The sequence below is a fragment of the Fodinibius salipaludis genome, assembly GCF_002287075.1.
GTDB classification, from domain to species: domain Bacteria; phylum Bacteroidota; class Rhodothermia; order Balneolales; family Balneolaceae; genus Fodinibius; species Fodinibius salipaludis.
Map to the genome: position 1 here is coordinate 1 of NZ_NSKE01000008.1, position 57,671 is coordinate 57,671.

Genomic DNA, 57,671 nt, shown 5'->3' on the forward strand with positions numbered 1-57,671 from the left:
TTATTCGGGCCGATCGACAATAGGACTCATTTGTTGCTCAGAATCGAAGTCAGGATTATCAACTTGCGCAGGCTGCTCGATGTCAGATTGCTCCTGGGCGTCGAGGCCGGGGTCGGTGACCGAGGCGCAGCCGGTGAACAAGGCAATGCTGAAAATGATAGCGAGAAGTTTGTGAGAGAGAGATTTCATAATAATAGAGGGAGTTTTAGAATTTTAAAAAGAGAGTACGTATTAAGGTTGAGGAGAGTTATTCGGGCCGATCGACAATAGGACTCATTTGTTGCTCAGAATCGAAGTCAGGATTATCAACTTGCGCAGGCTGCTCGATGTCAGATTGCTCCTGGGCGTCGAGGCCGGGGTCGGTGACCGAGGCGCAGCCGGTGAACAAGGCAATGCTGAAAATGATAGCGAGAAGTTTGTGAGAGAGAGATTTCATAACTGATTCCTGATTTTTGAGTTTAAATTAAAATTGTAACGTTTTGATTTGAGTGTATCCCCGAAAAGCCATAATTGTATATTCAGGGTATACTCATAGTTGATTACAAGAGTAATCAAAGTTTGTTTTGTTACAAAAAAAGCTTTGTCTATAAGCTGTATTGTATAAAATTATTTTGTAACAAATTTCTATTATAATTTAAATTTCTATTTTCGATTATATTTATTTCAAGATTACAAGAGTAATAAACAACAATATGTTACAAGAATTATTAATATTTAGATAAATAATATTTTAAATAATTTAAAATCACTTTAATTCTATTATAGAATTGTATTCTAATATTTGTTTGCCCATTCAATAGTTATATATTAGAAAGCAGAATTACTACGGATGGCTTCATTTATTCATTTAGTGATGAATTAGTCAGCTAATTTAGGTTTATAGACTACGTTGAGTAACTCCAGAGTTGATTATTCGGAATTAGTATATGCTCTTCAGCAGGATAGAGAAGGTGAGGCCAACGAGCTGCTGGAAGAAGTAATGCACAGACTCAAAGATTACTTGCAGGTCGTGCTTAACGCCGATGAAAAAGATGCCGAGGAGTGTACCCAGCAAGCATTTCTTAATGTCTATGAACAGATAAAGAAAGACAATATCCGGGAGGAGAAATATATATTCAGTTACATGATTCGGGCTTGCCGGCACGAGTATTTTCGTCTTTCCAAAGAACAGCATCGATTTAATAATCCCGTTGAAGATCATCAGGATCATTTGGTAGATCCCGCCGAGCAGTTTCAAAATCTAATGGATAAGGATCGCCAGGCTATCTTGGAGGCCTGCCTGAATGAGCTCCGGGAGAAATCACGTACTTTTATTGAGTATTTTATTGATAAACCCGATGCAACTACCAAAGAGGCCAGTGCTCATTTTGATATTAGTGGAGCAAATGTACGGACGAAAAAATCACGTATTCTAAGCCGACTGCATCATTGCTTTAAACGCAAGTGGCGCCAGTAGGGTATCCAAAAAGTGTATTTTTGTGAGTTCCATCCATATATGTTTTGCTTCCCCTCAAATTGAGTATGGATTTCTGCAAATTTAACAGAAGGCTGGTGAAATTTTGTTGGTTATCAAATGGTTTCCATCCCCATAGACTAAAATATTAGCTAATCATATTGATAGTCGCCGCTTTTCATTTAAGATGGAAATCTTGTTTATTTCAAATCAGGCAAGAATTATTAATAGAAATAACGTTAAGATAATTTGTTTCTTCAACTGACTTGATTATCTGCTTAAATTATTTAAAATATGGTTGTCTGTGAGAAAAGAATATTTCCAACTAAAATTCAATTGCTATGTGGTTAAATATTGATTCGTTTGAAGAGTACAAAGAGGTCTATAACGATAGTATCGAAAATCCTGAAAAATTTTGGGAACACGAGGCGGGAACGTTTTATTGGCGTGAGCGATGGGATAAAACGCATAGCGGCAGTTTTGAGGATGGAAATGTAAAGTGGTTCGAAGGTGGCAAGCTGAATATTACCGAAAATTGCCTGGATCGCCATCTGAATACCATCGGTAATAAAACAGCATTTATCTTTGAGCCGAATCACCCTGATTCTTTTCGACGGACGATTACGTATCGACAGCTGCATGAGGATGTCTGCCGTTTTGCCAATGTGCTCGAAAACAAAGGAATTGAAAAGGGCGACCGCGTGGCCATATATATGGCAATGACGCCGGAGCTAATGATCGCAGCACTGGCCTGTGCTCGTATTGGGGCGGTACACTCTATTGTATTTGCCGGCTTTTCTGCCCAGTCGCTGGCCGAACGTATCCAGGATTGTGATGCTAAAATGCTTATTACTAATGACGGACTTCGTCGTGGGGAAAAACATGTGCCCCTTAAAGATATTTCTGATGAAGCACTTGAAGAATGTCCTACAGTTGAAAAAATGATCGTGTGCCAGCGAACCAATCGCGATATCAATTGGGTTGAAGGACGTGATGAATGGTGGCACCTGTTGATTCGAAATGCATCCAAAGAGCATGAAGCCGTAGAGATGGATGCAGAAGATCCGCTTTTTATTCTCTACACTTCGGGATCAACTGGCAAACCGAAAGGGCAGGTGCATACCTGCGGGGGGTATATGGTGTACACAAGTTATACCTTTCGTAATGTGTTCCAGGTTGAGGAAGATTCCGTTTATTGGTGTACAGCTGATGCGGGATGGATTACAGGGCACTCCTACATTTTATACGGTCCGCTGCTGAATGGTGCAACCGGTATCATTTTCGAGGGTACGCCGACCTATCCTGATCCCGGTCGTCTGTGGGAGGTGTGTGAAAAATATAATGTAACACACTTCTATACGTCGCCTACAGCTATCCGCGCGCTGATGAAGGAGGATATTGAGTATGTAAACAAGTACGATTTAAGCTCGCTCGAAGTGCTTGGGTCGGTGGGGGAACCTATTAACGAAGAGGCTTGGCACTGGTATCACGATAAGATTGGGAATGGGAAATGTCCGATTGTAGATACCTGGTGGCAAACGGAAACGGGTGGTATTATGATTTCACCGCTTGCCGGCGTAACCCCGACGAAGCCCGGATTTGCTACACTGCCATTGCCCGGAGTTGAACCGGCGTTGATGGACGCCGATGGAAAGGAAATTAGGGAGAATGGCGTACAAGGTAATTTAGTGATTAAGCAATCGTGGCCGGGGATGACACGTGGAATATGGGGAAACCAGGAGCGCTATATGGAAACCTATTTTGAGGATTATCCCGGATATTATTTTACGGGTGATGGTTGTCGCCGTGATGAGGACGGCTATTACCGCATTACCGGTCGTGTTGATGACGTGCTTAATGTTTCTGGTCACCGGCTGGGAACGGCCGAAATAGAGAATGCCATTGACGAACATCCCAAAGTGGTAGAAGCCGCTATTGTAGGATATCCGCATGAAGTTAAAGGGGAAGGTATTTTTGCCTTCATGACATGTGACGATGGTGTTTCGGAACCGGAAACGTTTAAAAAGGAAGTCGATGATTTGGTTTCCAAAATAATTAGTCCGATTGCCAAACCGGATAAAATTCAGATTGTTGATGGATTGCCGAAGACGCGATCCGGAAAAATTATGCGTCGTATTTTGCGGAAAATTGCGGCCGGAGAAACAGATGATATTGGCGATACCTCAACGTTGCTCGATCCCAGCGTAGTAGAAGAAATTATAGGAGGAACTGCTTACTGATCCTCAATATCATTCAGAAATATTACAGGGGCACACCATTAGGTTGGTGTGTCCTTTTTATATAGTGAGGACAAACCCAATAATGAAGAGTAAAATACTTGCAACCAAAAGGATAAGGCGAAATCGGGTGCGCATCATAACAGGGTGAAAAAATAAGCCGTATGTAAGTGGTTGATCAGCCAACCAATCATAGTAGTGGTGCCGATGTGCTTCGCCCAGCGCCATGGTTACATGTCCGTGAAGAATGGTAATCATAAAGGGGATGGAAAAAAGGCAACATCCTGTGTAAATGATGAATTGCTCAATGCCGGATAAGTTGGCAAGGTACCAGTAGGGCCAGGCAAAAAGAATAAAAAATGGTACGCTTAGCATCCAGTTAATGATGCTGATGCGCTTAAAATTCTTGGGACTGAGTTCCTGGTTCATAGTGTTTGTTTGTCAGTTCATCAGCTTTGATTGCTTCGGCAGTGTTCCTTTTCCAGATATGAATATACCAGTAAATGGGTATTGCAAATCCATAAAGAAGAAACACGACAACGATCCACAAAATTCGTTTTTCAGTGTCTAAAAAAGAGTTTTGAATAAGGTGGACGATGTAAAAAACGAATAATCCCAGGGTAAGAAGAATAATGACGAATAAGTAGGGAAGGATATAGCTTAGATAGGAAAACAACATCATGGGTATTTGCGGCTCCTGCGAAAAGAACATCGAGAAAAAGTTGAAAATGATAAATCCCAGAATGCTGATTGTAAATAACAGGGGAAGGAACGTTATAATCCCAAGAACAATTTTTGCAGATTTGTTTAAATGCATGGGAAAATTAAAGGTTAAATTTGGCTGGCAATAAGCATCTCAATTTCACGGTAGGGCATATCGAAAATTTTAGAAAGTGATTTTTTGGTGAGATGTTTTTTATAAACGTAAGTACCGTTGCGCAGTGCTGTATTTGTCCACAGGCATTCTCGAATTCCTCCCGCATCACCAATAGCCAAAAGGTAGGGGACGATTACATTATTAAGGGCATAGGTAGCAGTGCGGGCAACATTCGATGGAATATTGGGAACGCAATAGTGAATCACATCATGCGCCATAAATGTAGGCGTTGAATGAGTGGTAGCGCTGCTGGTGGCAATACAACCGCCTTGGTCAATTACAGTATCCACGATAACGCTGCCAGGTTTCATGGAAGCTACCATAGGCTCGGTGACAAGACAGGGCGCACGTTCGCCTTCAAACACGGCGGCACCGATTACTACATCGGCATATTGCAATGCTGATGACAGGTATTGGTAATTCGCGGTGGCTGTAATGATGCGTCGGTCAAGGGCATTTTCGAGATGACGGAGCCGCGCCAGATCGTTATCCATTACAAATACCTGTGCACCGTATCCCAAAGCTGTTCGCGCTGCATATTCAGCCGTAATGCCGGCACCTAAGATCACAACCGTGGCAGGTGGAATGCCCGAAATACCACCCAGCATAATACCTTGTCCCCCTTCGGTTTTTTCCAGGTAGTGCGCCCCAATTTGTACCGACATCGAACCGGTTATTTCGTGCATCATCCGAACAATGGGGAACTCTTTATCGTCTCCTTTGATAAACTCAAAACCAATGGCTGTAATGTTCTTATTGATCAAAAGATCAAGAAATTCTTCGGTAGTGTTGCCCAGGTGTAGAGCAGAAAGGAGCGTTTGGTCTTGCTCCAGAAGCTCGAGTTCAGATTCTGACGGTGGGGCCACCTTTACAATCATATCAGACTTTTTATACACCTCGTCGATACTAAAAGCAATCTCAGCGCCGGCGTCGGCAAATTCCTGATCAGTGAAGTTAGCTTCGGCACCGGCATCCTGCTCAATAAAAACTTCATGCCCGTTGGCTATCAATACCGAAGCACCACCCGGGGTTAAACAAATTCGGCGCTCATCATTGGAGACTTCCTTTGGTACCCCTATCTTTAGGGAGATATTGGATTCCGATTTCATCAGGCGCTTTTCCAGCGTCTGAATTCCAATTTGTTCTGTTTCCAGGGGATTAATATCCATATGAAGTTGTATTGGGAATAAGTATTAACGGTTAATTTAATCTACCTGTTGACGCTAAGCAAAAAGACAATTAAAGCTTAAATATTTTATTTAGACCCGCAGGGTTTTGCTAAAAATTAGGAATTACGAATTAGGATTTAAGACTGAACAGTTACAATTCCTAATTATTAATTCTACATTCTTAATTCATATCATATAGATGAGTATACGACCAAAGAAGAGTTTAGGACAGCATTTTTTAACGGATGAAAATATTATTACTAAAATTGCCGATGCTATTCCTGCCAAAGAGGGAGAACGTGTTATCGAAATTGGTCCTGGTACGGGAGCGTTGACAGGTGCACTGCTGAATCGTTTTGAGGATGTCGTTGCTGTTGAATTAGATCAGCGGGCGATAGAAGTGTTGGAGCATAAATTTGATGACTTGGAAATCCATCACGAAAATGTGTTAGATGTTGATTGGGAAGCGCTATCTATCGGAAAAGAGAAAACACATGTGGTTGGAAACCTTCCCTATTATATTACCAGCCAGATCTTGTTTTCTCTTCTTGAGGATCGTCACCTGGTGGCTGATGCGCTATTGATGATGCAAAAAGAGGTGGCTGAGCGATTAGTGTCTGACATTCGGACGAAGGATTACGGAATATTAAGTGTACAAACGCAGTTGATGTGTACACCCGAAATTCTGTTCCCGGTATCCCGACATTGTTTTAGTCCGCAGCCCAATGTGGAAAGTGCTATTGTAAAGTTGACCTTCGATAAAGGAGCACTAAACTGTTCAGATCAAAATCTAAAGACGGTGGTTCGAACTGCCTTTAACCAGCGCCGAAAAAAGTTAAGCAATTCTCTGAAGCCAGTAGTCAGTAAAGATAACCAGCCCAAAGGATTCGATTTTGACAAACGGGCAGAGGCATGGGAACCTTCAGAATATGAAAAGTTGACAGCACAACTTGTAGAAGATGGCATTTTGACCTGAAATTTCGACCTCCCTTTTTTAGTGTTTGACCTGTCGAAATTAAAACAATTGCTATTTGGCGATTTTAAGACTTTTGACGCCGGTTGAGCGATAAAAATATATTTCTCTTAAAGTTTGGTATGGTACTTGCTCACCTATAACCCTGTTGAAATTGATGTGATTTCAAACAGAGATTTTTAAAAGTATTAACAGCAATATTGCTGGATTCAAGAATTTTAAATTTCAACTAATAACTAAAATTAGGAGTCATACTTATGGCTAAATCTAAAATTAAACCGTTAAGCGATCGTGTTCTGGTTCAGCCAGCACCTGCGGAAGAGAAGACTGAATCCGGAATTATTATTCCCGATTCTGCAAAAGAAAAACCTCAGGAAGGAACTGTAGTTGCTGCAGGTCCTGGTAAGGTTGAAAACGGAACCAAGATTGATATGTCGGTAGCGGAAGGCGACAAAGTGCTTTATGGAAAGTATTCTGGCACTGAAGTTACGCTGGATGGTGAAGAGTATCTGATTATGAGAGAATCCGACATTCTTGGAATCGTTGACTAACGCAATTCTTTCAACATTTTTTAAACAAAAACTCAAAAAAATTAAATAGGCAATTATGTCTGCAAAATTAGTTCATTACGATATGGAAGCGCGCGATGCTCTCAAGCAGGGCGTTGACAAGCTTGCGAATGCTGTCAAGGTCACCTTGGGGCCGCGTGGACGAAACGTAGTAATCGAAAAATCATTTGGTGCACCAACAGTTACAAAAGATGGTGTTACTGTAGCAAAAGAAATTGAGCTGTCCAACAAACGACAAAACATGGGCGCTCAAATGGTAAAAGAAGTTGCTTCCAAAACCAGTGATAATGCTGGTGACGGAACAACGACGGCTACCGTTCTTGCTCAGTCCATCATTCAAACGGGGCTGAAAAATGTCACGGCCGGTGCTAATCCGATGGAATTGAAGCGAGGTATCGATATTGCCGTTAAAGCAATTGTCGAAGAGCTTCGTAAAACGAGTCAACCTGTTGGTGATAGCCTCGAAAGTATTAAGCAAATTGGTACTATCTCTGCCAACGGTGATGCAGAAATTGGTCAAAACATTGCGGATGCAATGGAAAAAGTTGGTCAAGACGGTGTTATCACTGTTGAGGAAGCCAAAGGTACCGAAACCTATCTCGAAACTGTAGAAGGTATGCAGTTCGACCGCGGATATCTGTCACCCTATTTCGTGACCGATTCCGAAAATATGGTCGCAGAGATGGAAGAACCTTATATCCTGATCTTTGACAGTAAGATCAGTAATATGAAAGATCTTCTTCCTATCCTTGAAAAAGTTATTCAAACCGGTAAGCCGCTGCTTATCATCGCCGAAGATATTGAAGGCGAAGCGCTGGCTACATTGGTTGTTAACAAGCTGCGTGGCTCACTTAAGATTGCAGCTGTTAAAGCGCCCGGATTTGGCGATCGTCGTAAGCAGATGTTGGAAGACATCGCGATCTTGACTGATGGTACCGTTGTTTCTGAAGAGCGTGGTTACAAGCTCGAAAATGCTACGCTTGATTTCTTAGGTACTGCTGATCGTGTAAACATCACTAAAGATGATACTACGCTGGTTGGCGGCCAAGGAAAAGATGATGACATCCAAGCACGCGTAAATCAGATTAAAGGACAGATTGAGTCCAGTACTTCTGATTATGATCGTGAAAAACTGCAAGAGCGTCTCGCTAAATTGAGCGGCGGTGTTGCAGTACTCAATATTGGTGCTGCTTCTGAAGTAGAAATGAAAGAGAAGAAAGCCCGTGTTGAAGATGCACTCCATGCTACTCGTGCCGCTGTTGAAGAAGGTATTGTAGCTGGTGGTGGCGTTGCGCTGCTCCGTGCACGCAAAGTACTGGATGAGTTAGAAGCTGATGTACCGGATCAGGAAGTTGGTTTCAATATTGTTCGTCGTGCGCTTGAAGAGCCACTTCGAATTATTGCCAACAATGCCGGTGCTGAAGGTTCAATCGTTGTGCAGAAAGTCCTTGAAGGTGAAGATGGCTTTGGATACAACGCTCGAACCGAGCAGTATGAAGACCTTATCGAAGCAGGCGTAATCGATCCTACTAAAGTAACACGCACTGCTCTTGAAAATGCTGCTTCTGTTGCCGGCTTAATGCTGACAACCGAAGCCCTCATCTCTGACAAGCCTTCTGAAGGTGACGATGATGATGACGGACCTGCTGGCGGCGGTGGAATGCCCGGCGGCGGTATGGGAGGCGGAATGCCCGGAGGAATGGGCGGAATGGGTGGCATGATGTAAGCCATTCGTTCTTGATAAACCGTCTTTCATAAGACGATTTAAAGCCTCGTCCCAATTATGGGGCGAGGCTTTTTTATTTATTGATAAAAAACCGTTGAGCATCTCAATAAAATTACGTTTGTTAGAGTTCTTTCAGAGGACAAAATGTAATATCAAAATATAGCTATGATACTTGCACCCATCGATTGGGCCATAATTGGAGCCTATCTGTTATTTTCATTGCTCATTGGGGTATGGGTAATGCGCAAGGCCGGTAAAAACTCAGAGCAATTCTTTGCCGCCGGAAAAAATATGCCGTGGTGGCTGCTGGGAATATCGATGGTGGCTACGACTTTTTCGACGGATACGCCCAACTTAGTTGCTAATATTGTACGAACGGATGGCGTTTCTGGTAATTGGGTGTGGTGGGCGTTCCTTCTTACAGGCATGCTCACCGTTTTTGTCTATGCTAATCTTTGGAAACGTTCAGGCGTATTAACGGATGTCGAGTTTTATGAACTTCGATACAGTGGAAAGATGGCTGCTTTTCTGCGCGGATTTCGTGCCGTATATCTTGGCTTTATTTTTAATGTTGTTGTGATGGCGACCGTATCACTGGCAGCGATAAAAATAAGCGGTGTGTTAATGGGATTGTCTCCCGTTGAAACCGTAGTAATTGGTGGACTTGTTACCGTTATTTATAGCTCACTCGGTGGACTGCGCGGTGTGTTGCTTACTGATTTTTTCCAATTCTTTTTGGCCCTTGGGGGAAGTTTGATTGCTGCCTATGTGGCATTAAATCATCCCGAGGTTGGTGGGTTAAGCGGATTACTCGAACACAAAGAAGTGGTAAGTAAACTCAATATCCTACCCGACTTTTCTGATCCTTCGCAGGCCATTGGTATTTTTATTATCCCGCTGGTCATCCAGTGGTGGAGTGTTTATTATCCGGGCGCTGAGCCGGGAGGAGGAGGGTATATTGCACAGCGCATGTTTGCCGCTAAAGATGAAAATAACTCCATTGCTGCGGTGTTCTTTTTTAATGCTGCTCATTATGCTCTGCGTCCCTGGCCGTGGATTATTGTAGGATTGTGTTCGATTATCGTCTTTCCTGAAGTTGCTGATTTAAAAGAGGCTTTCCCAGATGCTTCGGGCGTAGCAGATCACGATATGGGATACCCGGCAATGCTTACCTTTATTCCTACGGGTTGGCTGGGACTGGTAGTTGCATCGTTAACAGCCGCCTACATGTCTACTATTTCCACACATCTAAATTGGGGATCTTCTTATTTAGTCAATGATTTTTATAAGCGTTTTATACGCCCCGATAGTTCAGAAAAAGAGCTTGTTACAGTTGGACGTATTTCTACCGTGATTCTAATGATTGTAGCCGGGGCTCTTGCTTTGTTACTACAAAATGCGCTCGACAGTTTTCAGATAATTCTTCAGATTGGTGCCGGTACAGGACTTTTATTTATCCTGCGCTGGTTTTGGTGGCGCATTAACGCGGGGAGTGAAATTGCTGCCATGTTTATTGCTTTTGCCGTTGCTTTATATTTCCAGTTTGCCCATGCTCATACGGGGCTACCGGAAGTGACCGGATGGCAAGAGCTAATTATTGGAGTGATTGTAACTACCATTGGTTGGCTGTCGGTGACGTTTATGACGCGTCCCACGGATTATAAAACACTTGTTAACTTCTGCGAGGCAGCACGCCCCGGCGGACCCGGTTGGCAGAACGTGATTAATCGTGCTAAAGAAAAGGGAGAAGATCTGGAACCCCTCGAAGATGAAGCGTGGCGCGTTCCTCAAGGATTGCTTTGCATGGTGTTGGGATGTATCGCCGTTTATGGGGCACTTTTCGCCACTGGCTACTGGATCTATGGAAAGTGGATATTGGCTTCGATAATTACTGTTGTAGCTCTCGTGTCGTCGGGATTGCTTTATAAAGCATGGCGCAAGCTCATCAAAATTCGTCCGGATGAGGAATTGTTTGATGAAGAGTAGCCAATTAATAAATAGAATCCTGTTATTATTAGGGCTATTCTTATTGTCAGCCTTTTCAGAAGTCATTGCCCAGGACACATTGAAAGTTATTACTTACAATATTTTCAATGCTCAGCATCCTGATAACAGGGGAGAAAGTACCTTGGCTGATATTGCTGACTTTATTTCAGATGAAGGTCCCGATTTTGTTGCGCTGCAAGAAGTGGATAGCGCTACCCATCGGTTGGCAACATTGAATGGGGGACGTTATTTCAGTTTGGCAGATAGCTTGGCCGAACGTACCGGAATGCATGCCAATTTTGGTAAAGCTCTTGATTTCGATGGAGGAGGCTATGGTATTGCAATCTTGAGTCGGAAGCCTATGAGTACGCAAAAAGTTACGTTGCCCAATCCGAAAGGTGGAGAACCTCGCGTATTGCTTACTGCTAATTTCGATACTGATTCAGGAAAAAAGTTAATCCTTGCCACCACTCACTTCGATCACCAGCATAAAGAAAATCGCCAACAACAGGTGGATGCTGTTAATGAACTCCTCCTGCAAAAGAACAAACCACCTGTCATTTTAGCGGGGGATTTTAACTTTGAGCCAGATTTAGAAGCTTACCAAATTATGCAGAAGTACTGGGTTGATACCGCTATCGAGGGAGCGGGTGCTCCGGCTTTTACTTATCCCACAAACGATCCGTCCCGACGGATTGATTACGTTTTTGTCACCCCTTCCCAACGATGGGAGATACTGTCACAAGAACCCCCCAAATTGCCTTACTCTGATCATCTGCCGGTGGTGACCCGTTTGGTGCTACATTAAAAAGGTTGAAAAATCTCTTTATCCAAAGAAGCCAATTCCATCAAATGGCTTATTTTGCTATCCGATGGGTATGTTAGAGAGCATTGATTACCTTTGGCTGTCGAAAAATATAGATTGGGAGCTGTTGCATTGTCAGATTTATGACGTTGATCATTCGGACCATTTGCCAGTCGTGGCAAAGGTAGTTAGTTTATCCTACTACTAATTGATTTTGGTAGCAAGGGGCGTATCCCAACGGCCAATTGGCAAAGTAATTAATTTCAAATTTTGATCTAAATGAGGAGGTCATGAAGCGAATCCTAATCGTCAGCATTGCACTCTTGTGCGCAGTCCCTCTGTATGCTCAGGATGATGAAAAAGCAGGAAATCCGGTTGTTGAAGGATGGTATGCCGATCCGGAAGGAAATATATTTGGAGATCAGTATTGGATATTTCCCACGTTCTCGGCTCCATACGACGAACAGGTTTTAATGGATGCTTTCTCATCTCCAGATTTGGTAAACTGGGAAAAACATGGGAAAATTATCGATACGGCTGCCGTAGCATGGGCCGATAGTGCGATGTGGGCTCCCTCCATCACCAAAAAAGACGGCAAATATTTTCTCTTTTTTGCCGCAAATGATATTCAGAAGGATGGGCAGGTTGGTGGAATTGGCATTGGTGTTTCAGACGATCCCGGAGGTCCGTTTAAGGATTACTTAGGTGAACCGTTGTTGAGTAAATTTCATAATGGTGCACAGCCCATCGATCAGTATATATTTGAAGATACTGATGGACAGTTTTATATGATTTACGGCGGCTGGGGGCATTGCAACATCACTAAGCTCAACGACGATTTTACCGGGTTCGAACCGTTCAAGGATGGTACGATATTTAAAGAGATTACGCCGGAAGGATATGTTGAAGGCTCGTTTATATTTATCAGGGACGGTAAATACTACTTTATGTGGTCGGAAGGTGGATGGGGTGGTCCGAATTACCGTGTGGCGTATGCCATGGCTGATTCACCAATGGGACCGTTTGAACGGATTGGTGTGGTCTTAGAACAGGATTCATCCGTAGCAACCGGCGCAGGACATCATTCCGTGATTGAAGTCCCAAAGAAAGATGAGTGGTATATTGTTTATCACCGCCGGCCACTGGGCGAAACAGATCCCAATCATCGGGTAACTTCTATCGATAAGATGACGTTCGATGAGGATGGATATATCGAGCCGGTCACTATCACGTTTGAGGGAGTTGAGAAGCGAAGTTTACAGAAGGATTGATGATTCCAGTATTACGGATAAGTTTTCGCAGATGGCTCATTTGTTTTGCTGTTTTTCCTTTTCGCTCATTACCCAGTCAATAAATAAGAATTCAAGTCCGGCTGCTTCGTAGCTCTCCCAGTTCTTGATCATCTGCTGGAATTCTTCTTCGCTGGTGTTATCGGGATCACCGTCGTAGTTCAAGATAATCCACCGTCGGTGACCTTTTTCTTTGCCTTTCTTTTTGTTGCTGGGGAATACGGCATCGGGACGTTCACGGAAGAGCATCAGCTGCTGGGCCGAAGTGGGTCCCACACCACGAACGTTTGAGATCGTATCATAAAATTCATTCGGTGGACACGTTTCCAGATGGTGCAGATCCTGTTCACCGGAAAGTAAATCCTCGGCAAAACCAATAATAAATTCACCTTTTCGCTTGGTAGGGCCGGGATCGAGCTGCCGGATGCTCATAGGCGTGGCCTTAATAAGCTGATGCGGCCGCGGCCAGGCCGGAATATTTTCTGATCCGGTATTGATGAGTGAGCCATAGTTTTTGCGCACATTAAAGACCATCTTTTTGGCCGTAGGTTTATGCGAAAGTCGCATCTGGACGATGCGATTGACGGTATCCTCAAAGAGGTTAGCCCGCGCCATGCGTTTGAAACCATAATACTCTTTGAGTAGCGGGCCTAACACCGGATCGTCGGATGCCTGCTCGTAAAAAGGACGCAGATCGATGTTGGTGCCGAGGATACGCGACAAGCTTTTATTCGCTTCTTTGATTTCGTCTTTGCTTAGCGATTCGGGACTTTCAAAGTGAAACTCGGGGTTTTCGGGATCCCCATTAAAAAAAGTAGTTATTAAAACATCACGATCATCCAGTGGAATGGGACGGGTAAACCCTTCTTCAAAAACTTTCTCGGGATCGTGTTCGTGATCAAAATACTGGTCAATATCTAAGCATAAAAACCAGTCGTGCGGCGGGGTTGATTTAAGTGTCCAGATACTCATAGTAGTAAGTTGGGAGTTAAGAAAGTTAGACTGATATAAATTATTTTAAATCTTCTCATCTGGTACTTGTTTCAGGATCTTCCTGTTTAATATAAAATGATGGATTTTTCTCTTGTTTCAACCTTTCTTTATCAATGTTCTGTTGATACATCCGCTCTACATCTTTAAGGGTGTCCGTCTTTTCCGGTGATAAATCCCGTCGTATAGCTTTAAAGCGAGGTAGTTTTAACGAATAATTTGCCTTGGTGCGTTTGTTTTTCTGGATATCATCGAATTCGATCTCAACTACAATTTCGGGAATGAGTCCTAAAGTAGGCCCGTATTTTTCGACGGTTAGATCCTTAATGCGTTCGTTCAGGCGCTTCATTTCGTCGTCGGTGTAACGGCCGTTTGCTTTGCCAATAGGAACAAACTCTTCCTCGTACCGTTCGTCTTCTGCAACTCGGATGCCCAGCGTAAAATCAGAATAATTTCCACGACGTTTTCCGGAATCAGCATGGGCATACATCATTACCGTATCGAGGGTACCACCCGGTTTTTTAACTTTAAGCCATGATTTGCGACGCTGACCATATTCGTAGGTACTGTCAACCTCTTTGAGTATTAATCCTTCATTACCATGGGCCAAAGCACGTTCAAATAATTCATTGAGATGGTCACAGTCTTCGACATCAAATTGATTGGTGATCGGCAGATTATGGATTTGCGATAATTTGGTGAGCAAATTGCGACGTTCCGAGAGCTTCTTCTCGAAAATGGGATATTCGTCATGATAGAGCAGATCATAGGAGATAAATAGGACCGGATAATGTTCTATAATATCTTTGCTTGGCTTTTTACGTCCGATTCTCTTTTGAAGGAGTTGAAAGGGAAGGATCTCATTGTCTTTATACACGCAGATTTCACCGTCAAGGACGACATCGGGCAAATCCTTTGTTAAGAAAAACTGTACGATTTCGGGAAAAGAATGGGTACTGTCATTGAAGTCGCGGGAATACAATTTGACCTGTTGTCCGCTGACGTGAGCTTGGGCCCGCATGCCGTCGAACTTTTCTTCGGCTATATATCCATCTAAATTATTTATAGCACGACTTTCAATAGACGATGCCAGCATAAAGGGCAGTGGATGGAATAATCTAAAGTTTGCTTGATCCAACCTTTTCTTTTTACAGAGCACGGCCGTTTTTCCAATGCTGCCGGTAATCATGTGAGCATAGCGGACTTCATCGATTTCCTTTTGAAAAGCTTTTGCCAGTGCTGCAACCACATTTTTGGTTTCAAAGCCGATACGCAGCGATCCACGCGTCATAATTCGGATGAAGAATTTGATTTCGACCGGTGTCATCTGTTTCCAGGCATTCCTTAGAATGTGCTGCTTATCTGCCCGTGAGGAAACGCTGTGTATTTCTTCATAAATCGATTCGATCTCTTGAAGACTTAGTTGGGCCGGTTCACGCTTTTTGTGGGCCGCTTCGATGTTGTGCATCAGCTTTTCGATAGCTTCAGAAGCACTGCCCAGGGCTGTTTTGCAAGGCTTAAATACTTTTTCGTAATCAATATCACAAAAGTCAGCGGCACAAGTTGAGTAGGTGCGACTGCCTATGGTAACCCGCTTGCCAGAAATAGATGAGAAAGCCCCTTCACCCAGGAATTGAGCCGCAAGGTTCAGATCTTCTTCATTCCCAAGTGACTGAAAGTACTGGGAGCAATAGGAGATCTTCGCATTAGCGCTGCGCGTCTCGTTAATCTGTTGTGCAGTTTCTGCTAATTGATGGAAAGAGTGCTCAGCCATAGTTAATCATCTTCTTCGATTTCAATATCTAAAAATCGTGACTCGATATTTCGTTCATCCAAATAGTGTTGAACGACATCGGCATTGGGTGTATGGGTAATATGAACCATTTGAGGATTCAGTTCTTCACATAGACGAATGAGTTCAAAAAAATCGAGATGGTCGGACAGGGGAATGAGTTTATTTATTGTTAGTTGTTTCCCCGTAGCCTCTCTCGTGGCCCAGCCTGAGCAGTAGGCGATACGTTTGTTTGTGATGTTGGAAGCGAAGCCATTATTTAGGGCAGAACGTGTTGTAATCAAGATTTTACCTTTGCAGGTATCGCGGTCGTAGGGTTCATAATTCCCCAGACTGATACCAGCTTCTTCGTAGACATCACAAAGTTTATACCCTGCGCTATGGATTTGTACTTGGTGTCCCAGCGGGGCCAGCAGATACATCACTTCTTGTGCTTTGCCTAAATTATAGGCTAAAAATATTGGTGTGTATCCATTTTTAAGGGAGTTCGAGGCGAATGAACGAATTTCCTGTCCGAGACTTTCGTGGGAATCCCATTTGTAAATAGGCAGCGCAAAGGTAGCTTCGGTGATAAAATGGTCAACCTGATCGGGTATGGAAAATCCTTCTGAAGCGGGAGACGGTGGTGTGCGGTAGTCACCGGTATAGAGAACAGAGCCCTCATCAGATTCTACATACACCATCGCTGAGCCGAGAATATGTCCCGCAGGATAGAGCGTGATTCGTGCTTTGTCGGTTTCTATTGAATCACCAAAATCCAAGACGGTGGCATCGCCTTTAAAGCCGCGACGCTGCATCAGCTTTAGCGTATTGAGCGTGCAATAGACGCTGCTTTGACGGTTACGCGGCATGTGATCGGCGTGGGCATGTGAGATGAAAGTGTACCGGGTATTGGTGCCGCTGTAGTCAAACCCGATATTCAGTTCCGGGAGCAGAATACCGTGATATCCTGCCTTAGTGATATTCATGTAGGTGTTTGACGTGTTATTACAAAGTATGCTAAGAGCAATAACGCAAATCCCACTGCCACCATTATGGCACCGCTTCTTTTAATGATATCGGGCAGTTGCTTAGTGCTTTTGATGAGCGTTCGACTTTGCTCCCATCGCACCAGTTGAAGTCCAGCTAAATAGACAACCAATAAGCTCCAAATGGTAAAGAGAAGTTCAATCCATGAGAAAGGAGTAAATGAAAGTATGAGCCCGGGAAGAGTGAAAAGGAAAAGATATTTTAAGATCCTGATGAACAGCGTGGGTGGTTTTTTATGATCCGCTTTATCGATTAAATAGTTAGCAATCTGATCTTTTTTAAGGATGATATATCCCCCGGTTCCAATCAAACAAATAGCCAGTATGGAGTAGTAAAGGGTAAACCATTTTGTTGAAAAGCTTTCCAAATCCATAAATGTAGAATTATTCGTCTGGGAGATTCTCGGCTTCTACTGGATCCTCTTCTTTAGGATATAATATGGAAGCAATAATTGAGAGGGCAAGAGCACCGGCAATAAATGCTAATGCGTAAGGAGTGGGTATGTGATAAAAGTTTGAAAGCAGCATTTTAACTCCGACGAAAACAAGAATGAGCGAAAGTCCATAGTGCAGATAGTGGAAAAGACGCATGATGCCAGCGACGGCAAAGTAGAGTGCTCGAAGTCCCAATATGGCAAAAGCGTTGGAGCTATAGATAATAAATTCATCGCGCGTTATGGCTAAGATAGCGGGGATGGAGTCAAGGGCAAAAACGAGATCGGTAGTTTCTATGACAACTAAAACAATGAATAGGGGCGTGGCAATAAGCCGACCCATTTTACGGATGAAAAATTTAGACCCATGATAATTCTTGGTCGTAGGAAAAAAGCGGCGAACTAAAATTAATACGGGATTTCGTTCAGGATGGACTTCTTTGTCTTTTTCCATAGCCAGTTTAATACCGGTAAAAATGAGAAATCCCCCAAAGACGTAAATGATCCAGTGGAAACGTTCTATGAGTGCCACCCCTGTAAAGATAAAGATCAGGCGCATAACAAGGGCTCCGAAAATCCCCCAGAAAAGTACCTTGTGTTGGTATTCATCCGGAACTTTGAAGTAGGTAAAGACCAACAGGAAGACGAAAATATTGTCAACGCTGAGCGATTTTTCGATCAGGTAGCCGGTATAGTAATCAAGGGCCGTCTGGGATCCCATATAGTAATAGACCCCAATGCCAAAAATAAGTGCCAGAACAATCCAAACGCCCGTCCAGTAGAGGGCTTCTTTAATGCTGACTGCCTCATCCTCTTTATGGAGTACAACGAGGTCGACAATGAGCATCGCAATAATGAACACATTGAATATCGACCACAGCAGAATGGAATGATCCAAACCAGTTATCTATTTTTGAGGTTAAAAAAATAAGCCTCAAAAGTAGGCAATATTTGACAGAATTAATAGCTGGCCAAAGACAAACTATTCTACTAAAAGTCCCTCTTCCTCTTTTTTGAGTACCCCGGGTATGGACGACATTATTTCTTCTTTAAAAGCCTCAATGATATTCTTCTTGAGGTATTCGCGTCCATATACGATACGTACTTTTCGGCGCGGAACAGGATCATTAAATTCACGTAAATGTGCTTTTGCACACCGTTCATTAATCTGATTTTTGGCAAGGTAAGGCAAAAGCGTCATTCCAAAGTTTTGTTCAACCAACTGCTTCAGCGTTTCCAGGTTTCCGCTTTCGAACTCAATTTTGGGATTATCAAGATTGTTTTTTCTGAATTTCTTGCACAGCTTAACAGTTTGGTCGCGAAAGCAATGTCCCTCATTGAGTAGCCAAAGATTGGTTACTTCCAGATCATCTACCGAAAGACGATCTTTTTTGGCAAGCGGATGATCCTCGGACACATAGCCCAAAAAGGGTTCATAATACAGGTCTTCTTCAAAAATATTTCCGCGATCGGCGGGTGTGGCAATAATGCCGATATCAAGATGATCTTGGTTAAGTAGGTCGAGGAGTTCATCAGTTACCAACTCTTCGAATATGAGCCGAACATCAGGATGTTTTTTCCGGAAGTTACGTAAAAAGAGGGGTAGCAGGTAAGGGGCAACCGTGGGAATGATTCCGATGCGAAAAGTACCTCGCAGTTCATCATCATTAAGAGCGGCGAGATCTTCAATATGTTTCGACTGTTTGATGATCTTTTTTGCCTCCGCAATAATTTTTTCGCCTATCTCAGTTGGAATGACCGGAGATTTCGATCGATCAAAAATAGTGACCCCAAGTTCGTCTTCCAGCTTGTGAATCTGCATGCTAAGGGTCGGCTGGGTGACATATGATTTTTCTGCAGCAGTGGCAAAATGGCGATAACGATCGACGGCAATGATATATGAAAGTTGCGTGAGAGTCATAATAAATCTATTTCAGAGCAAAATTTGTAACAATCTGTTTGACGGAATTATACAAACTTTAGAACTTTAATTCGTGAAAGTTCGAGATTTCCTTTCAGATTAGTACATTAGCCGTGAATCACTAAACATTTGAGAGTTAACGATTTAATAAAAAGCATAGATATAATAATTATGCAACAGGCGCATGTATTTATCGAAGGACGAGTACAAGGAGTAGGATTTCGTCATTTTGCAAAAGTGAATGCCGAAGAAGTAGGGGTTTTCGGATGGGTAAAAAATCTGCCCGATGGTCGTGTAGAAGCCGTTTTTGCAGGACCAATGGATCACATCAGGGAGATGGTAAACCGTTGTGAGCAGGGGCCGGGAGCCAGCCGTGTTGATAATATTGATGTAACGGTTGAGGAAGCTGATGAGGAATACGAAGAATTTGAGGTTCGTTATCACTAATCCTTTGCTATGCGTTTATTTATCGCTATTCCCCTGCGGGAAGGAGTAAAACGAAAGTTGCTGGATTTACGGCAACCTATTGATGGTATGCAATGGCAGTCTCAAGAGCAGATGCACCTAACCCTAAAATTTGTGGGAGAGGTTGATAAAACGACTCCCAGTGAGTTGCGGGGTGAGCTGGATAACATTGTTCATCCGGCGTTTACGATGACGATTACAGGGATTGGATATTTCCCAGAAGGTAAGCAACCCAAAGTGGTTTGGGCAGGCGTTAAAGAAAATACGACCCTTCAGGAGTTGCACCAAAAAGTGGAGGACCACTGTGAGAAAATGGGAATTGCTCCTGAAAACCGATCGTATAAACCGCACGTCACAATAGGGCGAACAAAAAACACGTCGAAACGAACGGTCACGTCATTTATTAATCAGCATAAAAAGTTTGCTATTCCGGATATCTCCGTCAGTGAATTTGTGCTTTATGAGAGTAAATTACATCCTGATGGAGCCCGCCATTATCCATTACAAACCTATTCACTGAGGTCGGATGAATAGTTTTTGTTATCTTTTGATCAACTAATTTCCATTTACCTAATCAATTGTGCGAATTGTGCAGTCATTTTTATGGATTCTCTTGAGTGTTGCTGTAGGGTACCTCTTGCTGGTTGTCTTGATGTATCAGCTACAGTCGCAGATGATTTATCATCCTCAAAAATCGATCACTTATACCCCTGAGGATGTCGGGTTGCCATATGAGGATGTTACTTTCGATACTGAGGATGGGGTGAGTCTCCACGGGTGGTATATTTCTGGAGATGAACATGATGTAAACGTTCTTTATTTCCACGGCAATGCAGGTAATATTTCGGGACGTCTGCAAACGATTGAACTCCTGCACAATTTGGGACTCAACGTTTTTATTTTTGATTACAGGGGATACGGCAAAAGTCAGGGAAGTCCAAGCGAGCAGGGAACGTATAAAGATGCACGGGCAGCCTGGAATTACTTGGTATCAAAAAGAGATATAGAAAACGATCAGATTGTAATTATGGGACGGTCGCTGGGTGGGGCTGTTGCATCGTGGCTTGCAGCTCAAAAACAGCCGGCCGCTACTATTTTGGAATCCACATTTACCTCGGCCGCAGATTTGGGAGCTGATTTGTATCCCTGGCTGCCGGTACGATCTATGATAAGTTATGACTATAACACATTGGAAAATATTAAACAGATTCGGTCACCTCTTTTTATGGCCCACAGCAAGGATGATGAAATTGTTCCGTATCATCACGGGCAAACGCTGTTGGAAGCGGCCAATGATCCCAAAACATTTGTAGAACTGCGAGGTTCGCACGGTTCCGGATTTTGGGAAACAGGCGAAAAGTACCGCACAGCACTGCAGAAATTTTTAAAAGAAAATATAACGAATCAGTGATATGGATATAGTTAGTAAAGAGATAACGATTGGAGCTGAAGGATTTTCGGATATTAACAATATTACGGATCGTGTAACGAAATTTGCTGAGGAAAGTGGGTTTTCGGAGGGAATTATCCATGTTTTTCCGATTGGTTCCACGGCTTCAATATCAACGATCGAATTTGAACCTGCTTTAGTGCAGGATATGAAAGATAAGCTGGAAGAATTTGCTCCACACGATCAAACAACACGTCACGGTGAAACCTGGGGTGATGACAATGGGTTTTCTCATATGCGTGCTACAATGATGGGACCGGGAATAACGGTGCCGCTGCACGAGGGGGAACCGGTGCTGGGAACTTGGCAGCAGGTCGTAATCTTAAATCATGATAATAAATCGAGGGATCGCAGAATATTTCTGCAGGTGATAGGAAAATAGCCCGATTGAGCGTGCTAATCTGTGGTGCTATTAAGATGATAGTTTTGCACAACGGATTTCAGAAGATCGGGTTTGTTGGTAAAAATTCCGGTAACGCCACCCGCAATGAGCTTTTGCATTCGCCTCTTACTATCCACGGTATAGATAAAAGTTGGGATCTTATGTTTGTTGAGATCAGCCATCCATTTTCTTTTTAGCTGTCGATAGCTACAGTTAAAAGCATCTACATTATATTGTTCAACGAGTTGGTGTGGCAATAACCTGCGTGATTGATTTCTGTTGTAAAGCAATGCTACCGGTATATCGGGATCCAATTTTTTGAGATGTTGAACCGCCCGGTAGTCAAAACTGGAAAACAGTACGTGATTTCTCATTCCATATTTTTTGACAAGCTGAAGTGCTTTTTGCTCTATGCTGTTTTCAATGTCATTAGAAACCGCTTCGGTTTTAATCTCGATATTGAGGGCAACTTTCCCCGAGGCAAAAGTCAGTACTTCCTCCAGTGTTGGAATTGTTTGATCAGAAAATTTGGGATGAAACCAAGAACCCGCATCGAGGTTTTTGAGTTCTTTGAGTGAGTAAAGTTTGATGTAGCTACTGCCGTTGGTGTGCCGGTTAAGTTTGGCATCGTGAAATACAATTGGGACCCCATCCTTGCTCATCATAACATCCAGTTCAATCATCTCCGCTTCCATTTCCACTGCTTTTTTGAAAGCGATCATGGTATTTTCGGGATAGTAAGCACTGGCCCCACGATGGGCAATAATGATAAAGTCGTCGTCATTATCGTTATAAAGCGTGGGCAAATTATGGGTTTTTGTCATATGTGGCTGGGCCAGACAGTTAATAGTTGCAATAGAACCAAAAGTCAAGATAAGACAGAGAAACTTAATTCTCATGCTGTATTTTCCATTGTAGGAATTCCAGCAGCTCATCAATTTGATTCTTTTGATAGAATATTAGTCCCATATTGATCGTAAAAACAGCAAAGATAATATAGAAAAAAGTTTGACCGAGCTGGGTTATATCAAAATAAAAGGAGTACCCAAAAAACAGAATAGCCGCAATATTTACGGCAAGTTGAATCCACTTATTTCGTTTTTTCTTTTGAAGTGCATCCAGCTGTTCGCTTTCGGGAAGCGACAGTTCGTCTTTCTTGAGGTGTATGGTAAGGTAAGATTGAAGTCGCTCTTGTGTATCGGAATTGTTGAAGTCCGTCATATTAGTTTTTGTGTTGCATGATCCTCCGCATAGCATTGCGTAGCAGAGAATTACGGTTTTTTCTTTTGACGGCGGTAATATACAGAAGATAAAAACCAATCATAGTTGTTACACTGGCAACCATTATTAATGAGATAGATAGCAAGTGTGGCTGTATAAGCCCCAGCACAGAGATGGTAATGACTGCCAGTCCCAGAAAGATCTGTAATATCGCAGCAATTATATAGAATGTTGAAAGTGAATGGGTTTGTTCTACATAATGAGAAATGGCAGAATTATGTATGGAATCCTTTATATTGAGTGATTCCGAGGATGATAATGAATCATCTTTTGGGTTCTTGTTTTTCATAGGTATTCCCGATTGTTAGTAAGCCGTTAAGTACTTATAAATTAAACGAAATTATTAATATTTCAATTCCTTGAGTAATTATGTCAGAAAATGATACAAATATTTACGTTTATGGTCGCAATTCTATTAGAGAGGCATTAGCGAACGAAGCCGAACGCATGCAAAAGATTTTTGTGCGTGATTCGCTACACGATTCTCAACTCTCAGAGATTTTTAAATTAGCATCCCAACATCGTATACCTATTTCGCACGTTCCAGGTTCCAAACTTTATGATCTTGTGGGAAGTGTGAACGATCAGGGCGTAGTAGCGCTGATGAGCCAAATATCGTATCGGGATTTTGGAAGCTGGCTTGATACCGTTGATACATCTGACTACCCGGCTGTTCTGCTGTTGGATGAAATTGAGGATCCCGGGAATTTGGGCGCCATGCTTCGGACAGCTGCGGCGGCAGGAATTTCGGCAGTGTTGGTTCCCAAACATCGACAGGCGCCTATAAATGCTACCGTTCATAAGACATCAGCGGGTACTGCGGGACGTATTCCCATTGTACGTGCAGGTAATCTTAATCAGTCCATTATGAAATTAAAGGATGAAGGATTTTGGATTGGTGGTTTGGATATGGATGGGGATCAAGGGCTGTGGGATTTGGAGGTTGATCGTCCACTGGCATTTGTTGTTGGCAACGAGGGAAGCGGTATTAGCCAAAAAACATTGGAGCACTGTGATTATAAGTTTCGCATCCCTATGGAAAATAATGTGGAGTCGCTGAATGCTTCAGTGAGTACTGCGCTACTCTGTTATGAGTGGAAGCGAAAGGTGCAGAGCTAAGTATTATTCGTATAGCAGGTATTGTCTGCGCTGTTCTTTAAATTCTTGAGCTGTTTCCTCCCAGTTCTTGAGATACAGCTCCTTTTTTAGCTGCTCTTGTAGAAGTGAATTATCAATACCGCTGAGCTTAGGCATATAATCATTGAGCGAAGCTTCCGGTGTGGCATCACGTAATGTGGACAAAAGTTCGGCTCCCAGAACAACTGGATTAAATGCATCAGGGTTGGTCACTCGTATGGCAATACCATGGCATCGCTCACCCTCAAATTTGGGGTTCGAAGCTTTACCGGGAATGGCTTTTGGAGTAAAAGAGCGCCGCTCGATATTGACACCTGAAAATTGCCGACGAAGCTTTGCAATATGGGAAGTCGTCAGCTTGGTTTCCGGTGAACCAATTCGAAGAAAGGGGTCATTGGTACCACGTCCCTCAGACATTGTTGTTCCCTCAAAAAGAACGGTTCCCAAATACACATAGGCATGATAAAAACTGGGTAGATTGGGGGATGGCGGAATCCACGTCAGGCCTGTTTCGGGCCATTTCATGGAGCGATTCCATCCCTCCATGGGAATAACACGAACAGTGGCTTGCCCGGCATTTTCAATCCATTGTTCGCCCACCATCATTTTGGCTAATTCACCGAGCGTCATTCCATGCACCATCGGAATGGGATATTTGCCCACAAACGAGCGGTGTTTGTTCTGTATCATCCATCCCGAAATAATGTCCCCGGCGGGATTGGGACGATCTAAAATCCAGACGGGAATATCTTGGGCTGCCGCTGCTTCGATAATATTACCCAGCGTAGCATTGTAGGTATAGAATCGAGCACCCACATCCTGAATATCAAATAGCAGGATATCTACTTTTTTAAGCATTTCCGGGCTGGGAGTACGTGTTTTTCCATAGAGCGAAAAAACAGGCAGGCCAGTGGATTGATCAATGCCATCTTCGATGGTTTCTCCAGCTCCAACATCTCCGCGAAAGCCGTGTTCGGGAGCGAAGAGTGCCGTAACGTTAATGTCACGAGCAAGGAGCGTATCAAGCATATGCGAGCCGCCTACGCGGGCCGTGGGATTCATTACCAGTCCCACGCGTTTGTCTTCGAGCTCACCAAGGTGTTTGTCGAGCAACACATGGGCCCCCACTTTTACCGCTGGCTGGGATTGGGTCAAATTGCAACCCCACAAAATTAAGCATCCACAGACAGATAATAGGATGGTAGCAGCTCGCATATCCTCGAAATTTGGTTAGGCTTTATTAGCCACTACTTCGGCTTCAGAAAAGAAATAGGCGGCCTCTTTTTTGCCATTTTCAACAGAGTCAGAACCATGAATGATATTTTCGCCTACGCTGTCGGCAAAGTCGGCGCGAATGGTTCCTTCTTCAGCTTCACTGGGATCGGTAGCACCAATGAATTCCCGGAAATCTTTGATAGCATTTTCCTTTTCAAGAATCATGGGTACGCAGGGTCCGCTGCTCATGAACTCAACAAGTTCATCGAAAAATGGACGTTCTTTGTGAACGGCATAAAATCCGCCCGCGGTATCTTTAGTAAGACGAGTCATTTTCATCGCTACAATGCGAAACCCGGCCTCTTGAATGCGGCGGGTAACTTCGCCAATTAGATTTTTTCGTACGCAATCTGGTTTTAGGATTGTGAGAGTTCGTTCTACTGCCATAAAATGAATTTAAAGATTTGTAACAGATTAGGGTTTCTATGCTCTTTTAAATAAAGGATGTAAATATAACGCTTACTGCACTAATTCACGAAGTCAATTGTGCAGAACTTTTTAGCTTATAAATAACTGTAAATTAATGGTTGATAAGACGGTACAATTATCTTGGACCAGGCAGGTTAATGCTCTACCGCAGGAGATTTGGCCATTTGTTACGGATACTAATCGTTTGTTCAAGGATTTGAAGCAACCGAGTATTCAGAAAGCCCACATAACGCAGTCGGTAGATCAGGGTTTAGTTCAGCTCTCCTATAATGGAATCAACCGTTACGAAGTTTGGGAAGAAGCACCATATGAATGGGAATATCCCTTTCGGTTTGGTGTAGTTCGGCATTACCAATCGGGGGCGTATAAGGATTTGAAAATCCAGGTTGACATAAAAGAGAATGAAAACGGAAGCCGCGTAATTGTTAAGCTTTGGGCTATTCCCCGCAATAAAATCCTTTCATTCTGGACGACCCTAAAACTTAAAATGCTGGTAAGGCGACGCTTAAAAAATGTGATTGACACATACGATCAGTTAGCCATAAGTGATCGTCATTACTATCAGATTGCTAAGAAAAAGAGATTGGTGCGTGGTGGCAAAAAGCGGCTTAGGCAGATTAAGGAAGAGCTGTACAATAGCCAAGTAGATGCAGCTGTGTTGGAGCGGTTAATTGAGTTTGTCCGTTATGCTGATGATTTAGAGTTGCAGCAGATTTCTCCACTCAAACTGGCCGAACAGTGGGAGGTATCCCAAGAGAAGGTTTTTAAGGTTTTTGTTTATGCTGCCAAGGCTAATCTTTTGAATTTTAACTGGGATCTGTATTGCCCTTCCTGCAGAAGTATCCAAGAATCGGTAAAAACGTTGAATCAGATTCATGAGCCGATCTATTGCGATAAGTGTGAGCAGGAATTTAAAGTCAATTTTAATAAAACGGTTCAACTCAGCTTTATACCACATCCACTTATTCGCAAAATAAATAAGGATCAATATTGCATCCGCGGCCCCCAACAGAAGTCACACATAGTGTTACAGCAGTATTTGGAACCCGGCCAAAAACGTTATCTGATGACGGATCTGCCCTCCGGGGAATATATTTTGCAATCTACTCAGTCAAAGGGTGAGGCAATGGTCTATGTTGATGAAGATGGAGACAATACGGTTCATGTAAATATTAGTCCATCGGGTCTTTCTGGTGAAGAGGTACATATTGCAAACAGTCCCAATTTGAGTATTGAAAATACAACTGATGAAAATCAGCTGATTACTCTCGAGCATAAGAGCTGGTCACTACATGGAGTGAGTGCTGCTCGGGCAACTTCTTCGCAGCTGTTTCGCAATCTGTTTGCGGATGAAGTATTGCGCAAGGGCGAAAAAATTTCCGTTGATAATCTGACGTTGATGTTTACTGATCTGTTTGACTCAACCGGTATGTATAACGAAGAGGGGGATGATAAGGCAGTTGGACAAGTTATTGATCACTTTGAAATCCTTCATCGGGTAGTTGCCAAAGAGCATGGTGCTATTGTTAAAACCATTGGTGATTCGGTTATGGCAGTATTTTGTGAACCGGATCAGGCGCTGCGAGCTTATCTGAGGGCTCAACAGATAATATCGAATGATGAACGTTTCACCGATGATTTTCAGCTCAAGGCGGGTATCCATCACGGGAGCTGTGTTGCCGTAAATCTGAATAGTCGAATCGATTATTTTGGTTCCACGGTCAATATTGCCTCCCGATTCGTGGACTACGCTTCAGAAAACGAACTTATCATTTCTCAGAAGGTGTTTGAGAATTATAGCTTACAACAAATGCTTGAGGAATCTGACAATGGAGGGAGAATAGAGGACATGAGTATTCGTCTCAAGGGATTTGAGAAGGAATCATTTTCCATTAAGCGAATTCAAATAAGTGATTCTCCCCTTCGATTGGCTATGTAAGATTGTTTATTATCTATAATTATAGCTTGAGAGCCACCTCTACTTACCGTAGCTTATCTGCTGACCACACTATATTTTAAAGCTATATATCTGATATGAACGCAAAAGAAAATTCTCAGCAGCCTGTTGCTCCTGCAGCAAAAAAGATGAAAAAAAAGAAGAATATTGCTCTTGTTGCCCACGATCACAGAAAAAAAGATTTAATTGACTGGTGTGATTTTAACAAGGGATCGCTTTCAAAGCACAACTTGTTTGGGACAGGAACGACGGGCAAAATGATTGCAGACAAGGTAGGGCTGGATGTAAATCGTTTTAACAGTGGACCACTGGGGGGCGATCTGCAAATTGGAGCCGCCATTGCCGAAAATAAGATTGAGATGATGATCTTTTTCTGGGATCCGCTGCAGGCCCAGCCGCATGATGTAGACGTAAAAGCACTGCTCCGGATTGGCGTGCTTTATAACATCCCGATGGCATGTAATCGATCATCGGCCGATTTCCTGATTTCAACGGAACTTATTGATGAAGAGTATGACCGCTTTATCGTGGATTACAGCGATCGTTTTTCTAAAGATGTAGACAATAAGTAGATGACTGATTCTTCTGATCACAATCAAAATCGTTTGGCTGATGAATCCAGCCCGTACTTATTACAGCATGCCAATAATCCGGTGAATTGGTATCCATGGGGAGAAGAAGCGTTTGAAAAGGCAAAGAAAGAAGACAAGCCGATACTGGTATCTATTGGCTATGCCACCTGTCACTGGTGTCATGTGATGGCGCATGAGTCATTTGAGGATGAGCAGGTCGCGGAGTTGATGAATCGTGCCTTTGTAAATATTAAAGTGGATCGCGAGGAACGCCCGGATATTGACAATACCTATATGCTGGTTTGCCAGATGCTTACCGGCAGTGGTGGATGGCCGCTAAACGTTTTTCTGACACCTGATAAAAAACCGTTTTATGCGGCAACGTATATACCAAAAGTCGGTCGGCAGGGTCGTCCGGGGATGCGGGAGCTGATTCCATGGATTTCAAAAATTTGGCAAAATGATCGGGAGAAAATTCTGAATTCAACTAATGAAATTGTCACTGCTTTTCAGAAGTCGAATGTATTTACGCCGGAAGATCGCCTGGACAGTGATATTTTAGATGAGGCGTATCATCAGTACGAGCAGCAGTTTGATGAACAACATGGGGGCTTTGGTTCATCACCAAAGTTTCCAAGTCCGCATAATTTAATGTTCTTACTGCGCTATGCCGATCGCTATAAGAATTCAAATGCCCTGGAAATGGTGAAAAAAACGCTCACCCAGATGCGAATGGGCGGTGTTTTTGATCAGGTCGGCGGAGGGTTTCATCGCTATTCAACGGATCAGCAATGGCTGGTCCCTCACTTTGAGAAGATGCTCTACGATCAGGCGATGTTGCTAATGGCTTACACCGAGGGTTGGGAAGTTGCCGGGAACGACCTTTTCAAGCAGACGGCGGATGAAATTTGCAGTTATTTGACGCGTAAGATGCAGGATGAGAAGGGTGGCTTTTATTCTGCCGAGGATGCCGACAGTGAAGGGGAAGAGGGGAAGTTTTATGTGTGGAGTACCGAGGAGATTCGAGAGATATTACCATTGGCGGAGGCAGAGCTTTTTATTGAAGCTTATAACCTGACTGATGATGGCAATTATCATGATGAGGCTACCGGTCGGAAAACGGGCAAGAATATTCCGCATCTTCAAAAATCGTTTAAAGAGCTTGCCCGGGAGCGGGATATGAAGCCTGAAAACCTTAAGTCTGCATTAGCATCAATTCGAGAAACATTGTTGGATAAACGCAAAAAACGGATTCATCCGCTGTTGGATGACAAAATTCTCACTGACTGGAATGGGTTAATCATTGCCGCATTGGCCAAGGCGGGATCGGTATTTAATAATCAGAATTATGTCACAAAAGCGGAGCAGTGCTGGACATTTATTGAAGATAAGATGCTCATTGAGGATGGGAGGCTAAAACATCGATACCGCAATGGGGATGTAGCTATTGATGGCCATGCTGATGATTATGCGTTTGTAATATGGGGACTTTTAGAGCTGTATGAAGCTACCTTTAAAACGAAATATCTGCAGCAGGCCGTTTCGTTGAATGAGCAATTTGTGGATCAGTTTTGGGATGAGGAGAAAGGCGGGTTTTACTTTACGGATGAATCCGCTGAGGAGCTGTTAGGTCGCAAGAAAGAAATTTATGATGGGGCGATGCCTTCAGGAAATTCTGTTGCCATGATGAACCTGCTTAAATTAGGACGAATGACTGCCAATACTGAGTGGGAACAGATGGCTGATGAATCGCTAAAGCTGTTTGCCAAAAGTATTAAGAAGGCACCGACAAGTTTTGGGGCGGCCTTACAAAGTGTGGATTTTATGGAGGGGGATTCCCGGGAAGTTGTTATCGCCGGTTCTCAAGGGGATTCTGACATAGAACAATTTATTCGCTCGCTGTACGGTCGCTTTTTGCCCAGATCGGTTTTTATTTTCCATGATCCGGAGGATAATAAGATTGGTGATTTGGTACCGTACCTTTCCGATTTTGGAATGAAAGATGGTAAACCTACCGCCTATGTCTGTCAGAATTATGCATGTGAGCTGCCAACGAATGATCCTGATAAAATGATAGAGCTGATCGAAAAGTAGTTAGCATCAAGCGTGGGTGCCTGATGCTAATGCGGGATTGTGGCCCCCTTGGAGATAGCAGTGGAAAACAGAGATCTCTCCCTGCGGTCGAGATGACAGAAAAATTAGATTTGTCATTTCGAACAGAACATAGTGAAGTGAGAAATCTTTGTTTTAATTATAGTGAAATCCGTTGATGTAGAGAGTTATTGCTCAAGAGTACAGCTCTCTTGGAATTGATGGAGCTGCTTCGTTAGCAGTTTTATCTCTATTCTTTTTGCAGAGTAATAACTGAAATGTTGGGTGGAGCTTCGTATCGTACGGGAGCCAGTGTAAATCCGAGTCCGTTGTTGACGTTTATGGGAATGCCCTGCTCGTGGTATAGGCCCTGAACGTATTTGGTTTCTTGCTGCGATGCAGAAAAGTTCATCCCCATAAATGGTACGTGTATTTGTCCCCCGTGGGTGTGTCCGGACAGCATAAGGTGATAGTTTTGTTGTTGAGCTTTCGTTATCAACTGGTCGTTGACCTGATGGGAGGCAAATATTTTTAGCGTACTATTGGCAGTACTTTTGGTGAGGGTGTCTACTGCGGCGGGATCGGATTGTTTGCTGTACACCTCGGTAACGCCTGTAATGGTAATATTGCTGGTACTGTCAATTTGTATGATGTGATTTTCATCCTTAAGCAGAGGAATGTTCTGATTGTTGAGCGCAGGTTCTATATTGTCGAGGCCTGCCCAGTAATCATGATCGCCCACGGTGGCGATAGTTCCATATTTTGCCTTTGCTTTACCCAGTTCTTGTGCTGACATCTCAAGAAAGTTGGTGCCGTAGGAAATAAGATCTCCGGTAAAAATAATAAGGTCCGGATTTTCGGCATTTACTTGCCGGATGTAGTTTCGGATTTTATCTCGTCCGGTGTATTCGTCCCCCTGGATATCGGTAATATGAACAATTGTAAGTCCTTCGAGTGGCTCGGGCAGGTTTTCTACGGGAATGGTATGATGCTCTGCTTCCACCTGGGTTGTGTGGAGGTAGGTTTTTGTTGCGGTAAACAGAAATACAGTTACGAATAGTGCTATGATTATGTGAGGATGCCACCGGCTGATGATGTTTTTATCTCCATAAAAATATTTTGTACCCTCTTTAATGAGGTCGGTGATAATGACCCAGGTTGCCAGCTGAAAAACGAATATGAGTCCAAACCAGAACCAGTAAGCCAGGGGCTGGGGATAGTTGAGAAGATCGATGGTACCGGTGAGGTAAAAGTCGATAACGGCCGTCAGCGGATAGGCGTAAAAGGAGAGAAACAGCACCGGAGTCAGTAGTTTGACGGCGGTTGAATAATTGGTTGATTTGCCTGTTGCGTAATAGCGAAATGATAGGTAAAGTATAGCGGGTAGCATTAACGAGGCTACCACAAGTGTCATTCTAAGAAGCCAGGGCACGTTCTAATAGTTTTTTAAGTTTGAACTTTTTTGAAATTTATGGTGTAATATTGACTTACGTAATATTCATCAAATATACATTTTGCGATGGCTAAACAACAACCGGACAGGGAAACGTTCAAAGAGCTTTGCGCTGATTATGTATTGAATATTCTTGATCAGGATGAGCGTATGCGGTTCGAGGAGATGCTGGATGAGGCGACGGAAGAGGAGTATGAGTTGTATGAGCAAATGCGCACGAAGGGAAATGAACTATTACTTTCTGAGAGGGAAGATCCTTCTCCGGAGAAATTGAGAGAGGAACTGCTTGCGGAGGTGGAGGATTCTGATTCGCAGGCATCGGGCCGTATGACGAAACGTGCGGAGGAAGTATCAGATGAAGAAGTTGTAAATAAAGCTGCTGAAACGGAAGAAACAAGTGTATCGCTTACATTAGTACTATCAATTGTTTTGGGTTTTATCTGTTTAAGCCTGGTGTTTTATGCTTTTTCACTGCGATCGGATATTAGTACCCAAAGTAATGTTATTGCTGAGCAGGAAAAGCAGATAGCGGATCTTCAGAATGAGATGAATGAGCTTCAGGAGATGCTTGCGATCATTGATTCTCGTCAGTTGCATATGGTGAGGTTGTCGGGGATGGAGGCGAATCCCTTTGGGTATGGCAATGTAGTTTGGGATTCGCAGAATAACAGGGCTGTTGTACGGCTGGCCGAACTGCCGGCTCCGGTAGGGGATGAGGAATATCAGTTTTGGGCTATCTTTGATAACAAAGCTGTAGATATCAGTTCATTTTCGGTGGATGACAATGGAAACGCGTTATTTATGACTGATAATTTGGATGCGTTGGATAACGGGGATGACTTTTCTTTTGCTGTTACGCTGGAATCTGATGGCAGATCATCTCAGCCGGATGGAGAAATGCATCTGATGGGAAGTTTCAACCGGGAGTAGTTGGTAGTGAGTTAGGAATCTCCTACTCAATACTCCTCATATCTCACTACTACTTTTTACTGTTGACTCATCTTTTGAAAGAGGTAATCCTGGAAGCTGAGTACTTTAATGCCTGAAGGAACCTGCACCATAGCTTTGGCAACAGATGAAGGATTTACCTCGGTAGCCTCCAATTTTGATACCAGCTGATCATCTTTAAATACCTCTACTTTAAGCGGGAAATATTTTTCTTTGAACACGAGGTTTGTAGGCAGGCTGCTGATAATGGTTTTAGCACTGCCGCTCCAGGATTCGGCCAGCATACCCCAATTTACATCGAGCTGTTTTGTCATCCATACTTCGGTATGTTCGTTGGGTTCTTCATTATCTCTAAAAATAAATTTGTCTGCCTTAAATCCCTGAATGGTCGATGATTCACCGGTGCGTTCGTAATCAACATTATCGGCTTTGTCAGCTGCTGTATTTGCACTCTGCCCATTTCCAAACATATTCATCATGGAGGTGATATCCGATTTGGAGATTTTCAGGGCTTCGTTGCTACCGGTCAGGAATACAAAATCTTCGAAGTCGAGACGAACCAGCACTCCCTCTGTTTGGATAGATTCCATAAACCCGTATTTTTTTTCGCCCTGCAGCAGAATACGGTCGGGGGTGACAAATAGCGTGAAATTGTCGTCTTTTTGCTCAACGCCTTCTGATGAATAGTTGTAGCTGTTAAAGGTTATTTTTCCTTCAAATTGCGCTGAGGCAGGCTGCTGACTAAAAGAAGCAACTAAGAGCATGGCCGATAGATAATAGGACGCTTTTTTCATGATCAAAAAAGTTTAGATAAATAATTGGGTTATGCCGTTTTACATCAATAACAAATACAAAGTTTCACAAAAAAATAAAAAAGCCTGCCCGAATTAACAGACAGGCTATCTAACGTTTGATAACAACAAAGATTATGCTTCTTGCAGAACGTTGGTATCCACGTTTACTTTGTGGATCCAGCCTCCGCCGACAACATCATCACCTTCGTAACAAACTACAGCCTGTCCGGGCGTAATTGCTTCGCGTCCGGTAGGGAAGGTAACTTCAATTTCGTCATCACCCAGCTGTTTTAGCTGACCAACGACGCCGTCGTCGTTATAGCGAATCTTTCCGGTAATTTCCATTTCTCCGCCGGGGACTTCGCCATACTTACTCAAGTTGATATTTTTGGCCTTGCAGGTGGTAGCTACCAGATCCTCCTTTTCCCCGATGGTAATAACATTAGTATCGGGATTAATATCGGTAACATATACGCGTTTACCGAGAGCTAAGTCTAACCCGCGGCGTTGGCCAATAGTATAAAAGGGATACCCTTCGTGTTCGCCTACGATATTTCCATCCTGGTCGACAAACTTACCGCCTTTGACGCGTTCTTCAAGTCCATCTACGCGATCTTTTAGGAACCTGCGATAATTATCGTCAGGGACAAAACAGATCTCATAGGAGTCGGGCTTGTCGGCTACTTTGGTGAGACCAAATTCTTCGGCCATATCACGAATTTCAGTTTTTTCGTAGCTTCCCAGTGGAAATATGGTACGCGCTAAATGTTTTTGTTCAACGCCCCAGAGTGCGTATGATTGATCTTTTTTGGGATCAAGGCCTTTGGAGATAACGTATCGTCCGTTTTCTTCACGTACGTTAGCATAGTGCCCGGTAGCAATATAATCACATCCCAAGTTATCGGCGCGACGCAGCAGTGCTGCCCATTTAATGTGGGTGTTACATAAGACACAGGGATTGGGAGTGCGTCCATTCATATAGTCATCCACAAAACGATCGATGACCCAATCGCCAAATTCGTCACGGATATCTACGATAAAATGTTTAAAGCCATGGTTGACGGCAATCTGTCGCGCGTCGTTCATGGATTCAAGGGTACAGCATCCGGTTTCTTTATCCGACTTGCCGCCTACACGGGAATAGTCCCATGTTTTCATCGTAATTCCGATGACATCATATCCTTGTTCTTTGAGCATAACAGCCGCAACAGAGGAGTCTACGCCTCCGCTCATAGCTACTAATACTCTTCCTTTGCTACTCATTGTACTGTTTGAATTCTAAAAGTGTGAATGAACCTCGAAGATAAGGGTTTTTTATGTATTTCTTATGAAGATAATTTGAGGTTCGTTAACGAGAATCGTCTCGATAAATTACATGTATAGATAGGGTTTCCAATCCTCCTGGACACCGCCAAGGATAGATTGTAAAAAGGTAATATGGATGGGACGAAAAGGTTTTTGGTTCAACGGCATTTTTGCTTCTTCGGGGGTACGGTTCCCTTTTTCAACATTGCATGTATTACAGGCCGTTACGAGGTTCTCCCAGGTGTCTTTACCGCCGCGACTTTTAGGTAACACGTGATCAATGGTAAGATTTTTTGATGAACCGCAATACTGACAGGTTTTATGATCGCGTTTCATAATATTATGGCGCGACAAGACGATTTTGTTATAAGGGATGTTGATGTATCGCCGCAATCGTATCACGGAAGGATAAGAGAAATCCTTTGAAACGGTACTGATGGTCCGCTCGGGATAGTCATGAACCATTTCGGCCTTATCCAAGAACAGCAGTTTGACCGATCGATGTACCGAGCAAATACTTAATGGTTGGTAATCTTTATTTAATACCAGAACATTGGCGTCCATAGCATCTATGTTATTTTACAGCAATGAAATTAACCTCAAAAAGAAGTTATAACGTTTATCTGTATGTTTAATGTGTAGAATCAACATTAAATTTTATTCAAATGCAACATGCTGTTAGCTATCAGTGGGGAATACTAATATATTATTTAAGGTATCACGGGAGAAATTTTTCATGTACTTCTCAAATCTTATCTATATCATCTACTAATTTTTTCATACCTTTCTGTCGTTTAAAAATTGTTATTAGACAATCAACACCATAAGGATTTATCGTATTTAACAGTAATAAGATCAGTTTTTTTTAATCTCAATTTATGCCTTACAACAAAAATATGTACACTACTGGTTATTACAAGGAGCCGGGGCCCAAGCTTGATGAAGAATCTCCTTTTGAATCGATGTTAGAGCGTTTCCGTTTTGCTGCGGAGGTGCTTGAGCTTGACGAAGGAATGTTCCAATATTTGGCCAGTCCCGTTAAGCAGGTTACTGTTTCCATCCCCATTGTTATGGACAGTGGAGATATTCGTGTTTTTGAAGGATATCGTGTTATCCATAACAATTTACTGGGTCCTTCGAAAGGAGGTATCCGTTATGCACCAGATGTGACGCTTGAAGAAGTAAATGCATTAGCTGCGTGGATGACCTGGAAGTGTGCAATCGTAAATGTGCCGTTTGGTGGTGCTAAAGGTGGTGTGCGAGTTGATCCTAAACAGCTTTCAGACGGTGAGCTGGAGCGACTGACACGTCGCTACACGGCCAATATGCTTGAGGTATTTGGTCCTGATCGTGATATTCCTGCCCCGGACATGAATACAAATGAGCAGATTATGGCATGGGTAATGGATACCTATAGCATGAATGCTCACAAGACAGAAACGGCGGTTGTAACCGGTAAACCTATTATTTTAGGAGGGTCGCATGGTCGTAAAGAAGCAACTGGTCGTGGCGTTGTAACCGTAACGCTTGCTGCTTTAAACAAGATGGGAATTTTGCCCAATAAATGTACCGTTGCCGTTCAGGGATTTGGTAATGTAGGTTCGGTTAGTGCAAAGCTAATGTATGAACAAGGGGCCAAGGTTGTAGCTATCAGTGATATTTCAGGTGGTTACTATAATGAAAACGGCATCGATATTCCTGCTGCAATAGAGTATGCCAAAGAGAATGATAATTCACTTGAAGGCTATCCTGAAGCTGAGAAGATCAGCAACGAAGAACTCTTGCAAATGGAGTGCGATGTATTGATTCCGGCAGCTAAAGAGGATCAGATAAATCGTGAAAATGCAGGTAATATTAATGCTAAAATTATTGCCGAGGGTGCAAATGGTCCGGTGACAGCTAATGCAGATTCCATTCTCGAAGATAAAGGTATTATGGTAGTGCCCGATATCCTTGCCAATGCCGGTGGTGTTACGGTTTCTTACTTTGAGTGGGTACAGGATCGACAGGGATATTTCTGGACCGAAGAGCGTGTAAACCGTCGCCTTAACAGGATGATGCGCAATGCCTTCGATAACCTGTTTGAGGTACGTAACGAGTATGATATTACGCTGCGTCAAGCTGCTTACGTGTTTGGAATAAATAAAGTGGCTATGACGTTGAAACTGCGAGGATTGTACGCGTAGTAGTTTTTTGCACTATAGGGATGTTTCAGTGAGAGGCATCCCTTCTTTATATCTTTTGTCTATGTCAAAGCCTGATACAAAAAAACTTGTCTTGAATTCCAGCTTCGATGAGATGGAGGAGCGGTTAGGGCCGTATGTTGAGAAGCTTAAGCAGTGGACTGGTGTTACTGAAGAGGATTCTAGCCGGATTATGCTTACGCTCAGTGAAGCGGTTAATAATGCAATAATACACGGTAACAACGAGAATCCGGATAAAAAGGTGGTGGTGCTTTCAACCTTGGATAAGGAAAATCGGGTTTTGACCATCAGTGTTGAGGATCAAGGAGAGGGTTTTGATCCCGAAGAAATTCCGGACCCCCTGAAAGAAGAAAATTTATTAAATGAGGGGGGAAGGGGCGTTTACCTGATAAAGCAGTATGCTGATGATTTACAATTTTCGAAAGGCGGCTCCAAGGCTACTATTACTTTTGAGTTAGGTAGTTGACAACGGATTAAACCAACTGAAAAATAAGAAAGGCGATGAAGTGGAAGCTTCATCGCCTTTCTTAATGGGTAATTCTTTGGAACTGTTTAGTTCGTAAGTTGCGCTTCAAGCTGTTTTTTAAGCTGCGCTTTCGGTACGGCTCCAACAATTTGATCAACCACTTCGCCGTCCTTGAAAATCAGCAGGGATGGAATACTTCGGATACCGTATTTAGTAGATGTTTCAGGATTTGAGTCAACATCTACTTTTCCAATTTTAGCTTTTCCTTCAAATTCTTCGGCCAGCTCTTCAACGACAGGGCCAACCATCTTACAAGGGCCACACCATTCTGCCCAAAAATCAACTAAAACCGGTTTTTCAGCATCGGCATTAATGACTTCATCTTCAAAAGAGTCGTCTGTAAATTCTACTGCTTTACTCATAATCGTATATCATCTTCATTAATTATTATTACATAACCTTCATTACAACGCAACTAATATCGGATAATATTATCCAATTGTCACATCGTTTCTTGTTATAGAACGCATTACCAAAACTTATCTTACCTCCCATTACCGTTATAGCGATTCAGAGCAACGGCATCTTTGCCAATGATGGTTTTTAACCCATCAAGTAGTTCTTCATTGGGATCAATCACAAATTTTCGTACGTGCATAGCAAATGGACGCTTAGCCTCACTACTTAACACATTAAAGCGTACATTTGTTTCGCCTCGATTCTGTTTAAAGAGTTCGGCCATTTGCCGGAGGTCTTCCTCATCAACATAATTGGTGTCGATATCCAGCTTTAATTCAATCTGATCCTGATATTTTTCACGCATACTTTCAATTCGTTCAAAACCATTGGCAATGACTTGTAATTTGCCACGGGATGAGTCAAAATTACCGTCAACAACAACGCGGGTATCTTCCTGAATCATACCCAGGCAGCGATCATATACTTCGTTAAAGACTACTACTTCCACATGACCGTGACGATCTTCCATCTCCAGGAATGCAAAGGGACGTCCCTTTTTGTCCGTCACGCGATTTACCTTGGTGATGATACCCGCTACACGTACATCGGTACCGTCGTTAAGTTGATTAAGTTTTTCGGCATCCAAGGTATGCGAACAGAACATGTTCACGTCTTCTTGGTATTTATCGAGGGGGTGACCACTCAGATAAAAGCCGATGAGTTCACGCTCTTTATTAAGCCGCTCAATATTCGACCAACGATCAATCGGTTCCAGCTGGGGTTCATCAATCGCAGAAGCATTGTCACCTCCATCGCCAAACAGATCTGATTGGTTAGAGTTTTCCATCTCCTGCACGCGTGATCCATAACTGAGTAGAATCTCCATATGCTGCAAGAGTTGTCTTCGGTTGGGATTCAGCTCGTCAAAAGCTCCGGCCTGGAAAAGGCTTTCGAGCGTTCGCTTATTACAGACACTGGAATCAACACGGCGCGCAAAATCATATATGGAATCAAATTTTCCATTTTCTTCACGCTCCTTAACGATCTCCTCAACAACATTTGATCCTACGCCTTTAATGGCTTCCATCCCGTATTGGATACGCCCGTCTACGGCCACAAACTTTCCCTGGCCGGTATTAATATTAGGTGGATCAACGGTAATGCCCATGCGGTTACACTCTTCGATAAATTTTGACACCTTATCGATGTCGCCCATATTGTGGCTGAGCACGGCCGCCATGTATTCCGCCGGATAGTTGGCTTTGAAAAAGGCTGTTTGGTAGGCCACTACCGAGTAGGCCGCTGAGTGCGATTTGTTAAAGCCGTAATTTGCAAACTCGGCCATAATATCGAAAAGCTCCTCGGCCTTTTCCTCGGAGACTCCATTGTCGATTGCGCGATTGGTGAAAATTTCGCGCTGCTCGGCCATCACCTTTTGCTTCTTCTTACCCATTGCTCGTCGAAGCAAATCCGCTTCACCGAGTGAGTAATTGGCAATTTTCTGAGCCGCTTTCATAATCTGCTCCTGGTAAATCATAATGCCGTAGGTCGGCTTTAAGAGCTCTTCCAGGTCGGGATGTGGATATTCCACTTCCGAACGCCCGTGCTTGCGATCGATATATTCTGGGATAAACTGCATGGGACCTGGACGATAGAGGGCGTTCATCGCAATAAGATCATCCAGCTCTGTCGGTTTTAGTTGCTTGAGGTACTTGCGCATTCCATCCGACTCAAACTGGAAGGTGCCAATGGTATTTCCTTTTTGATACAGCTCAAAGGTCTTTTCATCATCCTCGGGAATCTCATCCAGCTCGTAGTGAATCCCGTGATTATTTTCTACATACTTGATGGATGTTTTTAGGATAGACAGCGTTTTTAGGCCGAGAAAATCCATTTTAAGCAGTCCACACTCCTCGGCGTGAGGGCCGTCATATTGCGTAATCAACTCCTTGTCTTTGGAAAGCGCAACCGGGACATATTCACTGATTTCACCCGGGGCAATAATTACTCCCGCTGCGTGGATACCTGTTTGTCGCGCAGAACCTTCCAGCGTTCGGGCAAAACGCATCATTTTTTGTACTTGAGGATCAGGATGATCAAAAAGTTCTTTAATATCTTTAGCCGATTCAGGATTTTGGGAGGGATCCAACACCTTGTCAAACGTATTAACGCCCGGTTGATCCGGAAACAGTTTGGTGATACGATTGACTTCCTGAAGCGGCACGCCCAGTACACGACCTACATCGCGGATAGCAGTTTTGGCTTTCATCGTGCCGTAGGTCACGATCTGAGCAACCTTCTCGCGGCCGTATTTTTCAACAACATAATCAATTACTTCCTGTCGACCACTATCATCAAAGTCGATATCGATATCCGGCGGACTTACACGCTCGGGATTTAGAAAACGCTCAAAAAGAAGATCATGCCGCATGGGATCTACATTGATAATCCCTAAACAGTAGGCCACAACTGAGCCCGCAGCCGAGCCACGACCCGGACCAACGAAAACATCCCGCTTGCGAGCTTCGGTTGTAAAATCCTGGGTAATTAGAAAATAGCCGGAGAAGTCCATCCGGCTGATAATACCCAGCTCTTGCTCAATACGTTCACTAACTTCCTGAGTAATTTCTCCGTAGCGTTGTTTTGCCCCCTCATACGTCAGATGACGCAGGTAGTCATCCATCGAATCAAACTGATCCGGGATGCTGTAATGGGGAAGCAGAAGTTCTGAGCTGAGGTCAATATTATCGACCTTCTCAATAATTTCGTTGGTATTATCAATGGCCTGGGGGAGGTCACTAAACAACTCCTCCATTTCTTCAGGCGTCTTCAGGTAAAAATCGGTATTTAGATTGTTGTCGTCATCTGTAAAACGAAAGCGGTTGGGATCGTTGATGTCGGCATTGGTCTGCAGGGCAAGTAAAATATCGTGGGCTTCCGAATCCTCCTCATTTACATAGTGGCAGTCGTTCGTGGCCACCATTTTGACGTTGTATTCCTTCGACCATTTGACCAAAACCTCATTGCATCGGTCCTGATCATTAAGGCCATGACGCTGCAGTTCGATGTAGTAATCATCTCCAAAAAGATTGAGGTACCATTCAAAAATGGCGCGCGCTTCCTTCTCACTTTTGTTGATGATTGTCTGGTTGATCTCGCTGGCAATACAGCAGGTGGTAGCAATAAGTCCCTCTGCATGCTCGGCCAGTGTTTCCTTATCAATGCGGGGTTTATAATATAGCCCCTCGGTATATCCCAATGAACACAACTTAGACAGGTTTTTATAGCCTGTCATGTTCTTAGCCAGCAATACCTGATGGTAGCGAGTACGATCTTTTTTGTCCTCTATCCCGGAAGGGGTTACATAAAACTCGCAGCCAATAATAGGTTTAACGTCGTGCTTATTGGCGGTATTGACAAATTCAGGCACCCCGAACATATTTCCGTGATCGGTGATGGCGATGCCGGGCATGCCGTGTTTTTTTGATTTCTTGATGAGCTGATTGATGCTCGCGGCACCATCGAGCATACTAAACTGCGTATGATTGTGGAGGTGTGAGAAGTTCATTCAGGAGGCTTTTCTTTTAATCCTTAGATTGGAATAATAATACTATTCCTGATCGACAATATTAAGGCATATTTTGGGATAAATTTCAAAAAATATTCATTCGGATTTGAATGGTGAGCGGAAACATTCTATTTTTAATTTTACCTAATCAAACTGATCTGACATGTCCACCAAATATATCTTCGTAACGGGCGGAGTTACATCTTCACTGGGAAAGGGAATTATTTGTGCGTCGCTGGGGCGTTTGCTGGTTGCACGCGGGTTGAGCGTGACTGTACAAAAGCTTGATCCCTATATTAATGTGGATCCCGGGACGATGAATCCCTACGAACACGGAGAAGTTTACGTGACCGAAGATGGCGCAGAAACCGATCTCGATTTGGGACATTACGAGCGTTTCCTGGATATCAAGACATCCCAGGAAAATAATGTTACTACCGGACGTATTTACAATGATGTGATCTCGAAAGAGCGTCAGGGGGCCTATCTGGGAAAAACCGTTCAGGTAATTCCGCATATTACCGATGAGATTAAGTCGCATATTATTGAACTGGGTGAATCCGGGGATTATGATGTTGTAATTACCGAGATAGGAGGTACGGTTGGTGATATTGAAAGTCTGCCGTATATCGAGGCGGTACGTCAGCTGCGGTATGATGTGGGACGAGCAAATACGCTTTCCATCCATTTAACACTGGTACCGTATTTGTCGGCAGCCCGTGAACTCAAGACGAAGCCGACTCAACACTCCGTAAAAACGCTTTCCGAAAGTGGACTCCAGCCCGATATTATTGTAGCTCGATCAGAATACGAGCTCGATGATACTATCCGCAATAAAATTGCCCAGTTCTGTAATGTTGAATATGACGATGTGATTGCATCGCTGGACGCCGAAAGTATTTATCAGGTTCCGTTTTTGATGCAGGGTGAGGGACTTGATGAGCGAGTGATTGAAAAGCTGAAACTCGAGGCCGGTGATCCGGATTTAGAGAGGTGGAAAGGATTTGTAGAGGCAATTCGAAATCCATCCACCGAAATAACTATCGCGCTGGTCGGTAAATATGTGGAACATCATGATGCTTATAAATCAATTGTGGAAGCATTGATTCATGGTGGAGCGGTAAACGGTTGTGAAGTGAATATTCGATGGCTGCAATCTGATGATTTAACTGCCGATAATATTGCCGAAAGCCTGGAAAATGTTTCTGGTGTTTTAGTGGCTCCCGGTTTTGGCGGACGCGGAATTGAGGGGAAATTAGCCGCTGCTCGTCATTCACGTGAAAATGGAATTCCCTATCTGGGCATTTGTTTGGGAATGCAGTGTGCCGTTATCGAGTATGCGCGAAATGTTTGTGGATGGGAAACGGCCAACAGTACCGAATTTGATGAGGATACTGAGTATCCGATTATTGATTTGATGCCGGATCAGAAAAATATTGAAGAAAAAGGGGGAACTATGCGTCTTGGACTTTATGATTGCAAGATTAAAAAGGATACCAAGACGTATGAGGCATACGGCAAAGAACTTGTACAAGAACGTCATCGTCATCGGTATGAGGTGAATAACAACTTGCGATACAAGTTGGTAGAAGACGGTATGAAGTTGGTGGGATTTAATCCCGAACGTGATCTTGTTGAGATTATTGAATTACCTGATCATCCCTGGTTTGTGGGCGTGCAGTTTCATCCCGAATATTGTTCTACGGTGAATAATCCGCAGCCGCTATTTGTGGATTTTGTTAAGGCCAGCTTAAAGCATGCCAAAGACAACGATTTGGCTGAGCCCATTAAACGAGAAAAGGTTGTTATCAACTAACAGGAAAATTATGTCATCGGATCAGACGTTTGCCAATAAATTGCGAGTACGAGTTTGTGGACTGCTGATCCAAAATGATGAAATACTGCTGGCACAAATTCATTCCCCCATTACCGAAAAGCTGGTTTGGATGCCGCCGGGCGGCGGACTTACGCTCGGAGAATCCATGAAGGATTGTCTCAAACGTGAATTTAAAGAAGAGACTAACCTTTCCGTGGAAGTTCATAAGCTGGTGCATATGAATGAGCTGCTACGCAAATCTTACCATGCGGTAGAATGTTTTTTCGAAGTAAAGAAGAGGGGAGGCACGGAAAAGTTAGGCAAAGACCCCGAATTATCTTGGGATCGTCAATTGTTGCACAATTTACAATGGATTTCTGTCGATGAACTGTCTGAATTAGATTTTGCCCCTTCAAGTCTTGTGGAGAAGATACAAAATTGGGATCAACGGTTTAACTATCCCGTATTTTAACAGTTTCTTACGTTTGTGAAGGTACTCTGCTTTTTAATCCTAATGGGATTGTTATAAATTTAGAAGCTTAATTTTTAACTATATCTGTATATATGTTTAATCTTCGACCTTTAATTGCAGCTATTTTATTTGTGGGTTTGGCAGGTTATGCGTGTCAAAATGTTCAAAGTCCAAAAGCAACGGTGGTCCAAAACATCAAGGGATATACGTTTTATGACGGGGATCTGATTCAATTTGGGGCACTTGAATTTAAAGATGGTAAAGTGGTAGATGTTTATGGTGATACCACGTTCACCGCTGATGCTTCTACGGAAGTAATTGACGGTGAAGGAAAGGTTATGCTTCCGGGTCTTATTGACGCCCATGCCCATGTGATGGGATTAGGAACAATGCTTATGAATGTAGATCTGATGGGTATCAAAACCCTTGATGAAGCTTTAGCACATATTGAGGAATATGCTTCTGAAAATCCGGATTTAAAGTGGATTGAAGGTCGAGGATGGAATAATACGCATTGGGGAGAGGGCGATTTTCCCACCGCCGAAGATCTCGATAAGGTGGTAAGTGATCGTCCTGTTTGGTTGAGTCGTGTGGATGGTCATGCTGGTTGGGCGAATAGTAAGGCGATGGAAATGGCAGGCATTACTGCTGAAACTGAAGCACCGGAAGGTGGCAAAATAATACGAGATGAAAATGGTGAGCCTACCGGAGTGTTTATAGATGAGGCAGAACAGCTTATTGCTTCACATATTCCTGAGTCAACGACCAAAGAGCAGCAGATGGCCTTACAAAATGCACTTCAGCAAATGCGAAGCAAGGGATTGACCAGTGTTCATGATGCAGGAGTTTCTGCAGAGACCTGGAAGCTCTATAAAAAGTTTGCTGATGAGGGAAAATTATCTACGCGCATTTATGCCATGATTAGTGGAACCGGAGATACATTTGATACACTCGCTGAAAATGGTCCTATTACTTCGTATGCGGATGATCTGTTGGCACTGCGGAGCGTTAAGATTTACGGTGACGGAGCATTGGGCAGCCGTGGGGCGGCCATGTTGGAACCTTATTCTGATGATCCCGGGAATACCGGCTTGTTGTTCCATACCCAGGAGGAGATGAACCAGATGGTGTTGAAAGCAATGTCGAATGGCTTTCAGACGAATATTCATGCTATCGGGGATGCGGCAAATCGCCAGGTATTGAATGCATTTGAAAATGCTAAGGATAGCTTGGGAGACCAAGGGTTGAGAAATAGAGTAGAACATGCACAGATCGTTTCTCAGCAGGATATTCCCCGTTTTAATGAGCTTAATATTATCGCTTCCATGCAGCCCACCCATGCCACAAGTGATATGAATATGGCAGAAGATCGTGTGGGCCCCGAACGCATTCAAGGCGGTTATGCCTGGAAATCGTTTGTTGATCAGGGAACGACTGTTGCTTCGGGATCGGATTTTCCGGTAGAACATGTGAATCCGTTTTACGGCTTGTATTCAGCGGTAACACGGCAAGATCATCAAGGGAATCCCGAAGGCGGTTGGTATCCGTCCGAAAGTTTGACTCGTGAGCAAGCACTGCGCTCTTTTACGCTAGATGCTGCGTATGCTGCTCATCAAGAAAATATGCTTGGTAGTTTAGAGCCGGGTAAGCGGGCTGATTTTATTCTTGTAGATCGTGACTTCTTTGAGGTTCCGGAAATTGAGATTTGGCAAACCAAAGTGCTCGAAACTTGGATGGGCGGCGAAAAAGTATATTCCGCAGACGAGTAAATAATTATTGATATGATCATCCGTTTAGAACAGTTAAATCCTATCATAGGTGATATCAATGGCAATTTAACGCTTATTGAAGAGGCTATAGCTAATGCAGAAGCGGATAATGTGGATTTGCTTGTGCTTCCGGAATTAGTGGTTTGTGGGTATTCCCCGATGGATTTGATTGAGCATCAATCTTTTTTAGATACGGTGTACCAGGCGAATGATCGGCTCAAAGTAAATTCAAGAGATACGGCTGTTTTATTTGGAACAATTACTCCTAATAACAATGCGACTGGACGGAACTGTTTTAATAGTGCTTTGTTGGTCCAGAATGGTTATAAAATAGCAGAAGTTCATAAAACGTTGCTACCTACCTATGATGTGTATGACGAACTCCGATATTTTGAGCCCAATAATACCTTTGAATGTATTGAGTTCAAAGGCACAAAAATTGGGATTACAATTTGTGAAGATATTTGGCATAATTTTGAGCTTCCTTATGTGACCTATGATGTAAATCCTGCCAAAGAGTTGGTGGAAAGAGGTGCGGAAGCAATTTTCAATCTCTCGGCTTCCCCCTATACCAAAGACAAGCCCCACAAACGTCAAAAAATGTTACAGCAGCATGCTCAACGTTTGGGGGTTCCCATCTTCTACGCCAATCAGATAGGTGGGAATACGGAATTAGTTTCGGATGGGGATTCAATGACTATTAGCAGTGATGCTGAAGTAGTGGGGAGAGCCCCGCTTTTTGACGAGGCACATATTGATTTCAAATGGAACCCCAAAGCAGATATGTTAGAAAATGTAGGACCGGAGCCTGCAGAAGTTTCAGCGGAAATTGCCCAGATGTTCAATGCTTTGAGGCTGGGTTTGCAGGATTATCTTGACAAAACAGGTATTGCCGATGATGTTGTTTTGGGATTAAGCGGAGGGATTGATTCTGCGTTAGTTGCTGCCATTGCAACGGAGGCCTTAGGAGCCGAAAATGTAGTTGGCATTACCATGCCGTCAAAATTTTCATCAGAAGGGAGCGTTACAGATTCAGAGCAGCTCGCGCATAATCTTGGAATTGAGTTACATGAGATAGCGGTTAAAGATTTATATGACCAGTTTAATGTAGCTTTAGACCCGCTTTTAAAAGATTCGCCGTTTGGAGTGGCTGAGGAGAACTTGCAGCCGCGCATTCGGGGTACGTTGTTAATGGCATACTCCAACAAATTTGGGAATATGTTGTTGAATACTGGAAATAAATCTGAGCTGGCAACCGGTTACTGCACATTATATGGTGATATGGCTGGGGGCTTGGGAGTGATAGCTGATCTGTATAAACTTGAAGTGTATGAGATGGCTCACTGGCTCAATGAAGAATATTATGGAGAAGAAGTTATTCCATCAGCAATAATTAATAAGCCGCCAAGTGCTGAATTACGTCCGGCTCAAAAAGATGCAGATAGTTTGCCAAAATATGATATTTTAGATCTTATTTTGGAGGCTTATATTGAAAAGCGGCTCTCAATTACAGAAATTGCTGACCAAGGCTTTGACATTGATACCGTTCAAGAAATTGTCGCACTGGTAGATCGTAATGAATATAAGCGCTTTCAGGCTGTTCCTGCTATAAAAGTTAGTGACAAGGCTTTCGGGTCAGGCAGACGTTGGCCGTTGGTACAACGTTGGACAAGTAGTCGAAATTGACGTTATTAATAGGAGAGTATCGAAAAATTTAACTCTATACCGAAGAATTCTATGCAGAATAAGATACAGCTTTTACTTGTTTTTATTTTAATCATAGGTGTTGCCCCCATACTTGCTCAGCAACAGGATGAGGATATCCAACTGGAGGAAACTCCTATGCCAGCCAAGCTGCTTCCCTATAATAATCCTATGGAATCGGGTGACGATAATTTTGCAGAGGAAGAAGCTCGGCCGGAAGTGAAGCTCGACGATTTTCAAAAAGATTTGATGCGCCGTATCGCTGATATATATCGGATGAATGTAAATGCTATTGAAGCACAACTTCAGGATGATCCGCTGAGTGCCGAGACGCATATTACCGACGCTCTAAATGCTATGCAGAACCTTTTGGACACCTATCCCGAAGTGCAATCCAATAAGCGATTTAGTGCGCTATACCGCTCGGTAATGACCGAATATCGATCGTTCTATGGAGTGGATGATTCTACAAAACAGGTCCAAGGCGAAATTTTTGCGGTTCAAGAAGAATTGTATTCTGGAGATGATGAGTGGATGAGCGAGGGATATGTGCTTCCGGATAATATTACGACCCCCAAAACGGAAGTACCCCTTGTGCAAAACCGGCAGGTTAATCGACACCTGATGTACTTTACACTTAAGCGTCCCGAAGTGATGGAGACGTGGTTAACACGCACTAAGAAGTACTTCCCGATGATGGAAAAGATATTTAAAGAGGAAGGAGTGCCCACAGAGTTAATGCATCTTGCGATGGTTGAAAGTGGATTGAACCCCAAGGCACGTAGCTGGGCATCAGCCGTGGGAATGTGGCAGTTTATTCAAGCAACAGGTTCTATGTATGGGTTAGAGGTCAATTGGTGGGTTGATGAACGGCGTGATCCCGAAAAAGCAACCCGTGCAGCGGCACGACATTTGAAAGATTTATACAACATTTGGGGAGATTGGCACTTGGCTATTGCGAATTACAATATTAGTCCCCGCGGATTGAAAAGAGCTATTCGAGCAGCCGGTGAGGAAAACTATTGGGCTGCACTCCCTTATTTGCCACGCGAAACGCAGGGGTATGTTCCCGGATTTATAGCAGCAACGATGATTGAGATGAATCCGGAACAATTTGGGTTTACAGGGCAATATCAGTCTGAAGAATACGATTATGAGGTTTTTGAAGTGGCTGCATTGATGCCGCTTGACGCTTTGGCTGATGCTGCCGGAATTACAACGGAGAAACTGAAAGATTATAATCCGGAGCTTCGACGTTGGGCAACACCTCCCGGCAACAGTTATTCATTAAAGTTGCCGAAAGGAACAAAAGAACAGTTTGCTGCAAATTACGAGGACATCCCAAAAGAAGAACGCAGCCAAAATGTAGCTATGCATACGGTGAATAGAGGAGAGACCTTAGGATATATTGCAAGAAAATATGGTACTTCGGTACGGGCCCTTTATGAGACGAATGAAAATTTGTCAAACACCATTCATCCCGGCCAAAAAGTTGTAGTACCTTTAGCGCCGGGAAGCAACGAAAAAATTGCTGTTAATAAACCTACCCATCAGCCCCGAGGGAATACCTCTACAAGACAAAAAAGATCCAAGTCAAAAGCGCCGGCTAATTCAACCCAGCTTACCTATAAGGTAAAAGATGGAGATACCATTGGCCATATTGCTGAATGGTATGATGTTCGGGCATGGCAAATACGTTCTTGGAATGGGATATCAAATTATATTCGTCCTGGACAAAATCTGACGATTCATGTTCCACAGTCAAAGCAGTCGTATTACAGCCAGATTAACAGCATGTCTTTTAGTAAAAAGCAAGAATTGGAGCGTGAGCAACGATCCGGCAAAGATATAACAGAAGCATATTTGGCGTCGGCTGATGATGGAAACAATGTGACATATACTGTGCAATCCAATGATACCCTGATACAAATAGCCAACTCTTTTGGGGTATCTATAAATCAGATTAAGCGGTTGAATAATCTCAACGGATCAAGAATTTATGTTGGTCAACAGTTGAAGATTAAATAAGATATTCTTCAATGGGTAAGATGAGGAAATTTTTAGTTGCCGGAGTGCTGGCGCTGACTTCTTTAGCGCTGATAGGTGTGGCACGTAATCCGGATATCTATTTCCTCATCAAAAAGAACTTCACCATCTTCAGCGAAGTATACCGGACGGTTTCTTTGGAGTATGTGGATGAAGTAGATCCCGAAAAACTGATGCGCAAAGGGATTGATGCGATGCTGGAATCGCTTGATCCCTATACCGTTATGGTTGATGAAGCTCAACAGCAAAATATGGAGATCATCAGTCGCGGAAGTTATGGAGGGGTAGGTTTGGATGTAGGATTTCGGGATGGACAAATTGTAGTTATTGCACCTATCGAAGGCTATTCAGCACATCGCAAAGGTATTCGGGCGGGCGACGTTATTATTAAAGTTGATGGCGTAGCAGTTGAAGATTTAATGCCTGAGGAAGTACAAGAGTTGATAGATGGGGAGTTGGGATCCACCGTTACGTTAACGATTAAGCGGTATGGACTTGATAACCCCATAGAGTTTGAGTTAGAGCGTCAGCGAGTTGAGGTGAAAAATGTAGGATATGCAGGATTGGTGGGAGACTCGCAGAATATTGGTTACATCTTGTTAAATCGTTTCTCAAAAGGCACGGCCGAAGAGGTACGAAAAGCGATTCAAGATCTTACCTCAAATAATAAGCTTGATGGAATAATTTTAGATTTCCGAAATAATCCCGGTGGATTGTTAGAAGAGGCGGTAGGTACCGTTGACAAATTTATTCCACAAGATCAGATGGTTGTTGAAACACGAGGGCGTCAAAGTCAGCATAATAACATATTTGCTACTGAAGAAACGCCCGTTTTGCCGGAGATGCCGTTGGTATTGCTCCAGAACGGAGGTAGTGCCAGTGCTTCGGAAATTGTGGCCGGGGCATTTCAGGATTACGATCGGGCTGTAATTATAGGGGAACAAAGTTTTGGAAAGGGGTTGGTGCAAACTGTGACGCAGCTTTCATACAATACGGCTCTTAAAATGACGATTTCGAGATATTATATCCCCAGCGGACGCAGTATTCAGTCTATAACTTATACGCACGATGATAATAACAGTGCGGTATTGAAACCGGATTCACTCCGACAAAAATTTAAAACACGTAATGGCAGAACGGTTTATGATGGCAACGGCATTGCCCCGGACATCAAAGTGGGTGCTGAGGAACCGTCACTGCTGGAAACTTCACTTTTGAGAGAGAACCTGTTTTTTAATTTTGCCAATCAATATGCGGCCATGCATGACAGTTTAAGTGAGTCTTTTGGTTCTGATGCTTTATATGATGAATTTACGTCGTTCGTGTCCGATAAGAATTTTCAATACCAAACGTCCTCTGAGAAGCATTTGGCAAAAATTGATTCGTTACTTGATGGGGGAAAGGGTGAAAGCAAGAAACATATTCAAGAGTTGGAAAACGTTATTGGTAAAAAAAAGAAGCAACAGTTCGAACAAGAACGCCCTGACCTCGAAAAAAGATTATACCTGGAATTGATAGCACGTTATAAAGGTCAGCAGGGACAAACGGCCGCTTGGTTGCCACATGATGAGGTAGTCAATAAAGCTGTTTCGATATTACAGAATAATGAACAGTATAACAGTATTTTAGCAGGATCTAATTAGGAGTGGCAAAAGCAGATCTACATATCCATACAACAGCATCCGACGGACATTCAACACCGCAGCAAATTATAAAAAGTGCAAAAAAGCATAACCTGGATGTAATATCAATTACCGATCATGATACTATTCGCGGTTATAGAAAAGCAGTGACGGCAGCAGAAGAAACAGATATAACTTTGTTGCCCGGGGTCGAGATCACCTCAGATTTTAACGGTCGTGAATGTCACCTGTTGGCTTATTGCTTTGATCCGGATCATTCAGTTATTACTCAGTTACTAGTTCAGCATTATCACTCCCGGCTTGAACGTGGAAAATGGATTGTAAATGAGCTCAGAAAAAAAGGGCTTGATATAAATATTGATGAGGTCAAGGCAGAGGCGAATGGCAGTAATATTGGTCGTCCGCATATTGCCTCTGTACTTATTGACAAGGGATATGTTGCATCTTTTAAAGAGGCATTTATTCGCTATCTGAGCGATCAGTCGCTTGGTAGCATTTATAATGAGTATTATTCACATCACAAGGTTATTAAAAGTGTAAAAGAAGCCGGGGGAGCTGTTGTTGTAGCACATCCTGGAAATTTATATTCTGAGGATGAACTTGAAAAACTTGTCGAGGCCGGAATTGATGGCATTGAGTTTATTCATCCGAGCCACGATTATGACCGACAAAAACAGATAGAGACATTTGCTGAAAAACACAACCTGCTGAAAACCGGTGGCAGCGACTTTCATGGTGGGGATAAAGAATATCAGAAATTTTTTGGAGTCGTCACTATTAATACCAAATATGTGCACCGATTGGTTCGGTTGACTGATCAGCGAAAAGCACTCAAAGTTTAGGTTATGGCAGATAATATTTTACAGGGTGATACCGTCAGTAATAAATTTAGCATTGGTATTGCCATTGCAAAATGGAATTCTTTTATCACGGATGAATTACTGGAAGGAGCACTAAATACGCTCAAGAGTAAAGGGTTTGGTGACGAACAAATATTGATAGCTCGCTGCCCCGGTGCGTATGAACTACCGTTTACAGCAAAAAAATTATTAGAATATACCGATGGCGTAATAACGCTGGGAGCTGTTATACAAGGTGATACGCCCCATTTTGACTATGTATGTGATGCTGTGAATCGGGGCGTAACTGATCTTAATTTAAAGGGTAATAAGCCAGTGGTTTTTGGCGTTTTAACAACGGATAATGTAGCGCAGGCACAGGAACGCTCTGGGCTCAAAGGGGATAAGGGTAATAAAGGAGCAGAAGCTGCGCTTGCCCTAATTGAAATGATTTCGCTAACTGAAAAATTTGAAAAATTATAATTCGTATTAGCTTGAAATAACGGGTATAAAACTCTAATATTGATAGCTTAATAAAACACGGATACTACGTATTGGAACCAATTTCGCTCACAAATAAAGAACAGAATAGCAGTGACAAGAAGTCACAGTCCGCGCTGATAGAGCAGGGGGCAATCCCTGAGCATATTGCTATTATTATGGATGGCAACGGCCGTTGGGCCAAGAGTCGCGGCAATATTCGTTCTTACGGGCATAAAGTTGGTGTAGATTCTGTACGGGATGTAACCGAAGCTTGTGCACAAATTGGTGTTAAGTATTTGACTCTCTATGCGTTTTCGACTGAGAATTGGGGGCGCCCCAAGATGGAAGTCAGTGCCCTGATGCGTTTATTGGCTCGTTCACTGAGAAAAGAGGCCGATAATCTAAACGAGAATAATATTAAGCTCGAGACAATAGGACAGATCGATCGGTTTCCTGAAAATTGTCAGCAAGAATTACGAGAAGCTATTGATTTGACCAAAGATAATGATCGGCTGCAGTTATGTCTTGCACTCAGCTACTCGGGCCGTTGGGATATTACCGAAGCGGTTAAAAAACTGGCTCAATCGGCAAAAGAAGGTGATATTGATCCCAATAAAATTGATGATAAAATGATAAGTGATCATTTATCAACAGCCGATGTCCCCGATCCCGAACTAATTATTCGAACAAGTGGTGAATACCGAATCAGCAATTTTTTGCTTTGGCAGTTGGCTTATTCCGAACTATACATAACAGAAACATACTGGCCGGACTTTCGCCGAGAGGAGTTATATAAAGCCATTCAATCATTTCAACAACGAGAACGTAGATTTGGCAAAGTTTCTGAGAATTCGCAAAAGAAATCCTCAAGTCTATACGTTCAAGAGCTGACACCCTAACCTTTCATATAAATATCGTAAGCTCAATTTTGTTTCAACAACGAACCCACGTGAAGAAATTATTAGTTACTCTTTTCGTCCTTTGCTTCATTTATAATCCTGCATTTTCTCAGGATACTTCCTTAAATATCGAAAATCCGATGAACAATCGTCCCCAGCAGTTCGAAGTGCTGGGAGTGGAAGTAGAGGGACTAACAACATCCCGTGAAGAATTTGTTATTGGTACCAGTGGACTGCAGGTAGGGACACAAATAACCATACCCGGAGAAGATTTGTCAAGAGCTATTAAAAGTCTTCATAGAACAGGATTATTTTCTGATGTCGAGATTTTTGAAACTGATCGCGAGTCGGGCGGTATATATCTGAAAATTGTAGTACAGGAACAGCCACGCTTAGAAGGTTTTGAGATTCACGGCACAAAACGATCACATCGTAAGGATCTCGAGGAAGAGATTACCCTGCTAAGAGGATATGCCGTTACTGAATCATCATTGGCGCAGGCTAAAAATACCATACAGCGATATTACGATGAAAAAGGATATTGGTACACTGATATCGAAGTTGAAAAATCTCAGCCTGATACCGTTCGAAATCGGGTAACGGTTCATTTTAATGTTGATCCTGGTGAACGTTTAGAGGTCAAGGAAATAGCGTTTGAAGGTAACGAGCAGTTTAGTGATCGTACGCTTCGCAAGGAACTGGGTGAAATTAATGAAGACCGCTGGTGGAAATTCTTTTCTAAAAAACTTTTTAAAGAAGAAGACTTTGAAACGGCGAAGGAGAATTTAAGAGATTTTTATGGTGAGCATGGATTTCTTGATTTTCGTGTAACAAGTGATACCGTTTATACCTTTCCATATACGCAGCGCAGGTTAGTATTTTTAAAAACTCCTGCCGAAGGTATTAAAGTAAACCTTACGGTTGATGAAGGGCCGCAGTATAAGGTTCGGGATATTTCTTGGGAGGGGAACACGGTTTATACCGATGAACGACTTACTGAAGTACTGGGCTTTGAAAAGGGAGAAGTTTTTGACCAGAAAAAATTTCAGAATAAGACACAATTTTCCCAGGAAGGTACTGACATAACAGGCCTCTATCGTGATATTGGATATTTGTTTTTTAGAGTTGAGCCGGAGATTGAAGTTGTTGGTAAAGACTCCGTGGATTTAAATATGAATATCTACGAAGATGAAATCGCTTATATCAAAGAAGTTTCTTTTACCGGCAATAATAAGACCCACGATGATGTTGTGCGGCGTACCCTGCGAACGGTACCTGGACAGAAGTATAGTCAGCAAGCGATTGTAAGAACAATCCGTGAGCTGGGGCAATTGGGATATTTCCGTTCGCAAGCTATTACGCCCAATCTTTCGCCTGATCGTGAAAACCATACCGTTGACATTAACTATCAGCTGGATGAATCGCAGAGTACTGATAATTTTGAATTCTCTGGTGGTTTTGGTGGACAGGGTATTGGACTTATCCTGTCGGCACGGTTGAATTTTAATAACTTCTCTATCCAGCGTGCTCTTAGAGGTGAAGGTTGGAATCCAATTCCTTCAGGAGACGGCCAGAAACTATCACTGGGGGTACAGGTTACCGGTAGTGGCTATCAGAGTTATAGTCTCGGATTTCAAGAGCCGTGGTTAGGAGGGAGGCCGCTGTCGCTGGGTGTCAACATGAGTTATGATTTAATTAGTTATCGAGGTACTTCTTCCCGTAACGAAATGCTTTCAAGCAGTGTTTCACTCGGTAGGCGGTTAGACTGGCCTGATGATTATTTTACCCATCGTTCTGTAGTTTCTTATCAGTTGTATGATGTTGCAGGCGGTGCTTCATTCTTGGCGGAAGGAACCTCCAGTATTCTGAGTCTAAAGCAGGTGTTAGAGCGTAATTCTATCGATAATCCAATTGCACCTACAACCGGTTCAAAACTTAGTCTCTCGGGTGAAATTGCACCGCCATTTCCTGGTTTCTCACAGTTCTATAAGTTGAAATCATCGTATCAGAACCACACATCTGTCGTCGGTAAATTAGTGATGACGAATACGATTGAGTATGGTTATCTGGGGTATTTAACTGACAGTCAACGAAGCGATTTCCAACGCTTTAAACTGGGTGGTACACAAATGCAGCAGCGCCAGAGCTTTTTGGATGATAATATAGATCTTCGTGGTTTCCCAGGTGGACGAAATGGTTCCATTTCACCGATTCAGAACGGAGAACCCGTAGGTGGACGCCTGTACACTAAGTATTCATTTGAGCTGCGTTATCCTGCTATTACCGAACAACAGGCACAGGTTCACCCTTATATGTTCTTAGATTCCGGTAATGCTTTTGCAGATACGCGAGAATTTTCACCTTTTGATGTAAAACGTTCCGTTGGTTTTGGAACGCGTATTTACTTGCCAATACTTGGGTTGGTAGACCTCAGTTATGGTTATCGGTTGGATGGTATTCCAATTCCGAACAATCCGATCCGGCCCGGCGAATGGCAGTTCTTGTTTAATATTGGTGCACCATTTCAATAATGGTAAAACTGATTTCACATAGTACCATTGCCTGTTTTTGGCTGATGTTTTGCGTTACCATAGCCACTGCGCAGGATCAAAAAATTGGTTATGTGAATACTGATCAGATTTTGTCGCAAATGTCGGAATATCAGGGAATACAGGAACAGTTGAGTACACTTAGTTCGGAGTGGAATCAACAACTGGATAATATGGAGCAGGAAATAGATCAGCTAAAGGAAGATTTTGAGGCCAAGGAAATTTTATATACAGAAGAGCTGAAAAAGAAGAAACAGCAGGAAATCCAACATAAAGTTCAGCAGCGCCAACAGTTCATAGAGGAAAAATTTGGTTCTGAAGGTGAATATTTCGAGAAACAGAAAGAACTGCTCGAACCAATTCAGCGAAAAGTATTCGAGGCTATAAACAAGGTAGCTAAGGATCAGAACTTTGATTTTGTGTTTGATCGTGCCCAAAATTCCAACATGCTTTTTGGAGAGCAACAATGGAATTTAAATGAAGAGGTACTACAAGAGCTTGGTATTACGTTAAATGAATCAAGCAATTGATAAAAATAGTTTTTATAATCACAGGCCGAATAATTGAATCCCAAAATAAATTGATCTAATGTTTAGAAAGTTAGCAAGTTTATTTCTCCTATTTCTTTTTGTTGTAACTACATCGGCATTCGGACAGCTAAATATTGGGTATCTCAATACCCAGGAAGTGATAAGTCAGATGCCCGAGCGTTCTCAAATTGAACAGGAATTAAATAGTTTTATCCAAGAAAAGCGACAAGAGCTGCAACAGAAAACAACAGAATTTCAGGATGCTGTTGCCGAATTTCAGCAGAATCAGGATAGTATGTCTGATACCGAAATTCAGAACAGAGAGCAACAGCTTGCCCAGATGGAGTCTGAGATGACACAATTTCGACAAGGAATTCAGCAGCAGATACAGCAGCGTAGAGCTTCATTATTAGAACCATTGTACAATAAGATGGATGAGGCTATTAGCACAGTTGCGGAAAATAATGATCTCGATTTTGTTATTAATGAAGCAACCAGCAACGGCGAGAATGTTGTCTACTATGCTGCCAGTGATAAAATGGATATTACTAAGCAAGTTTTACAATACATTAACGATACATCTGACCAGAATTAATTGAAAAAACACTCTACTATGTTAAAACGAATACTATCTATATCGCTACTTTGTTTTTTAGCTGTTGGCTTTACCGGTCTTTCTACCGCACAGGCTCAAGGGCAACAAATGGAAATAGGTTATGTTGATCCGCAGTCCATATTAAATAAAATGCCTGAGATGAAGGCCGTTCAGCAGCGTCTGCAAAACTTTGTAGAGCGTAAGCGAAAAGAATTCAGTAAGAAGCAGCAAGACTTTCAACAACAGCTTACTGAGTATCAGCAAAAAGCAGATGTTATTAATGAGTCTGCTCGTAAACGTGAAGAAGAACGGCTTGGTAAGCTGAATTCTGAGTTGCAGCAGTATCAATCACAGATTCAGCAGGAGATACAGCAGAAACAGCAAGAGTTGGTAGGTCCGCTTCTTGATCAAATTGACAATGCTGTGGGTTCGGTTGCTGAAGATATGGGCCTTACGTATGTGATTAATACTACTACCAGCCAAGGCGATACGATTATTCTTTATGCTTCCGATGAAGCTCAGGAAAAGTATAATATTACCGACCAGGTAATGCAGGAGCTTGGCATTTAGGATAGCGAAACATTTTCAGATTATTTTGGGGCAGCTCGTTAAGGGCTGCCTTTTTTATTTTACTCTCCGTTTGCGGTTTCGAATGTAATCCTCAAAAATGTAGCCACCCAGATTATCAAGAGATGCAAAATAGGCTCGTCCTTTATTTGCTTTAGTAAGTTCTCGAACGAAGTCCTGTAGATAAGGATCTCGGGCAATCATAAATGTTGTGATGTCAATATCATCACGTCGGCACTTAACCGCTTCATCTAATACTCTGTTCACGATTTTC

54 protein-coding genes (1 of these 54 running past the window's edge) are annotated in these 57,671 nt (G+C 42.9%); 32 read left to right on the top strand and 22 right to left on the bottom strand.

The genetic code is table 11. The annotated features are described in order from the left end of the window. Positions 1–189, bottom strand: a complete 189-nt coding sequence (locus CK503_RS11400; RefSeq protein ID WP_095606952.1) for a hypothetical protein — start codon at positions 187–189, stop codon at positions 1–3. A gap of 58 nt (positions 190–247) precedes the next feature. Then, entirely contained in the window at positions 248–436 is a 189-nt protein-coding gene (locus CK503_RS11405) for a hypothetical protein (protein WP_095606952.1), read from the bottom strand. A gap of 453 nt (positions 437–889) precedes the next feature. Here CK503_RS11405 and CK503_RS11410 point away from each other — a divergent pair, with 453 nt between their 5' ends. Both CK503_RS11410 and acs read left to right on the top strand, forming a co-directional pair. After that, positions 890–1,456, top strand: coding sequence for an RNA polymerase sigma factor (locus tag CK503_RS11410; protein WP_095606953.1), 567 nt, complete (start codon positions 890–892; stop codon positions 1,454–1,456). A 338-nt stretch (positions 1,457–1,794) separates the two neighbouring features. Next, entirely contained in the window at positions 1,795–3,693 is a 1,899-nt protein-coding gene (gene acs / locus CK503_RS11415; protein WP_095606954.1) for an acetate--CoA ligase, read from the top strand. A gap of 57 nt (positions 3,694–3,750) precedes the next feature. On the opposite strand, the gene CK503_RS11420 is transcribed toward acs, so the two are convergent. Continuing rightward, positions 3,751–4,119 carry a hypothetical protein gene (locus CK503_RS11420; RefSeq protein ID WP_095606955.1) on the bottom strand — a complete coding sequence of 123 codons (369 nt, stop codon included), beginning with the start codon at positions 4,117–4,119 and terminating at the stop codon, positions 3,751–3,753. 402 nt (positions 4,120–4,521) lie between these two features. After that, complete coding sequence (locus CK503_RS11430) at positions 4,522–5,736, bottom strand: alanine dehydrogenase (protein WP_095606957.1); 1,215 nt, start codon at positions 5,734–5,736, stop codon at positions 4,522–4,524. Positions 5,737–5,935: 199 nt separating this feature from the next. On the opposite strand from CK503_RS11430, the gene rsmA reads away from it, so the two are divergent. The 6 genes from rsmA to CK503_RS11460 all read left to right on the top strand — a co-directional run bounded on the left by rsmA (position 5,936) and on the right by CK503_RS11460 (position 13,066). Further along, positions 5,936–6,712 carry a 16S rRNA (adenine(1518)-N(6)/adenine(1519)-N(6))-dimethyltransferase RsmA gene (gene rsmA / locus CK503_RS11435; RefSeq protein WP_095606958.1) on the top strand — a complete coding sequence of 259 codons (777 nt, stop codon included), beginning with the start codon at positions 5,936–5,938 and terminating at the stop codon, positions 6,710–6,712. 254 nt (positions 6,713–6,966) lie between these two features. Beyond that, positions 6,967–7,260, top strand: coding sequence for a co-chaperone GroES (groES, locus tag CK503_RS11440; protein WP_095606959.1), 294 nt, complete (start codon positions 6,967–6,969; stop codon positions 7,258–7,260). A 55-nt stretch (positions 7,261–7,315) separates the two neighbouring features. Next, positions 7,316–9,004 carry a chaperonin GroEL gene (gene groL, locus CK503_RS11445; RefSeq protein WP_095606960.1) on the top strand — a complete coding sequence of 563 codons (1,689 nt, stop codon included), beginning with the start codon at positions 7,316–7,318 and terminating at the stop codon, positions 9,002–9,004. A 165-nt stretch (positions 9,005–9,169) separates the two neighbouring features. After that, on the top strand, positions 9,170–10,990 hold the full coding sequence (locus CK503_RS11450; RefSeq protein ID WP_095606961.1) for a sodium:solute symporter family protein: 1,821 nt from the start codon (positions 9,170–9,172) through the stop codon (positions 10,988–10,990). Between the two features lie 43 nt (positions 10,991–11,033). Beyond that, positions 11,034–11,798: an endonuclease/exonuclease/phosphatase family protein gene (locus CK503_RS11455; protein ID WP_176466299.1), complete on the top strand. Its 765-nt coding sequence runs from the start codon at positions 11,034–11,036 to the stop codon at positions 11,796–11,798. Between the two features lie 287 nt (positions 11,799–12,085). Next, entirely contained in the window at positions 12,086–13,066 is a 981-nt protein-coding gene (locus CK503_RS11460) for a glycoside hydrolase family 43 protein (protein ID WP_095606963.1), read from the top strand. A 36-nt stretch (positions 13,067–13,102) separates the two neighbouring features. Here the strand turns inward: CK503_RS11460 and CK503_RS11465 are convergent, their stop codons facing one another. The 6 genes from CK503_RS11465 to CK503_RS11490 form a co-directional block, all read right to left on the bottom strand. Beyond that, positions 13,103–14,056, bottom strand: coding sequence for a DNA-3-methyladenine glycosylase family protein (locus tag CK503_RS11465; RefSeq protein WP_095606964.1), 954 nt, complete (start codon positions 14,054–14,056; stop codon positions 13,103–13,105). Between the two features lie 55 nt (positions 14,057–14,111). Next, the gene (locus CK503_RS11470; RefSeq protein WP_095606965.1) at positions 14,112–15,848 is read right to left on the bottom strand and encodes an ATP-dependent DNA ligase; all 1,737 of its coding nucleotides are present in this window, start codon (positions 15,846–15,848) and stop codon (positions 14,112–14,114) included. Positions 15,849–15,850: 2 nt separating this feature from the next. Next, complete coding sequence (locus CK503_RS11475) at positions 15,851–16,834, bottom strand: MBL fold metallo-hydrolase (protein ID WP_095606966.1); 984 nt, start codon at positions 16,832–16,834, stop codon at positions 15,851–15,853. After that, entirely contained in the window at positions 16,831–17,268 is a 438-nt protein-coding gene (locus CK503_RS11480) for a hypothetical protein (protein ID WP_095606967.1), read from the bottom strand. Before CK503_RS11480 ends, CK503_RS11475 begins: the two co-directional genes overlap by 4 nt. A 10-nt stretch (positions 17,269–17,278) precedes the next feature. Beyond that, on the bottom strand, positions 17,279–18,226 hold the full coding sequence (locus tag CK503_RS11485) for a TerC family protein (RefSeq protein WP_095606968.1): 948 nt from the start codon (positions 18,224–18,226) through the stop codon (positions 17,279–17,281). Between the two features lie 84 nt (positions 18,227–18,310). After that, the gene (locus CK503_RS11490) at positions 18,311–19,249 is read right to left on the bottom strand and encodes a hydrogen peroxide-inducible genes activator (RefSeq protein WP_095606969.1); all 939 of its coding nucleotides are present in this window, start codon (positions 19,247–19,249) and stop codon (positions 18,311–18,313) included. 171 nt (positions 19,250–19,420) lie between these two features. Here CK503_RS11490 and CK503_RS11495 point away from each other — a divergent pair, with 171 nt between their 5' ends. From CK503_RS11495 to CK503_RS11510, 4 genes are read left to right on the top strand one after another with little or no spacing between them, the layout of a single operon-like run. Beyond that, positions 19,421–19,696: an acylphosphatase gene (locus tag CK503_RS11495; RefSeq protein WP_095606970.1), complete on the top strand. Its 276-nt coding sequence runs from the start codon at positions 19,421–19,423 to the stop codon at positions 19,694–19,696. 9 nt (positions 19,697–19,705) lie between these two features. Continuing rightward, a complete protein-coding gene (thpR, locus tag CK503_RS11500; RefSeq protein WP_095606971.1) occupies positions 19,706–20,248 on the top strand; it encodes an RNA 2',3'-cyclic phosphodiesterase in 543 nt (180 codons plus the stop codon). A gap of 55 nt (positions 20,249–20,303) precedes the next feature. After that, a complete protein-coding gene (locus CK503_RS11505) occupies positions 20,304–21,125 on the top strand; it encodes an alpha/beta hydrolase (RefSeq protein ID WP_217988408.1) in 822 nt (273 codons plus the stop codon). A 1-nt stretch (position 21,126) separates the two neighbouring features. After that, the gene (locus tag CK503_RS11510; RefSeq protein WP_095606972.1) at positions 21,127–21,546 is read left to right on the top strand and encodes a secondary thiamine-phosphate synthase enzyme YjbQ; all 420 of its coding nucleotides are present in this window, start codon (positions 21,127–21,129) and stop codon (positions 21,544–21,546) included. A 14-nt stretch (positions 21,547–21,560) separates the two neighbouring features. On the opposite strand, the gene CK503_RS11515 is transcribed toward CK503_RS11510, so the two are convergent. Genes CK503_RS11515 through CK503_RS11525 form a run of 3 tightly spaced genes read right to left on the bottom strand, consistent with a single transcriptional unit; the run spans position 21,561 to position 23,116 of the window. Then, positions 21,561–22,445 (bottom strand): glycerophosphodiester phosphodiesterase, encoded by an 885-nt coding sequence (locus CK503_RS11515; protein WP_255233401.1) that lies wholly within the window; start codon positions 22,443–22,445, stop codon positions 21,561–21,563. Then, positions 22,435–22,767 (bottom strand): hypothetical protein, encoded by a 333-nt coding sequence (locus CK503_RS11520; RefSeq protein ID WP_095606973.1) that lies wholly within the window; start codon positions 22,765–22,767, stop codon positions 22,435–22,437. The genes CK503_RS11515 and CK503_RS11520 overlap by 11 nt, the downstream gene beginning before the upstream one ends. Before the next feature lies 1 nt (position 22,768). After that, positions 22,769–23,116 carry a hypothetical protein gene (locus CK503_RS11525; RefSeq protein WP_095606974.1) on the bottom strand — a complete coding sequence of 116 codons (348 nt, stop codon included), beginning with the start codon at positions 23,114–23,116 and terminating at the stop codon, positions 22,769–22,771. 80 nt (positions 23,117–23,196) lie between these two features. Here CK503_RS11525 and rlmB point away from each other — a divergent pair, with 80 nt between their 5' ends. Next, the gene (rlmB, locus tag CK503_RS11530; protein WP_095606975.1) at positions 23,197–23,946 is read left to right on the top strand and encodes a 23S rRNA (guanosine(2251)-2'-O)-methyltransferase RlmB; all 750 of its coding nucleotides are present in this window, start codon (positions 23,197–23,199) and stop codon (positions 23,944–23,946) included. A gap of 3 nt (positions 23,947–23,949) precedes the next feature. On the opposite strand, the gene CK503_RS11535 is transcribed toward rlmB, so the two are convergent. Both CK503_RS11535 and ndk read right to left on the bottom strand, forming a co-directional pair. Next, a complete protein-coding gene (locus CK503_RS11535; RefSeq protein ID WP_176466300.1) occupies positions 23,950–25,119 on the bottom strand; it encodes an exo-beta-N-acetylmuramidase NamZ family protein in 1,170 nt (389 codons plus the stop codon). A 75-nt stretch (positions 25,120–25,194) separates the two neighbouring features. Further along, positions 25,195–25,626 (bottom strand): nucleoside-diphosphate kinase, encoded by a 432-nt coding sequence (gene ndk, locus CK503_RS11540; RefSeq protein ID WP_095606977.1) that lies wholly within the window; start codon positions 25,624–25,626, stop codon positions 25,195–25,197. Positions 25,627–25,762: 136 nt separating this feature from the next. Here ndk and CK503_RS11545 point away from each other — a divergent pair, with 136 nt between their 5' ends. The 3 genes from CK503_RS11545 to CK503_RS11555 all read left to right on the top strand — a co-directional run bounded on the left by CK503_RS11545 (position 25,763) and on the right by CK503_RS11555 (position 30,291). Beyond that, positions 25,763–27,607, top strand: coding sequence for an adenylate/guanylate cyclase domain-containing protein (locus tag CK503_RS11545; protein WP_095606978.1), 1,845 nt, complete (start codon positions 25,763–25,765; stop codon positions 27,605–27,607). Between the two features lie 146 nt (positions 27,608–27,753). Beyond that, on the top strand, positions 27,754–28,197 hold the full coding sequence (locus CK503_RS11550) for a methylglyoxal synthase (protein ID WP_095607123.1): 444 nt from the start codon (positions 27,754–27,756) through the stop codon (positions 28,195–28,197). Further along, positions 28,198–30,291, top strand: coding sequence for a thioredoxin domain-containing protein (locus tag CK503_RS11555; RefSeq protein ID WP_095606979.1), 2,094 nt, complete (start codon positions 28,198–28,200; stop codon positions 30,289–30,291). It abuts the gene before it with no gap. 247 nt (positions 30,292–30,538) lie between these two features. Here the strand turns inward: CK503_RS11555 and CK503_RS11560 are convergent, their stop codons facing one another. Next, positions 30,539–31,720 carry a metallophosphoesterase gene (locus CK503_RS11560; RefSeq protein WP_141239925.1) on the bottom strand — a complete coding sequence of 394 codons (1,182 nt, stop codon included), beginning with the start codon at positions 31,718–31,720 and terminating at the stop codon, positions 30,539–30,541. An 87-nt stretch (positions 31,721–31,807) separates the two neighbouring features. Between CK503_RS11560 and CK503_RS11565 the strand changes: the two genes are divergently transcribed. Next, positions 31,808–32,671: an anti-sigma factor gene (locus CK503_RS11565; protein ID WP_095606981.1), complete on the top strand. Its 864-nt coding sequence runs from the start codon at positions 31,808–31,810 to the stop codon at positions 32,669–32,671. A gap of 56 nt (positions 32,672–32,727) precedes the next feature. On the opposite strand, the gene CK503_RS11570 is transcribed toward CK503_RS11565, so the two are convergent. The 3 genes from CK503_RS11570 to CK503_RS11580 form a co-directional block, all read right to left on the bottom strand. Next, entirely contained in the window at positions 32,728–33,483 is a 756-nt protein-coding gene (locus tag CK503_RS11570; RefSeq protein ID WP_095606982.1) for a DUF4412 domain-containing protein, read from the bottom strand. A gap of 132 nt (positions 33,484–33,615) precedes the next feature. Then, positions 33,616–34,746 carry a tRNA 2-thiouridine(34) synthase MnmA gene (mnmA, locus tag CK503_RS11575; RefSeq protein WP_095606983.1) on the bottom strand — a complete coding sequence of 377 codons (1,131 nt, stop codon included), beginning with the start codon at positions 34,744–34,746 and terminating at the stop codon, positions 33,616–33,618. A gap of 108 nt (positions 34,747–34,854) precedes the next feature. Next, on the bottom strand, positions 34,855–35,352 hold the full coding sequence (locus CK503_RS11580) for an HNH endonuclease (RefSeq protein WP_095606984.1): 498 nt from the start codon (positions 35,350–35,352) through the stop codon (positions 34,855–34,857). Between the two features lie 314 nt (positions 35,353–35,666). Between CK503_RS11580 and CK503_RS11585 the strand changes: the two genes are divergently transcribed. Further along, positions 35,667–36,974, top strand: a complete 1,308-nt coding sequence (locus CK503_RS11585) for a Glu/Leu/Phe/Val family dehydrogenase (RefSeq protein ID WP_095606985.1) — start codon at positions 35,667–35,669, stop codon at positions 36,972–36,974. A gap of 61 nt (positions 36,975–37,035) precedes the next feature. Beyond that, positions 37,036–37,458: an ATP-binding protein gene (locus tag CK503_RS11590; RefSeq protein WP_095606986.1), complete on the top strand. Its 423-nt coding sequence runs from the start codon at positions 37,036–37,038 to the stop codon at positions 37,456–37,458. An 86-nt stretch (positions 37,459–37,544) separates the two neighbouring features. On the opposite strand, the gene trxA is transcribed toward CK503_RS11590, so the two are convergent. Continuing rightward, positions 37,545–37,880, bottom strand: a complete 336-nt coding sequence (gene trxA / locus CK503_RS11595; protein WP_176466301.1) for a thioredoxin — start codon at positions 37,878–37,880, stop codon at positions 37,545–37,547. A gap of 122 nt (positions 37,881–38,002) precedes the next feature. Further along, positions 38,003–41,485: a DNA polymerase III subunit alpha gene (gene dnaE / locus CK503_RS11600; protein WP_095606988.1), complete on the bottom strand. Its 3,483-nt coding sequence runs from the start codon at positions 41,483–41,485 to the stop codon at positions 38,003–38,005. Positions 41,486–41,648: 163 nt separating this feature from the next. Between dnaE and pyrG the strand changes: the two genes are divergently transcribed. The 13 genes from pyrG to CK503_RS11665 all read left to right on the top strand — a co-directional run bounded on the left by pyrG (position 41,649) and on the right by CK503_RS11665 (position 57,400). Further along, positions 41,649–43,301: a CTP synthase gene (gene pyrG, locus CK503_RS11605; RefSeq protein ID WP_095606989.1), complete on the top strand. Its 1,653-nt coding sequence runs from the start codon at positions 41,649–41,651 to the stop codon at positions 43,299–43,301. A gap of 10 nt (positions 43,302–43,311) precedes the next feature. Beyond that, positions 43,312–43,773 (top strand): NUDIX domain-containing protein, encoded by a 462-nt coding sequence (locus CK503_RS11610; protein WP_176466302.1) that lies wholly within the window; start codon positions 43,312–43,314, stop codon positions 43,771–43,773. 92 nt (positions 43,774–43,865) lie between these two features. After that, on the top strand, positions 43,866–45,542 hold the full coding sequence (locus CK503_RS11615; protein WP_095606991.1) for an amidohydrolase: 1,677 nt from the start codon (positions 43,866–43,868) through the stop codon (positions 45,540–45,542). Positions 45,543–45,554: 12 nt separating this feature from the next. Beyond that, positions 45,555–47,228, top strand: a complete 1,674-nt coding sequence (locus CK503_RS11620) for an NAD+ synthase (protein ID WP_095606992.1) — start codon at positions 45,555–45,557, stop codon at positions 47,226–47,228. Positions 47,229–47,279: 51 nt separating this feature from the next. Beyond that, positions 47,280–49,274: a LysM peptidoglycan-binding domain-containing protein gene (locus tag CK503_RS11625; protein WP_095606993.1), complete on the top strand. Its 1,995-nt coding sequence runs from the start codon at positions 47,280–47,282 to the stop codon at positions 49,272–49,274. A gap of 20 nt (positions 49,275–49,294) precedes the next feature. Next, positions 49,295–50,935 carry a S41 family peptidase gene (locus CK503_RS11630; protein ID WP_255233402.1) on the top strand — a complete coding sequence of 547 codons (1,641 nt, stop codon included), beginning with the start codon at positions 49,295–49,297 and terminating at the stop codon, positions 50,933–50,935. A 2-nt stretch (positions 50,936–50,937) separates the two neighbouring features. Further along, a complete protein-coding gene (locus tag CK503_RS11635) occupies positions 50,938–51,777 on the top strand; it encodes a PHP domain-containing protein (protein ID WP_095606995.1) in 840 nt (279 codons plus the stop codon). 3 nt (positions 51,778–51,780) lie between these two features. Further along, positions 51,781–52,257, top strand: coding sequence for a 6,7-dimethyl-8-ribityllumazine synthase (gene ribH / locus CK503_RS11640; protein ID WP_095606996.1), 477 nt, complete (start codon positions 51,781–51,783; stop codon positions 52,255–52,257). A gap of 71 nt (positions 52,258–52,328) precedes the next feature. Next, entirely contained in the window at positions 52,329–53,156 is an 828-nt protein-coding gene (gene uppS, locus CK503_RS11645) for an undecaprenyl pyrophosphate synthase (RefSeq protein ID WP_095606997.1), read from the top strand. A 50-nt stretch (positions 53,157–53,206) separates the two neighbouring features. Next, a complete protein-coding gene (gene bamA / locus CK503_RS11650) occupies positions 53,207–55,687 on the top strand; it encodes an outer membrane protein assembly factor BamA (RefSeq protein WP_255233403.1) in 2,481 nt (826 codons plus the stop codon). After that, the gene (locus tag CK503_RS11655; RefSeq protein WP_095606999.1) at positions 55,687–56,235 is read left to right on the top strand and encodes an OmpH/Skp family outer membrane protein; all 549 of its coding nucleotides are present in this window, start codon (positions 55,687–55,689) and stop codon (positions 56,233–56,235) included. The genes bamA and CK503_RS11655 overlap by 1 nt, the downstream gene beginning before the upstream one ends. A gap of 58 nt (positions 56,236–56,293) precedes the next feature. Next, positions 56,294–56,830 carry an OmpH/Skp family outer membrane protein gene (locus CK503_RS11660; protein WP_095607000.1) on the top strand — a complete coding sequence of 179 codons (537 nt, stop codon included), beginning with the start codon at positions 56,294–56,296 and terminating at the stop codon, positions 56,828–56,830. Positions 56,831–56,848: 18 nt separating this feature from the next. Next, the gene (locus tag CK503_RS11665; RefSeq protein WP_095607001.1) at positions 56,849–57,400 is read left to right on the top strand and encodes an OmpH/Skp family outer membrane protein; all 552 of its coding nucleotides are present in this window, start codon (positions 56,849–56,851) and stop codon (positions 57,398–57,400) included. 54 nt (positions 57,401–57,454) lie between these two features. Here the strand turns inward: CK503_RS11665 and CK503_RS11670 are convergent, their stop codons facing one another. After that, positions 57,455–57,671: the end of a vWA domain-containing protein gene (locus tag CK503_RS11670; RefSeq protein WP_095607002.1), read on the bottom strand. It continues 893 nt past the right edge of the window; 217 of the gene's 1,110 nt are visible here — the last part of the coding sequence; its start codon lies off the right edge, out of view; it ends in the stop codon at positions 57,455–57,457.

Excerpts from the sequence above, each read along its gene's own strand:
- CK503_RS11400 (WP_095606952.1), bottom strand. The coding sequence starts at position 189 with ATGAAATCTCTCTCTCACAAACTTCTCGCTATCATTTTCAGCATTGCC.
- CK503_RS11405 (WP_095606952.1), bottom strand. The coding sequence starts at position 436 with ATGAAATCTCTCTCTCACAAACTTCTCGCTATCATTTTCAGCATTGCC.
- acs (WP_095606954.1), top strand. The coding sequence starts at position 1,795 with ATGTGGTTAAATATTGATTCGTTTGAAGAGTACAAAGAGGTCTATAAC.
- CK503_RS11420 (WP_095606955.1), bottom strand. The coding sequence starts at position 4,119 with ATGAACCAGGAACTCAGTCCCAAGAATTTTAAGCGCATCAGCATCATT.
- CK503_RS11430 (WP_095606957.1), bottom strand. The coding sequence starts at position 5,736 with ATGGATATTAATCCCCTGGAAACAGAACAAATTGGAATTCAGACGCTG.
- rsmA (WP_095606958.1), top strand. The coding sequence starts at position 5,936 with ATGAGTATACGACCAAAGAAGAGTTTAGGACAGCATTTTTTAACGGAT.
- groES (WP_095606959.1), top strand. The coding sequence starts at position 6,967 with ATGGCTAAATCTAAAATTAAACCGTTAAGCGATCGTGTTCTGGTTCAG.
- groL (WP_095606960.1), top strand. The coding sequence starts at position 7,316 with ATGTCTGCAAAATTAGTTCATTACGATATGGAAGCGCGCGATGCTCTC.
- CK503_RS11450 (WP_095606961.1), top strand. The coding sequence starts at position 9,170 with ATGATACTTGCACCCATCGATTGGGCCATAATTGGAGCCTATCTGTTA.
- CK503_RS11460 (WP_095606963.1), top strand. The coding sequence starts at position 12,086 with ATGAAGCGAATCCTAATCGTCAGCATTGCACTCTTGTGCGCAGTCCCT.
- CK503_RS11465 (WP_095606964.1), bottom strand. The coding sequence starts at position 14,056 with ATGAGTATCTGGACACTTAAATCAACCCCGCCGCACGACTGGTTTTTA.
- CK503_RS11470 (WP_095606965.1), bottom strand. The coding sequence starts at position 15,848 with ATGGCTGAGCACTCTTTCCATCAATTAGCAGAAACTGCACAACAGATT.
- CK503_RS11475 (WP_095606966.1), bottom strand. The coding sequence starts at position 16,834 with ATGAATATCACTAAGGCAGGATATCACGGTATTCTGCTCCCGGAACTG.
- CK503_RS11480 (WP_095606967.1), bottom strand. The coding sequence starts at position 17,268 with ATGGATTTGGAAAGCTTTTCAACAAAATGGTTTACCCTTTACTACTCC.
- CK503_RS11490 (WP_095606969.1), bottom strand. The coding sequence starts at position 19,249 with ATGACTCTCACGCAACTTTCATATATCATTGCCGTCGATCGTTATCGC.
- CK503_RS11495 (WP_095606970.1), top strand. The coding sequence starts at position 19,421 with ATGCAACAGGCGCATGTATTTATCGAAGGACGAGTACAAGGAGTAGGA.
- thpR (WP_095606971.1), top strand. The coding sequence starts at position 19,706 with ATGCGTTTATTTATCGCTATTCCCCTGCGGGAAGGAGTAAAACGAAAG.
- CK503_RS11510 (WP_095606972.1), top strand. The coding sequence starts at position 21,127 with ATGGATATAGTTAGTAAAGAGATAACGATTGGAGCTGAAGGATTTTCG.
- CK503_RS11515 (WP_255233401.1), bottom strand. The coding sequence starts at position 22,445 with ATGAGAATTAAGTTTCTCTGTCTTATCTTGACTTTTGGTTCTATTGCA.
- CK503_RS11520 (WP_095606973.1), bottom strand. The coding sequence starts at position 22,767 with ATGACGGACTTCAACAATTCCGATACACAAGAGCGACTTCAATCTTAC.
- CK503_RS11525 (WP_095606974.1), bottom strand. The coding sequence starts at position 23,116 with ATGAAAAACAAGAACCCAAAAGATGATTCATTATCATCCTCGGAATCA.
- rlmB (WP_095606975.1), top strand. The coding sequence starts at position 23,197 with ATGTCAGAAAATGATACAAATATTTACGTTTATGGTCGCAATTCTATT.
- ndk (WP_095606977.1), bottom strand. The coding sequence starts at position 25,626 with ATGGCAGTAGAACGAACTCTCACAATCCTAAAACCAGATTGCGTACGA.
- CK503_RS11545 (WP_095606978.1), top strand. The coding sequence starts at position 25,763 with ATGGTTGATAAGACGGTACAATTATCTTGGACCAGGCAGGTTAATGCT.
- CK503_RS11550 (WP_095607123.1), top strand. The coding sequence starts at position 27,754 with ATGAAAAAAAAGAAGAATATTGCTCTTGTTGCCCACGATCACAGAAAA.
- CK503_RS11555 (WP_095606979.1), top strand. The coding sequence starts at position 28,198 with ATGACTGATTCTTCTGATCACAATCAAAATCGTTTGGCTGATGAATCC.
- CK503_RS11565 (WP_095606981.1), top strand. The coding sequence starts at position 31,808 with ATGGCTAAACAACAACCGGACAGGGAAACGTTCAAAGAGCTTTGCGCT.
- CK503_RS11570 (WP_095606982.1), bottom strand. The coding sequence starts at position 33,483 with ATGAAAAAAGCGTCCTATTATCTATCGGCCATGCTCTTAGTTGCTTCT.
- mnmA (WP_095606983.1), bottom strand. The coding sequence starts at position 34,746 with ATGAGTAGCAAAGGAAGAGTATTAGTAGCTATGAGCGGAGGCGTAGAC.
- CK503_RS11580 (WP_095606984.1), bottom strand. The coding sequence starts at position 35,352 with ATGGACGCCAATGTTCTGGTATTAAATAAAGATTACCAACCATTAAGT.
- CK503_RS11585 (WP_095606985.1), top strand. The coding sequence starts at position 35,667 with ATGCCTTACAACAAAAATATGTACACTACTGGTTATTACAAGGAGCCG.
- CK503_RS11590 (WP_095606986.1), top strand. The coding sequence starts at position 37,036 with ATGTCAAAGCCTGATACAAAAAAACTTGTCTTGAATTCCAGCTTCGAT.
- trxA (WP_176466301.1), bottom strand. The coding sequence starts at position 37,880 with ATGAGTAAAGCAGTAGAATTTACAGACGACTCTTTTGAAGATGAAGTC.
- dnaE (WP_095606988.1), bottom strand. The coding sequence starts at position 41,485 with ATGAACTTCTCACACCTCCACAATCATACGCAGTTTAGTATGCTCGAT.
- pyrG (WP_095606989.1), top strand. The coding sequence starts at position 41,649 with ATGTCCACCAAATATATCTTCGTAACGGGCGGAGTTACATCTTCACTG.
- CK503_RS11610 (WP_176466302.1), top strand. The coding sequence starts at position 43,312 with ATGTCATCGGATCAGACGTTTGCCAATAAATTGCGAGTACGAGTTTGT.
- CK503_RS11615 (WP_095606991.1), top strand. The coding sequence starts at position 43,866 with ATGTTTAATCTTCGACCTTTAATTGCAGCTATTTTATTTGTGGGTTTG.
- CK503_RS11620 (WP_095606992.1), top strand. The coding sequence starts at position 45,555 with ATGATCATCCGTTTAGAACAGTTAAATCCTATCATAGGTGATATCAAT.
- CK503_RS11625 (WP_095606993.1), top strand. The coding sequence starts at position 47,280 with ATGCAGAATAAGATACAGCTTTTACTTGTTTTTATTTTAATCATAGGT.
- CK503_RS11630 (WP_255233402.1), top strand. The coding sequence starts at position 49,295 with ATGAGGAAATTTTTAGTTGCCGGAGTGCTGGCGCTGACTTCTTTAGCG.
- ribH (WP_095606996.1), top strand. The coding sequence starts at position 51,781 with ATGGCAGATAATATTTTACAGGGTGATACCGTCAGTAATAAATTTAGC.
- CK503_RS11655 (WP_095606999.1), top strand. The coding sequence starts at position 55,687 with ATGGTAAAACTGATTTCACATAGTACCATTGCCTGTTTTTGGCTGATG.
- CK503_RS11660 (WP_095607000.1), top strand. The coding sequence starts at position 56,294 with ATGTTTAGAAAGTTAGCAAGTTTATTTCTCCTATTTCTTTTTGTTGTA.
- CK503_RS11665 (WP_095607001.1), top strand. The coding sequence starts at position 56,849 with ATGTTAAAACGAATACTATCTATATCGCTACTTTGTTTTTTAGCTGTT.